This is a genomic window from Clostridium sp., assembly GCF_036646415.1.
In the GTDB taxonomy this organism is placed as follows: Bacteria; Bacillota; Clostridia; order Clostridiales; family Clostridiaceae; genus Clostridium_J.
Genome location: NZ_JAVXMF010000004.1, coordinates 173,015 through 230,685, shown reverse-complemented (window position 1 = coordinate 230,685; position 57,671 = coordinate 173,015). Strand labels below are relative to the sequence as shown.

Below are 57,671 nucleotides of genomic sequence, written 5' to 3'. Positions count from 1 at the left end.
ATCTTTATCAGCAGTAGAAATAATGACAACTTTATATTTTAATGAGATGAATATAAATGTTAAAGAACCAAAAGATCCGAATAGAGATAGGTTTGTATTATCAAAAGGCCATGCTGCACCAGTATTATACGCAGCACTTGCAGAAAAAGGCTTTTTTAATAAGGAAGAGCTTATGAAGCTTAGAAAACTAGGCGCAATGCTTCAAGGTCATCCTAATATGAACTATATACCTGGAGTGGATATGTCAACGGGTTCTTTAGGTCAAGGAATTTCAGCAGCGGTAGGTATGGCTATAGCTGGAAAACTTGATAACAGTACATATAGAGTTTATGCTCTTTTAGGAGATGGAGAACTGGAAGAGGGTCAAGTATGGGAAGCTTCAATGTGCGCGGCTCACTACAAATTAGACAATTTAACTGCTTTTGTAGATTATAATGGTCTTCAAATTGATGGTAATATAGAAAATGTTATGAATCCTAATCCAATAGCAGATAAGTTTGTAGCCTTTGGATGGAATGTGATTTTTGTTGAAAATGGTCATGATTTAGTAGAGATAAAGAATGCTATAGAGTCAGGTAAGAAGGTAAAAGATAAACCTACTATGATAGTTTGCAAAACTATTAAAGGAAAAGGTGTATCATTTATGGAAAATCAAGCAGGATGGCATGGATCAGCTCCAAACAAGGAACAATGTGACCTGGCATTAAGAGAGATTGGAGGCGAAGAATAATGAAAAAAGTTGCTACGAGAGAGGCTTATGGAAAAGCATTAGCTAGCCTTGGAAAAGAAAATGAGAATATTGTAGTTCTGGATGCGGATTTATCAAAATCTACTAAAACAGCAGATTTTAAAGCTGTTTGCCCAGAAAGATTTATTAACATGGGAATTGCAGAAGGAAATATGATGTCTGTTGCAGCGGGTATGGCATCTTGTGGTAAGATTCCATTTGCATCTACATTTGCTATATTTGCAGCAGGAAGAGCTTTTGAACAAATAAGAAACTCAATTTGTTATCCTAAACTAAATGTAAAGATATGTGCAACTCATGCAGGTATAACAGTAGGAGAAGATGGTGCATCTCACCAATCTGTAGAAGATATTTCCCTTATGAGAAGTATTCCTAATATGGTAGTAATAAGTCCTAGTGATGGAATAGAGGCAGAAGCAGCGGTAAAAGCTGTAGCTGAATATCAAGGACCTTGCTATGTAAGACTTGGAAGAAGTGCGGTATCTACGATTAATGATAATGAAAACTATAAGTTTGAGATTGGAAAAGGCGTTACTTTAAGAGATGGAAAAGACGCTACGATAATAGCTACGGGAGTTATGGTGGAAGCAGCTTTAGAGGCTTACAATGTTCTTGCTGAAGAAGGCATAAAGGTAAGAGTTATAAATATTCACACCATAAAACCTATAGATGAAGAGTTAATAATAAAGGCTGCAAGAGATACAAAACTTATAATAACAGCTGAGGAGCATAGTATCATAGGTGGACTTGGATCTGCTGTAGCAGAAGTGGTTACAACTAATTGTCCAGTAATGGTTTCAAGAGTAGGTATAAAAGATACCTTCGGAGAAAGTGGAAAACCAGCAGAATTATTAAAGGCATATGGGTTAACTTCAGAAGAAATAGTTAAAGCTGTAAAAAGCGGAATAAGCATAAAATAATATTGAAATATAATTTAAAATACAGTTATTATATTAGATATAAGATCATAAATTTAATTATATAAAAAGAGGATTTAGCATGAGGGTTAAATCCTCTTTTTATTATGTAAGAATATGATTAAAAGAGAAGATAGATAGTCGGAAGAGGCATAGTATTAATTATAATATAGTGATTTTTCAGACAAGTTATGATATAATTTATAAAAATCTATTTGTAGGGAGAGGAATTGTATATGAAGCAAAAAATTCAATCATATATACATGATGTAGTTTATTGCCTTAAGTTATCTTTGAAAATAGTTATTATACCTCTAGTGTTAGGTATAGTTTTTAATATAGGCTATTTGCTAATACAGAATCAGCCTTTAGATGTTATACAAATTCTTATTGGAATAAGAAATATAGGAATTATGTTCTCATGCTTTGGGTTGTTTATATGTGCTTTAGGGTTTTTAAGACCTACAGTGATGCTGAGACCTTTAAGTTATCAAAGAACTTGGAAGAAATATTTAAATGAATTTGGTTTAGTAGGTACTATTTTTTGTACTTCTGCATTTTTAATAACGTACTTTTTAGTATTTGACATAGTGGTGCATAGAGTATTTTTATAGCTATAAATACAAAAGAAGTATGGGAATGTTTTCATGTATTTCCATACTTCTTTAAAGGAAAGCTGAGTTTTTAATGTTTTTTAACGTCTTAATGACTTGCATTATAAACTTTTATGTTATAATATACACAGATAAAGTAAAAAATGAGGAGAGTTAATGAGTATGATAGATTTTAAAAATGTTACTAAGGTTTATAATAATAATGTACTAGCATTATCTAACTTAAATGTACATATTGACCAAGGTGAGTTTGTTTTTCTAGTAGGACCAAGTGGCGCTGGAAAATCTACTTTCATAAAAATGTTGTTAAAAGAGGTTGATCCAACAGCTGGTTCAGTTGTAGTAGCAGGGTCAGATTTAACAAAATTAACAAGAAGTGAAGTACCATATTATAGAAGGAAAATAGGAGTTGTTTTTCAAGATTTTAGATTAATACAAACCCTAAACGTATTTGAAAATGTAGCCTTCGCACTTAGAGTAATAGGTGCTAGTGAAAAAGATATACAAAAAAAAGTTCCCGCTGTATTATCAATGGTAAGCTTATCTAAAAAAAGAGATGCTTTTCCAACTGAACTTTCAGGCGGAGAGCAGCAGAGAGTATCTATAGCAAGAGCTATAGTTAATAGTCCATCTCTTTTAATTGCAGATGAACCTACAGGAAACTTAGACCCAGAAACTTCTTTAGAGATAATGGATATTCTAAGTGATATTAGTAGAGCTGGAACTACAATTGTAATGGCAACCCATGCGAGAGATATAGTTAACTCTATGAAAAAAAGAGTTATAGCTATAGAAAAAGGTGTTATTGCGAGAGATGAAGAAAGGGGTAAATACGGTTATGAAATTTGATTCTCTTAAATATTCATTTAAAGAAGCATTTAAAAGTATTACAAGAAATAAAACTTTAAGTATAGCATCTATAGCAACAGTAACCGCTACACTTTTTATACTAGGAGTTATAACATTAACTGTTGCAAATGTTGATAAAGCAGTAACTCAACTTGGATCTATGGTTGAAGTTAGAATTTATTTAAAAGATGATGTAAGTGACACTGATAAAAGTGCCATAGAAAACAAGATAAAACAAGTAGAAGGAATAAATACAGTTACATTTCAAAGTAAAGAGGATGCATTAGAAAATGTTAAAGGGCAATTAGATGATCAATCAGGTCAATTATCTGCTGGATTCGAAGATAAAAACCCATTTCCAGCATCTTTAACAGTAAATGTTACAGAGCCAAGTGTGGTAGACAAAGTTGTTAGTAATGTTAAAGATATGAAAGGTATTGAGAAAGTTAAAGATGAAAGAGAATTAATTGCTAAAATATCTAATCTTACAAATAAAATAAAAACAGCAGCAATAGTTGCTTTTATTGTATTTATATTAGTATCATTATTCCTAATTGGAAATACTATAAAAATCACAGTATTTACAAGAAAAAGAGAGATAGGAATAATGAAGTATGTAGGAGCTACAGATTGGTTTATTAGATGGCCTTTTGTAATAGAAGGGGTACTTCTTGGAATTATTGGAGCTTTTATATCAATATTATTATTAAACTTTGGGTATGCAGTGATTGTTAGTAAGTTAAGTACAGATGCTTTATTTGGATTTAGTCTAGTTGGAGTTTCTTATATATGGAAAGTTGTCATTTGGGAGTTTTTACTTTGCGGATTATTTATAGGAACCGTTGGAAGTATAATATCAATGAGAAAATTCTTGAAAGTTTAAATCATAAATAACCAGTGAGACTAAGAACTATTTCTTAGTCTCATTTGTGTATAACTGACACTCTAAATCTTTGATTTAGCTAATGGAAGTTACTTCTCAGAACCTTGTGTTAAGAGAAGTTTCATAATAAATATATTAATTTTATATAATTAATTAATAAAATAGTTATAATTACATAGTATTATTATAGGGTATTTAAAGTAATAATAACTGTAGTACACTGAGAGGGTGATTTAAGTGAAAAATAAAAATAGTAAGTGGAAGTTGATAACTAGTGTGGTGGTTATTGTAATAATTACAAATATAATAACCTTATGCGTAGCTAATTATGTATCATTTAACCTTCCAAATGGTAAGGTTTTAGTGAGTAGAAGTACTTATGAGAATATGATAGATTTTGAAAAGCTATACACGATTAAAGATAAGCTTGATAAGTATTATTTAAATGAAATTGATACTAATAAACTTTTAGATGGAGCAGCTGCTGGTATGGTAGAAGCTGTGGGAGACCCTTATACAACATATATGAATAAAGAAGAATTTAAAGATTTCTATTCTCAAACTGAAGGGAATTATGTGGGGCTTGGAATACAGGTTGGAGTTAAAAATGACAAGATAGTTGTTGTTGCAGTTTTTGAAAATTCACCAGCTGAGTCAGTGGGAATAATTTCAGGAGATGTAATCGAAAGTGTTAATGATACTAAGGTAGAAGGTAAAGATCTTGAGAAAGCGGTTGCAACGATGAAGGGTAAAGAGGGAGAAGCCGTAAAACTTACATTATCAAGAGAAGGTAAAGATAGTTTTGAGGTAACGCCAGTAAGAGCTGAAATAGAAATGATTACAGTTAAGAAAGAAATGATTGATAATGAGGTTGGGTACATTCAGGTAACTATGTTTGATGAGCATACTTCAAAGAACTTTGAAAATGCAATTAAGGAATTACATTCTGCTGGAATGAAGAGTCTTATAATAGACTTAAGAGAAAATCCAGGCGGATTATTAGACCAAACTGTCAATATGTGTTCACAATTTATTGGCAAGAATAAAAATATAGTTTATACAGAAGACAAGTATGGAAATAGAAAAGATTATAATTCAGTAGGTGGGATTGCAGAAGGATTGCCACTAACAGTACTAATTGATGGCGGAAGTGCCAGTGCCTCTGAGATATTTACTGGAGCAGTAAAAGATTATGAATTAGGTACATTAGTTGGAACAAAAACTTTTGGAAAAGGTGTTGTACAAACAACATTTTATAGAGATAGAGATGGATTTAGTGATGGAACAGCTTTAAAAGTTACAATTTCTAAATACTATACACCTAACGGACAAAATATTCATGGAATTGGAATAAATCCAGATATAGAAGTGGAGTATCCAGAAGAGCTAAAAACTCAGAGTTATGATAGAGCTGTAGATCCTCAATTTCAAAAGGCTTTAGAAGTAGCAAAAGATAAGATTAAATAATATTACTTAAGGGTATTATAATAATTGAGAAGTTAAAATATATAGTTTTGTATATACCTAAGGTGTATATCCATAAAATGAATTATACAAGTAATTAATAAAAAATTAGCATAAAGAAGAGAGTCAATAGAAGGATTCAATTTGAAGATAAAGTAGATGTGGCATAGCAAAATTAAGTATCTATTGTAATAATGGATACTTAATTTTAGTTATAGCCAATAAGACTATTGATTTCATATAATGAAAAGGAGAAAAAGAATGGAACTTTTAAAGTATACATTGCAACAAGTGTCTTATGCTATTGTGGAGCCATCCTATGCACTTATTTTAATAATGATGGCATTTGTATTTTATACTAAAAATAAGAAAACAACCATAATGGAAAAGTTGATTATGGGAAAGAACTCATTTTCAGCATTTGAACTTACTGTATCACAAATAGTTATGGGGATATTAGGTGGAGTGGTAGCTAGCTTAATTCTTACCCATTTAGGAGTTGCTTTTTATGAGGCTTCTAATATATTTTTAATATTTATAATTTCAGTAGCATTAATGTTTTTTAATCCTAAGCTTGTTTGTTTTTCATATTCTGGAGCGATTTTAGGATTATGTTCAATATGGTTATACTTTTTATCTTTGATTTTAGACAATCCTAGTTTAAATATTTTAAAAATGGATATAACTAACTTATTGATAGTAGTAGGAGTAATGCATCTAGTAGAAGGGTTACTAGTAATTTTAGATGGTAAGAGAGGTGCCATACCCGTATTTGGGTCAAGAGATAAAAAGATTATAGGTGGATTTGCGTATAGAAGACAGTGGATATTGCCTATGATAATATTACTAATGGTACAGGCTACTGGTGTGGATGCATCAATGGGGGGACGTATTAATACTCCTGATTGGTGGCCACTTATAAATCACAGTAAGAATGTAGAACTATTTGCTACAATGCTTATTGGAGCATTACCTTTATTCGCAGGAGTTAACTATGGAGCAGTTACTTTTACTAAGAATAAAAATCAAAAACCAGTATTTTCAGGGATGTTGATATTTGCATATGGTGTTTTAATTATTATGTTATCTTCTCTTGGAAATATAAATGAATTTTTAGATGTAGTAATATTGGTATTAATGCCTGTATTTCATGAGTATATGCTTTACTTTGACAGAACTGTGGAGAAACAGGGAAAGGCAAAGTATGTAAGTAATGATGAAGGTGTATGTGTTTTAGATGTTGCACCAAACTCAATAGGTAAAGAAATGGGAATAAAAATGGGAGATTTAATATTAGAAATAAATGATACTAAACTTCATAAGGATGAAGTGATTTTTAATATTTTAGAAAATTTGCCAAAAGATATAAATATGAAGATAAGAAGATCAAATGGTGATATAAGAGAATTATCAGGAAAAACCACCATTAGTAAGGAAAGACTAGGGGTGGTTATTGTACCTAGGGAGGTTCCTAAGCAAGCTACTATTGCAAAACCACAAGGAACTAGCTTTGCAGAAGTATTAAAGAAGATTAAAGAAAAGAAAGATAACAATAATAAAGAAGAGTAAAAAATAAATATGAGGTGAATACATTATGGGACAGTTTAAAATTCACTCAAAATTTAAACCAACCGGGGATCAGCCTAAAGCTATAGATAGTATTGTAAATGGTATACTTGAGGATAAAAAGTATCAAACTCTTTTAGGAGTTACAGGGTCAGGAAAAACTTTTACAATGGCTAATATTATTGAGCGAGTACAAAGACCAACATTAATACTGGCACATAATAAGACTTTAGCAGCTCAACTATGTTCTGAGTTTAAAGAATTTTTTCCAGAGAATGCAGTAGAGTATTTTGTATCTTATTATGATTACTATCAGCCAGAAGCATATATGGCACAAACTGATACATATATAGAAAAGGATTCATCTATAAATGAAGAAATAGAAAAACTACGCCACTCAGCTACATCAGCTTTAATAGAGAGGCGTGATGTAATAGTAGTAGCCTCTGTATCTTGTATATATGGACTTGGTAATCCGGAAGACTATAAAAATCTTACAGTATCTTTAAGGGAAGGTATGACTAAGGATAGAAATAAAGTTATAAATCAGCTGGTAGAAATACAGTATGAGAGAAATGATATTAACTTTGTGAGAGGAACCTTTAGGGTTAGAGGGGATGTATTAGATATATTTCCAGCTTCATCCACAAATAAGGGAATAAAAGTGGAGTTTTTTGGCGATGAAATAGATAGAATAAGAGAGTTTGACGTTTTAACTGGAAACATAATTAGTGGAAGAAAACATGTATCTATATTCCCAGCATCTCACTTTGCTACATCTAGAGAAAATCTTGAAAAGGCTATAGCTCAAATCGAATTTGAATTAGATGTGAGATTAGAGGAATTAAAACAAGAAGATAAGCTGTTAGAGGCTCAAAGATTAAAGCAAAGAACAAATTTCGATATTGAAATGATGAGAGAGGTTGGATATTGTACTGGAATAGAAAACTATTCAAGGATATTAGATGGAAGAGCAAAGGGTACACCACCGCAGACTCTTATAGATTATTTTCCTCAAGATTTCTTATTCTTTGTAGATGAAAGTCATGTTACGCTTCCACAGATTAAGGCTATGTATGGTGGAGATAGGTCAAGAAAGACTAATTTAGTTGAGTATGGATTTAGACTTCCATCAGCCTATGACAATAGACCCCTTCAATTTCAAGAATTTGAAGAAAAATTAAATCAAGTTTTATTTGTTAGTGCAACACCAGCACTTTATGAAAAGGAACATTCAGAGAATATTGCAGAGCAGATAATAAGACCTACAGGTCTTCTAGATCCTGATATTATAATAAGGCCAATAAAGGGGCAAGTAGATGACTTATATGCTGAAATTATTAAAACTGCAGAGCGGGGCTTTAGAACTTTAGTTACCACCCTTACAAAGAAGATGGCAGAGGATTTAACTAAGTATTTTAAAGACCTTGGTATAAAAACTACCTACCTTCATTCTGACATAGATACATTGGAGAGAATTAAGATTTTAAAGGAACTTCGTCAGGGCAAGTTTGATGTGTTGGTTGGAATAAACCTTTTAAGAGAAGGTTTGGATATTCCAGAAGTAGCTTTAGTTGCGATTTTAGATGCTGATAAGGAAGGTTTTTTGAGAAGTGAAACTTCGTTAATTCAAACAGTAGGAAGGGCAGCTAGAAATTCACAGAGTAAGGTTATAATGTACGCTGACAATATCACTAATTCTATGGAGAAAACTATAAATGAAACTAATAGAAGAAGAAAGCTTCAAGTTCAGTATAATGAGGAGCATGGAATAGTTCCAAAGACGATTATTAAGGAAATCAGAGAAGGATTAGAAATTTCTACTGTGGCTGAAGAAACTGCAACCTATAATAGTGAGTCTACAGATTTATTTCTAGATAAAAAGGAAATAGCTAAGCATATGGCGAAGCTTGAGAAAGAAATGAAAGCGGCTGCAAAAGATTTACAATTTGAAAGAGCTGCCACTTTAAGAGATGAGATAGAGCGTATGAAAAGAGATTTTGATGTGTAAAGGAGAATCCTATGAGAAATAGTATTTTAATAAAGGGTGCAAAGGTGCATAACCTTAAAAATGTAGATTTAGAAATACCGAGAGATAAGTTTGTTGTATTTACTGGACTTTCAGGGTCTGGTAAGTCTTCTTTAGCCTTTGATACGCTTTATGCTGAAGGTCAAAGAAGATATGTTGAGTCTCTTTCTGCCTATGCAAGGCAATTCTTAGGGCAGATGAATAAACCGGATGTGGAGTACATAGAGGGATTATCACCAGCTATATCTATTGATCAAAAAACTACTAGCAGAAATCCACGTTCTACAGTGGGAACTGTCACTGAAATTTATGATTATTTAAGGCTATTATATGCAAAGGTTGGAGTTCCTCATTGCCCAAAGTGTGGTAAAGAGATAACACAGCAAACTGTAGATCAGATGGTAGATCAGGCTATGTCCCTTCCAGAAAGAACTAAGATTCAAATTCTAGCACCTATAATTACAGGTAAAAAAGGTGAACATGTAAAAATTCTTGAGAATATAAAAAAGAATGGATATGTTAGAGCTCGTATTGATGACGAACTTATAGACTTGGAAGAGGAAAGTGTTAAACTAGAGAAGAATAAAAAGCATACAATTGAAATAGTAATAGATAGAATAGTGATAAAAGCAGGTGTAGAATCAAGAATTTCAGATTCATTAGAGTCAGCATTAAAACTTGGAGAAGGTCTTGCAATATTAAACGTAATAGATGGAGAGGATATACTTTTAAGTGAAAAATTTTCATGTGTTGATTGTGGAATAAGCATTGGTGAAATTGAGCCTAGAATGTTTTCATTCAACTCACCCTTTGGAAAGTGTGACACATGTGATGGTCTTGGAACTTTAATGGAAATAGATGAAGATTTAATTATTCCAGATAAGAATAAGTCTATATTAGATGGTGCAATCTTAACTCTTGGTGATGGAAGTCTTAAAGAAGATTCTTGGACACGTGCTATATTAGAAGCCCTTGGTAAAAAAGGTGGATTTACTTTAGATACACCAATAAATCAGCTATCAGAAGAAAATTTAAAGTCAATTCTTTATGGTACTGAAGGGGAAAAGCTTAGTATTGAATATACAAAGGAATTCCAAACCGGAATTTATAATTATGCTTATGAGGGTATAATAAATAATTTAAAGAGAAGATATGTTGAAACTACATCTGATTATATAAAGAGAGAAGTAGAAGAGTACATGAGTGATAATCCATGTCCTAAGTGTAGGGGGAGGAGGTTATCAAAGGAGGCACTATCAGTTACCGTAGGTGGGAAGAATATAAGTGAGTTTTCTAACATGTCTATAGTAGAAGAAATTGACTTTATAAGTAATTTGAAATTATCAGAGAAAAATGAGATAATAGCGGCACAAGTATTAAAAGAGGTAATAAGTAGATTAAATTTCTTAAAAGATGTAGGTCTTAGTTACCTTAACTTAAGTAGAGCAGCAGGCACCTTATCAGGGGGAGAAGCTCAAAGAATAAGACTTGCAACTCAAATAGGTTCTAGTTTAATGGGTGTTCTATATATTTTAGATGAGCCTAGCATTGGTCTTCATCAAAGGGATAATGAGAAGCTTATAAAAACATTAAAGCATCTTAGAGATATTGGTAATACATTAGTTGTTGTTGAGCATGATGAGGATACTATGAGAGCTTCAGATTATCTTGTAGATATAGGACCAGGAGCAGGTGAACATGGTGGAGAAATTGTAGCAGCAGGTACAATAAAGCAGGTTATGAAGTGTAAAAACTCTATTACAGGTCAATATTTAAGTGGAAAGAAAACTATAGATCCTCCTAAAAAATATAGAGTTATGGATATTAATAGAATTATAACTATTAAGGGTGCTAAAGAAAATAACTTAAAGAATGTTACTGTAGATATACCTCTAGGATTATTTACGTCAATAACAGGAGTTTCAGGTTCAGGAAAAAGTACCTTAATAAATCAAGTTTTATATAAAGCACTAAATAGAAAAATAAATAATTCTAAAAAACTACCTGGGAAACATGATGGTATAATTGGTGCAGAACAAATTGATAAGATTATAAATATTGATCAAAGCCCAATTGGTAGAACTCCAAGAAGTAATCCAGCAACTTATACAGGGGTTTTCGATATAATAAGAGAACTTTTCTCTATGGTTCCGGAAGCTAAGAGTAGAGGATATAAGCAAGGCAGATTTAGCTTTAATGTTAAGGGCGGAAGATGCGAAGCTTGCAAGGGTGATGGAATAATAAAAATAGAAATGCAGTTTTTATCAGATGTATACGTAGAGTGTGAGGTTTGCAAGAGCAAAAGATATAATAGAGAAACATTAGAAGTTAAATATAAAGGAAAGAGCATTCATGATGTGTTGGATATGACAGTGGAAGAAGGACTTAAGTTTTTTGAAAACATACCACGTATTAATAATAAATTACAAACTCTTATGGATGTAGGACTTTCATATATAAGACTTGGTCAACCTTCAACTACATTATCAGGTGGAGAAGCTCAAAGAATAAAGCTTGCATATGAACTTTCAAAGAGAAGTACAGGAAAGACATTATATATCTTAGATGAACCAACTACTGGTTTGCATATAGATGATGTTAGTAAACTTATAAAGATACTTCAAAGACTTGTAGATGGTGGAAACACTGTGGTAGTAATTGAGCATAACTTAGATGTTATAAAATGCTCAGATTATGTTGTTGATTTAGGTCCAGAGGGTGGCGACAAAGGTGGAACCATTCTTGTTAAAGGTAATCCTAAAGAAATAATAAGATGTTCTAAATCATATACAGGACAGTATCTAAAAAAAATGATATAATTATTCGTGACTAGCATTATACTAAGGTTAATGCTAGTTATGTTATATATATAAAGGAGTTTTGTTTATGAATATTTTAAAATTCATATTAAGTTTAGGAATAATAGCTATAGTTTATTTTATTATAATTTATGCCCTTAAAATAATGTATACAGATACTAAATCAATAGGGAAAAAACGTAATAATGTAAAAAGAGCAACTTATGGGTTAGAGGTATTATCAGCAGGGGAAAATCTTAATTTAAAAAACGGTGGGATTTTACCAATAGTAGATAACCTAACAATGGGAAGAAAAAATGATAACACTGTTGTTTTAGATGATAAGTATGTATCTTCACATCATGTGAGAATATATAAAAGAAATAATGAATATATCCTGGAAGACTTAGAGAGTACAAATGGAACTCAAGTAAATAATGTTAAAGTTAGAAATACAGTCATGCTAAAACCAGGAGATGTAATAAAAGTAGGAACAGCTACTTTTAAATTAATATAATTAATGGAAGGATGAAAATATGAACACGATAAAGCAAGAAAAACGAGTTCTTAGATACACTTATCTACTTGTGATGATATTATTTTTTAATGTGGCAATTTTAACTCCAACCATTGATAAAGGTGCATTAATTATAGGTGCAATAATATGTGGTTTATTATGTTATTCTCATTTTATAATAAGAAGGTTTTATCCAGATGGAGATAAATTCATATTGTTATTTTCCAACATACTAGCTGTAATAGGTATTGCCATGATATATAGACTTGACTTACCTATGTCAGGGGGAAGTTATTTAGCAGAAGGTACAAGAAGCTTTTTAACAGCTAAGCAGATTATATTCTTCGCATTAGGAATGACAATTTTTATTTTAATAGTTGTAATACTTCCGGACTTAAAGAGATTTAGTAAGTACAAATATGTATATTTAGTAGTTACTATTGTATTTATGGCTATGGGAACATTTTTAGCAGAAGAACAATTTGGAGCTAAAAACTGGGTAACACTTTTTGGATTTGCATTTCAACCCTCAGAGTTTGGTAAGATAACTTTAGTAGCCTATTTAGCTTCAGCATTAAAGGACTATGAGAAACCTTCTGAATTTTGGATTAAAATTGGAAGCAAGATAGGAATGAAGAAGAAAAGTTCCTATAAATATATAAGTTTAATAGAACCAGCGATAATAGTAATGGTGTCATTATTATTTATGCTTGCACAAACAGACTTAGGATCAGCATTGCTTTTCTTTGCAATAGCACTTACTATGCTTTATATAGCAACTTCGAATAAAAAGTATGTAATTATAGCTCTTTTATTATTTTTAATTGGAGGAACTGTAGGATACTTTTTATTTAGCCACGTAAGGGTTAGAGTAATGATATGGCAAGATCCATGGAAATATGGATATGATGAAGGCCTACAACTTGTACAATCATTGATAGCTATTGCTAATGGTGGATTTGTTGGAGTTGGACTTGGAAATGGATATCCTGGATATATTCCTGTTGTAGAGTCAGATTTTATATTTGCAGCAATATGTGAGGAATTAGGATTACTTATAGGATTTGCAGTGATAATACTTAACTTCTTACTATTCTATAGATGTATAAGAGCTGCGCTATATACAAAGGATAAATTTTCAAGACTTTTGGCCGTTGGATATAGTACTATGATAGTATCACAAACTTTAGTAATTATAGGAGGAGTAACAGGTGCTATACCACTTACTGGAATAACTCTTCCATTTGTTAGCTATGGAGGAAGTTCTATGCTTATAAGCTATTTTGCTTTAGGTATAATACAAAAAATATCGGAGGAGAGTAATAGTTATGAATAACTTACAGAAAAATATAAAAAATGTAATGGTTGTATTTCTATTACTATTCCTAGGGTTAATATCATACATAAGCTATAACACTTTATTTAAAAATGAAGCAGCCCTTGATAGTGTATATAATAAAAGAACTGAAGCAGAAAAAAATAGAGTTTTAAGGGGAACAATATATGACAGAGATATGAATGCCCTAACTGCAGGAGAAAAGACAGGGGAGTTTTCGCAAACTAGACAATATGTTGGGGGAATAGCATTTTCTCATGTTATTGGATATAATGATGTTAAATATGGTTCAAGTGGAATAGAAAAAAAGTTTGATAAAGAGCTTTCAGGTCAATCAGTAAATACAATAAAAGATGTTTTTTCTAATAAAAAAGATGAAAATAGAGTAGGAAATCATGTAGTTACTACACTAAACTCAGCGTTACAACAAAGAGCTTATGAAGTCTTGGGAAATAGAAAGGGGTCGGTGGTAGCATTAAATCCTCAAACTGGTGAAGTACTAGCTATGGTATCAAAGCCAGGCTTTGATGCGAATACCATACAAGATGATTTTGATGCATTATCACAGGATGAAAATACACCTTTCTTAAATAGGGCAGTATCAGGATTATATCCACCGGGATCTACATTTAAGGTTATTACAGCATTAAGTGCTTTAGAAAATAGTGAAGGGGTCCTTGATAGAACATTTAATGATGAGGGACGAATCAGCTTTAATGAAACTGAATATCTAGAGAATTATAAAGGCAATATATATGGAAATATTGGACTTAGAACAGCATTTTTGAAATCAAGTAATGTAGTTTTTGGTACATTAGCTATGGAACTTGGGAATTCTACATTAAAGGAAACTTCAGAAAAGTTTTTATTTAATAAAGATATTCCATCTAGAACGCTTACTATTGATAATAGTATTTTCCCAGAGTATAAGAGTGATGAAAGTGGAAATATCGCTCAAAGTGGAATTGGTCAAAGTGGAGTATTAGCAAGTCCAATTGAGATGGCATTAGTTGCTAGTACTATAGCAAACAATGGAGTTATGATGGAGCCTAATGTAGTAAAGCAAATTATAAATAAAGAAGGTAAAGTTGTTAAAAGCTACGAACCTAAGGAAGCGGCAATAGTTACAAACCCTGAGAATGCAGCTATATTAAAGGAGTATATGAAGGCAGTTGTAAATGAAGGTACAGGAACTGCTGCTGGATTAGGGGAAGTTCAAATTTCAGGTAAAACTGGAACAGCAGATCATGATGCTGGTGACAAAGATCCTCATACATGGTTTATAGGATTTGCAGGCTATGAGAATCCTGAAATTGCATTTGCAATAATAGCTGAAGATGGTGGAAATGATAGTTTTAATGCAAGTGGAATGGCTAAAGAGCTTATGAAGGCTTATTTCAATAAATAGGATTAAATTATTATTATAGCTTTTATTTAAGAAGAGTTAATGAATGTAGAGAACTTTTGGATATGAGGTGATTTAATGTTTGACTTTCAGTATCAGCTTAAAAATCTTCCAGATAGTCCTGGAGTTTATTTAATGAGAAATTCGTTAAGAGAAGTAATATATGTAGGGAAGGCTAAAAGTCTTAAAAATAGAGTTAGACAGTACTTTCAAAATTCTAAAAACCATAGTGAAAAAGTTAGAGCTATGGTTAAAAATATAAGTGAGTTTGAGTATATAGTTACAGATTCAGAGATAGAAGCTTTAATTTTAGAATGTAATCTAATTAAAAAATATAGTCCTAGATATAATATCTTATTAAAAGATGATAAGTACTTTCCTTTTATAAAAATTACAAATGAGGAGTTTCCAAGAGTTATAGTTACTAGGAATTATAGCAATGACTCTTCTAGATATTTTGGCCCATATACTGATGGAAGTGCAGTTCATATGATATATGAGCTTATTAAAAAAGTATTTCCAATAAGAACATGTAGAAGAATAGTAAAAGAGGATGGTCCTAAAACTAGAACATGCCTTAATTACCATATAAATTTATGTAAGGGACCTTGTGAAGGACTAATATCTAAAGATGAATATGGTAAGATCATTGATAGTGTAATAGATTTACTTACAGGAAAAGATGTAAAGATTACTAGTCAGCTTAAGACGGAAATGGAAGAAGCAGCAGAAACTTTAGATTTTGAAAAAGCTGCATATTTAAGAGATAAGCTTATAGCCATTGAAAAAATAAATCAAAAACAGAAAATAATTAGTAATAATTTTGAAAATGAAGATTTTATATCAATTTCTCAAGATGAAAAGGATAGTTGTATTCAAATATTCTTTTTAAGAGATGGAAAGATTGTTGGAAGAGAGCATTTTATTCTTGATAACACTGGAGGAGAAGAACCAGTATATGTTATGGAGGAGTTTATAAAAAATTTTTATGGAGGAACAGCATTTATACCAAGGACTATATATGTGAGTTATTGTGATGAAATAGAAATTTTAGAGCAGTGGCTTTCTATAAAAAAAGGCCATAAAGTCATTATAAAAATTCCTCAAAAGGGAGAAAAGAAGAAAACTTTAGATATGGTTGAAAAGAATGCTAGTCATGCTCTTGAAATGTTTAAGTTAAAACATAAGGTTGATAAAGAACTTAATAATATAGCTCTTTCTGAAATTCAGGATGCACTTGATTTAGAAGATATACCAAGTAGAATTGAAGCCTATGATATATCAAATCTTATGGGCATGGATTCAGTAGGAACCATGGTAGTATTTCAAGATGGAGTAGCTAAAAATAGTGATTACAGAAGGTTTAAGATAAATACCATAGAGGGTGCAGATGATTATGGCTCTATGAGAGAGATATTAACTAGAAGGTTTACTCATGGATTAGAAGAAGTAAAGAAGATAAATAACCATGATATGAATTTTACTGCTGGAAAATTTTCTGTTTTCCCAGATTTAATTATGATGGATGGTGGTAAAGGGCAAATTAATATAGCTATTGAAGTGTTAAAGGAACTAAACATAAATATACCTGTGTGTGGTATGGTAAAGGATGATAAGCATAGGACTAGAGGTCTTATTTATAATAATAAGGAGATAATTCTAAATCCATCCTCTAAATCTATACTACTTGCAACAAGAATTCAAGATGAGGTACATAGGTTTGCAATTACCTATCATAGAACTTTAAGAGATAAACGAACACTGTACTCTATATTAGATGAGATACCTAAAATTGGTGAAAAAAGAAGAAGAGAATTATTAAAGAAATTTGGTAGCATTGAGAATATAAAGAAGGCTACTTATGAAGAGTTAGTATCAACGCCATCAATGGATAATAAATCAAGTGAAAGTGTAATGGAGTATTTTTCTAAAAATAAGTAAATTTATTAAAACCTTTTATAAAATGACACTGTATTTAAGTTAATATATAATTAGTGAACTTAAGAATAAAAATGTGGGATAACTGTTGATAAGTATGTGATAGTTATTCTATACTTAATGTATAATAATATAACAAGGGGTATACCAATGAAATTAATGAATAGTTTTATAAGAAATATATCAGATATTGTAGGTAGTGAAAATGCTAAGGTAGAAGAACCAATGAAGAAACATACTTCTTTTAAAGTTGGAGGATCAGCAGACCTATTAGTTTATCCATCTAACTATAAAATGGTTAGAGATATAATTTGTACATGTAAAAAAAATCATGTGGATTATTTTATATTAGGAAATGGGTCAAACCTCATAGTAAGGGATGGAGGAATTAGAGGCGTAGTTATAAAACTAGGACATTTAAACAAAGTTGTAGTAGAAGATGAATTAGTGACTGCACAGTGTGGAGCTAAGCTATATACTGTAGCTGATTATGCCCTTAAAAATAGTTTAACAGGATTAGAGTTTGCATCGGGAATACCAGGTTCAATTGGTGGTGCTACAGCTATGAATGCAGGCGCATATGATGGTGATATGTCAAAGGTGGTTGAAAGTGCTGTAGTTATGGATAGGGATGGAGAGATTAGAGAGCTAAATAAAACCCAGTTAGAGTTTGGCTATAGAAGTAGTGCGATTTTAAAATATGGATATATAGTTCTTGAAACTAGAACTAGGCTTTCTTATGGGGATGAGAAGTCTATTAAAACTAGAATGGATGAACTAGCACAGCTGAGACATAGCAAGCAACCTTTAGAATATGCTTCAGCAGGAAGTACATTTAAAAGACCAGAAGGATATTTTGCTGGCAAACTAATTCAAGATTCAGGACTAAAGGGTGCCAGTATAGGGGATGCGCAGGTATCTGAAAAACATTCAGGTTTCATCATAAACAAAGGGAATGCGACTGCAAAGGATATATTAGACCTTATTGAGTATGTAAGAACCAGCGTTTATGAGAAATATAAAGTAGAACTACACACTGAGGTCAGAATAGTGGGAGAAGATAGTTCTATCTAAAACTAAATAGGGGGATAGGGATATGATTGCAGAAAAAATGATTGGATATGTGAATAGTAGCTCATTGATTAGAGCTATGTTTGAAGAGGGGAAAAGGCTTTCGGGAATATATGGTGCGGAAAATGTTTATGATTTTAGCTTAGGGAATCCTAATGTTGAAGCACCTAGTACTGTTAAGAAAGCGATTGTTGACATTTTAAGCAATGAATCAAACACTATGGTACATGGCTATATGAACAACTCAGGATATGATGATGTTCGTTATGAAATTGCCAATTCTATTAATAAAAGATTTAATACAGATTTTACGCAAAAGAATATACTAATGACAGTTGGTGCAGCTGGTGGATTAAATGTTATTTTTAAGACTCTTCTTAATCCACAAGAAGAGGTAATAGCTTTTGCTCCATATTTTGGTGAATATAGAAGCTATGCTGCTAATTATGATGGAAAATTAGTTGTGGTATCTCCAAATACCAATGATTTTCAACCTAATTTGGATGAGTTCAGAAGTAAAATTACGTCTAAAACAAAGGCTGTTATTGTTAATTCACCAAACAATCCAACGGGGGTTGTTTATTCAGAGGATACAATAATAAAGCTTGCAAGTATTTTGAGAGAAAAACAACAGGAGTTTGGAACTGATATTTATTTAATTAGTGACGAGCCATATAGAGAACTTGCATATGATGATGTAGATGTTCCATATCTAACAAAGTATTATGAAAACACAATTGTTGGATATTCATATAGTAAGTCCCTTTCACTACCAGGTGAAAGAATTGGATACTTGGTGATTCCAAGTGAAGCTGCTGATTTTGAGAATATAATTGCTGCTGCAAATGTGGCTACTCGTATTTTGGGATTTGTTAATGCACCATCACTTTTTCAACGCGTAATTGCTAGATGCTTAGATGATAAGGTTGATATTGATACTTACAACAAGAATCGTGAGTTACTTTACAAAGGACTTGTTTCCTTTGGATATCAGTGTATAAAGCCTCAGGGAGCTTTCTACTTATTCGTTAAGTCACCTATTGAGGATGATATTGAATTTTGCAATATGGCTAAAAAATACAATATTTTAATTGTACCTGGAACCGCTTTTGCATGTCCAGGATACATTAGGATTACTTATTGTGTAGGGTATAAAACCATCGAAAATGCATTACCTAAATTTAAAGAATTGATTGATTCATTAAAGTAAAATAAGTTTAATATATTAAGGGGTAGAGAGAAATTTCTATCCCTTTAATACGTGATTAGGTTTGTATGATACAAATACTTATAGGGCTAAGGTGTAAGTTAACCTTTGAATCTAGTTGATTTTTGGTTATAATATAAATAAGTAATAATTGATATAATTAATACTTAGTTTAAGATATAAATTATAGCTATGAAAGAGGTGTGTTAGTATGAAGTTTTTAATAGTTACAGGTATGTCTGGAGCGGGAAAAACTCAGGCGATAAGATGTCTTGAAGATCTAGGATTTTATTGCGTTGACAATTTACCGCCAACACTTATAACAAAGTTTGCTGACGTTTGTTTTAAAACTGAGGGGAAAATTGAGAAGATAGCTATAGTAGTTGATATTAGAGGAAGAAAGTTCTTTGATGATTTATTAGGGAGTTTAATTACACTAGATAAAGAAGGATATTTATACGAAGTATTATATCTCGAAGCTACTGAAGAAACATTAGTAAAGAGGTACAAGGAGTCAAGGCGAAAACATCCACTTGCACCAGATGGAAGAATTATTAATGGCATAAGTATTGAGAAGAAGAAACTTAAGGGCATAAGAGAGCGAGCAGATAAGATAATAAATACTTCAAAACTTACCAATAAGGAATTAAATGAAGAAATAACTATGGCATACGGTGATGAAGGACAAATAGAAACACCGCTACTTATTAATGTTATGTCCTTTGGATTTAAGTATGGTATTCCACTTGATGCAGATCTAGTCATGGATGTAAGGTTTATTCCAAATCCTTATTATATAGCTGAGCTTAAGCCTTTTTCTGGTCTTGATAAACCAGTAAAGGAGTATGTTTTATCTAAGTCAGAAACAAAGGAATTCCTTTATAGATTTATAGACATGGTTAAATTTTTAATTCCTAACTATAAAATAGAAGGTAAAAGACAACTTATTGTTGCTATTGGATGCACAGGCGGAAGACATCGTTCTGTAGCTATTGCAAATAAAATTTATGAGATCTTAAATCATTATGGAAATAATGTAACAATAGACCATAGAGATATAAACGAGGATGTAAATAGAGGAGCTGGAAAGAGATGAAGCATAGGGAGTGGTTAACCCCTGGAATAGGAATCAAAAGGTGGATATTCCAAATGCTACTAGGTGTGTTTTTAGTTTCCTATGCTATAATTGAATTTATAAGAGAGCCCTATGGAATGTCTACAAAGTCTATACTATTTTGTGTGCTAGTTTTGGGGGGGATATTAACCTATACTAGCTTAAAGAAGTATACAAAACAGGTTATGGCAATAATTAGATTTGAAGCATTAAATTTTTCAGCGGAGCAAAAAAATTCAAATGATGAGTTTTTTGAAAAGAGTATGTTGGTAAAGGGTCCAAAGATTGTTGTTATTGGTGGGGGAACAGGACTTTCTAATATGCTTAGTGGTCTTAAAAAATATACTTCCAATATTACAGCTGTAGTAACTGTAGCTGATGATGGTGGTGGTTCTGGTGTGCTAAGACAAGATCTTGGAATGTTACCACCAGGGGATATACGTAACTGTATAATATCATTAGCAGATACAGAACCATTAATGGAACAATTATTTAGATATAGATTTAAAGATGGAAGTCTAGAAAATCAGAGTTTTGGGAATCTATTTTTAGCTGCTATGAATGGAATTTCAGACAATTTTTTAGAAGCTATAAAAAAGACTAGTGATGTTTTAGCAGTAACTGGTGAAGTTTTACCAGTTACTCTTGAAAATGTAGAGTTATATGCAAAACTTAAGAATGGAGATACAATAAGAGGGGAATCTTCTATTCCTAAGGAAAGTGTAAAAAGAAATTCACCTATAGAAGAAGTGTTTATAGAACCTAGGAATGCTAAGGGAGTAAAAGAGGCAATTGATGCTATATCAGATGCAGATGCAGTTATATTAGGGCCAGGAAGTTTATATACAAGTATTATCCCAAATCTTATGGTAGAAGATATAAAGGAAGCAATAAAAAGCACTAAGGCACTAAAGTTTTATATAGCCAACATAATGACTCAACATGGAGAAAGTGATAACTTTAGCGTTCAAGATCATATAAGAGCAATAATGCGTCATTGTGAGGGTGTGTCAATTGATTATACTATTGTAAATAAGGGTCTTACAGAAGAAAAAGAGAGTATAAAAGAAAAATATCTACAAAAGGGTTCAACCTTCGTAACACTGAATCATGAAGACAAGGAAAAATTAAGTACAAAATATATAGAATGTGATATGATAAAAATTAAAAAAGGTCTTATAAGACATGATGAAAATAAGCTTGCACAAATATTAATGGAAACAATAATGCGGAAAAAGCTGATTCATGATGACAAGAGGGTTTTTGAATACATATATTTAGTACAGCGATTAAGAAAAGAAAACAAGGATAGGGAGTAGAGAAATGTCATTTTCACTAAAGGTTAAAAATGAAGTGTGTAGAAGCGGCGAACTTACTAAGGATGAAGCTGCTGCACAATTATCAGCTATAATGAAGGCCAGTGGTACTTTAGGGTTTGGATTTAATAGGGCAGTCACATTTAAAGTTATAACAGAAAATCCTGCTATAGCAAGACTAATTTTTAAAATCCTAAAAGATTTTTTTGATATCCACACTAAATTATTGGTTAAAAAGAGTAATTCATTAAAGAAAAATAATATATATATGGTTCTAATAACAGAGGATGTTGATGTAAAAGGATTACTTCAAGAGTTAGGTATTATTGAAAAGGAAAGCTTATTTAATATAAATTATGGTATTCCTCAAGAGATTATTAAAAACGAAGAGTGTAAAAGAGCATATATAAGAGGTGCATTTATGGGTGGAGGAAGTATTAGTAACCCAGAAAAAACTTATCATTTAGAGTTTGTAACTCACGATGAGGATTATGCAAAAGATCTTAGTGCCCTAATTAATAGTTATAAGCTAAATTCTAAAGTAATTCAGCGAAAGAATAGCTTTGTTATATATTTAAAAGAGGGAGAGCAAATAGTAGATCTTTTAAATATTATAGGGGCTCATAGTGCACTACTGGAACTTGAAAATATAAGAATTATGAAAGAAATGAGAAATAACGTAAATAGAATTGTTAACTGTGAGACTGCAAATCTTAGTAAAACGGTTAATGCAGCTGTGAGACAGGTAGAAAGTATAAAGCTTATACAAAGCGAGATTGGACTAGATAGATTACCTAAAAATTTAAAAGAGGTAGCACGAATCAGGTTATCATTTCCAGATGAGTCTTTAAAGGAGCTTGGCGCCATGTTAAATCCTCCTGTAGGGAAATCTGGAGTCAACCATAGATTAAGAAGAATAGAAAAAATAGCTGATGAGTTAAGAAAAGAAGGTAGATAAATATGTCTAAGCATGAGGAAATAATAAAACATATTCTTTCCTTAGAAATAGGTACAAAAATTTCTGTTAGAGGTATAGGTAGTAAATTAGGCGTAAGTGAAGGAACGGCATATAGAGCTATAAAGGAGTCCGAGTCTATAGGAATTGTTAATACAGTTCCTAGGGTTGGTACTGTAAGAGTTGAGAAGTTAGAAAAGAAAAATATCGATAGAATATCATTTAATGAAATCGTAAATATTGTTGATGGAACATTACTTGGTGGAAAAGCAAGAGAAGATAATTTTCTTGATAGGTTTGTAATTGGAGCTATGGAAATTGAAACTATTAAGAGATATATAAGCCCAGGAGCATTACTTATAGTGGGAAATAGGGAAGAAGCTCAAAGATTAGCACTGGAAAATAAATGTGCAGTGCTTATTACAGGAGGATTCTGTTGCAGTAATGAAATAAGAGCATTAGCAGATAAAAATGAACTTCCAGTAATCTCCTGTGCTTATGATACCTTTACAGTTGCAAGTCTTATTAATAAAGCTATTTATGAAAATAACGTAAAGAAGGAAATTGTTTTAGTTGAAGATGTCATGGAGAAAGAACCAAAGTATATAAATGCTTGGGACAAGGTTAAAACTTTAAGAGAGCTAGGAGAGAAAACCGATCATGAAAGATATCCAGTAGTAGATGAGGAATCTAGAGTTGTAGGAGTAGTAAGCTTAACTCAGATAAAGCATAATACCGATGATGAAACTATAGGGAATATTATGACTAAGGACCCTATAGTGTTAGTGCCAACAAGCACTGTTGCTTATGCAGCTCATGTTATGGCTTGGGATGGGATTAAAATATGCCCTGTAGTTCAAAAAAAAAGATTAGTTGGAGTAATTACTAGAGAAGATGTAATAAAGGCAATGCAGTTAGTTTTAAGGCAACCTCATGTAGGGGAGACTATGGATGATTTAATTTTAAAGAATTTTGAATTTGAATCTAATAAGGATACTATACATTTTTGGGGAGAAATTGTACCAGAAATGCTAGACTCTATTGGAACAGCCTCTTGGAATGCATTAAATATGCTTCTATCTACTATGGGAACTATGGTATTAAGACAAAATGGTATTACCAATGTGGCTATAGATAGTTTTACATCATATTTTATCAAACCTGTTCAGATGGGAAGGGTAATAGATGTATATTCTCAGGTAATAGATAGAGGTAGATATTATTCCAAGGTTGAGGTTACTATGTATAATCAAAATAAAGGACTTATGGCAAAGGCTATGATATCTGCAAAAGTTCTTAGAAATAATTAACTAAAAAAAGTAATGTGAAACAAGAAACTAAACTTAAGGTTATAAGGAGGGATAGAATGTTTACCCATATAGTATTATTTAAGTTAAAAGAAGCAACAAAAGATAACTTAAACTTTGTTGCAAATACACTTAAATCCATGGAAGGTAAGATTCAACAACTTGAAGGACTAGAAGTAGGAATAGATGAACTAAAAACGGATAGATCTTTTGATATATGTCTTATCACAAGATTTGATTCATTGAAAGATATGAATGAATACCAAGTACATCCATATCATGTTAAGGAAGTATTAGAAAAAATAAAACCTTACTTGGAAGTTTCAAAGGTAGTAGACTATAATATTTAAATACAATAATGGGCATAAAATCAAAACTCTTTTTAAGTAATAGTCAGCATGGAATTTACTATGGTGGCTTTTTTAACAACAAATGAATTAAATAATAATATTATTTTAATAATATGAGTTTAGATAAAAATCAAAATTGTTAAATATATTTTAACTAAGAAGAGGTGTATTAATGAAAATCAAGGTTAGAAATCTTTTAAGTGTTTTTTTAATTATTATAGGAATTGGACTTTTGATTTTTGCATTTAAGGGCAAATGGGAAACTAAAAAAGTCCAAGAGGAACTTTATGATAAGTTCATGATTTTAAATGAAAGTGATGAAAATATTAAAAACATCAATGAAGAAAATCAAGAAAAGCCACAAGAAATAACCTATTATACAGATAAAATAGATCCTATTGCAATACTTGAAATACCTAAGATTAACCTTAATGTAGTAGTAGCTGCAGGTGTTGAGGATGATGTTATAAGATATGCTGTGGGTCACTTTGAGGATACTGTTATGCCTGGTGAACAAGGAAACTGTGCATTAGCAGGTCATAGAAATTATGATACTGGAGAATTTTTTCTTAGATTAAATAAATTAGAATCCGGCGATGATATAATAATATCTACTCATGAGGATACTTATAAATATAAAGTTACAACAAGCTTTACAGTTGCACCGGAGGACACTTATGTTCTAGATAGTAGCCAAGAAGCTATAGTAACACTTGTTACATGTACCTATGATGGTAAAGAAAGGCTAATAGTACAGGGGAAAAAGGTCGATTAAAGTAAAGTATTGCTGGGGAAATAAATTTAGGAGGTGAGAATATGAAGGATTTTGTGCATCTACATGTGCATACAGAGTACAGCCTTTTAGACGGATCAGGGAAAATATCAAAGCTTATACAAAGAACTAAAGAATTAGGAATGAAGGCTATTGCAATTACAGATCATGGGACTATGTATGGAGCAGTTGAGTTTTATAAACAAGCTGTAGAGAATGACATTAAACCCATTATAGGATGTGAGATATATGTAGCTGGAAAATCCATGGATATTAAGGAACCTCAAAAGGATAATGATACCTATCACTTAGTTTTACTAGCTAAAAATAATACTGGTTATGAGAATTTGATGAAGATAGTATCTGCAGCTTCAATTAATGGGTTTTACTATAAACCAAGGGTAGATTATGACTTTTTAAAGAATCATTGTGAAGGTATAATAGCTAGTAGCGCCTGTCTTGGAGGGGAAGTTCAAAAAAATTTTTTGAGAGGAAATCCAGATAAGGCTAAGGAGGTCGCTCTTAAGTATAAAGATATATTTAAAGAAGATTTTTACTTGGAATTGCAATATCACGGTATTCCACAGCAGTTACAGGTTAATGAAATGCTAGTAGAGTTATCAAAGGAATGTGATATTCCATTGATATGTACCAATGATATTCATTATATAAAAGAAGAAGATAATAAGTCACACGATGTGTTACTTTGTATTCAGACTGCGAAAACCGTAGAGGATAAAAATAGAATGAGATATCCTTCAGATCAGTTTTATCTTAAATCAGGAGATGAGATGAATGAGATTTTCTCTTACATACCAGAGGCTATGGAAAATACGGTTAACATAGCTGAAAAATGCAACTTTAATTATAAATTTCATGAATCAAAGCTTCCAAAGTTTCCGTTACCAGAAGGTGTAGATCCATTTGAATATTTGAGAAGAACTTGCTATGAAGGACTTATAGAGAGGTATGAAGTATTTTCTTCTTTAAATGGAGTTTTTGATGAGCAGAAGGTAGAAGATATAAGAAATACATCAGAAGAGGGAAAGACACTTTGTGAAAGACTGGATTACGAACTTGATGTAATAAAGCAAATGGGATATATAGATTACTTTCTAATTGTGTGGGATTTTATAAGATATGCTAATGAAAATGGAATACCTACAGGGCCAGGAAGAGGATCTGCAGCAGGTGCAATAGTAGCATACACTCTTGGAATAACAAAAATTGATCCAATAAAATATGGATTAATATTCGAAAGATTTCTTAACCCAGAGAGGGTAAGCATGCCTGATATTGACTCAGACTTTTGTTATGAAGGTCGCCAAAGAGTCATTGATTATGTAGTAGAAAAGTATGGATCAAATAATGTATCTCAAATAATTACCTTTGGAACAATGGCACCAAGAGCTTGCATTAGAGATGTTGGAAGAGCTATGAATTATTCTTATGCTGAGGTGGATAAGATAGCAAAGATGATTCCATCAGTACTGAATATCACTATAGATAAGGCTTTAGAGATGAATAGTGAATTGCAGGAACTTTACGATGTGGATGAAAGGGTTAGAGAACTCATAGATGTAGCTAGAGATTTAGAGGGGCTACCAAGACACTCTTCAACTCATGCAGCTGGAGTTGTTATAGCATCAAATCCATTAGTGGAATATGTGCCACTTCAAAAAAATGAAGGTATGATAGTTACTCAGTTTACTATGGGAACTCTTGAGGAACTTGGTCTTTTAAAGATGGATTTCTTAGGTCTTAGAACCCTTACTGTAATGGATGAAACTATTAAGAATATATGGGAAAACCAAGGAATAAAGGTTGATATAGACCATATTGATTTTGATGATGATAAAGTTTATAACATGATTGGAGAAGGAAAAACCGTAGGTGTATTTCAACTTGAATCAGCAGGAATGACTTCCTTTATGAGAGATTTAAAACCAGATTGTTTTGAAGATATCATAGCTGGTATAAGTCTTTATAGACCCGGTCCTATGGCTGAGATTCCTAAATATATAGAAGGAAAAAGAAATCCTGGAGATGTTAAGTATGTAACAGCAAAATTGGAAGAAATATTGGATGTTACCTATGGAGTAATGGTATATCAAGAGCAGGTTATGGAAATAGTTAGGAAGCTTGGTGGCTATTCTCTAGGGCGAAGTGACCTTGTAAGACGTGCTATGTCTAAGAAGAAACATAAGGTTATGGAAGAGGAAAGAAAGAACTTTGTTCATGGAATAGTGAATGAAGCGGGTGAAGTTTTAGTTCCGGGTTGTATGACAAATGGAATTACGGAGCAGGAGGCAAATAAAATATTTGATCAAATGATGGACTTTGCATCCTATGCTTTTAATAAGAGTCATGCGGCTGCTTATGCGGTGGTAGGATATCAAACTGCTTATCTAATACATTATTATCCCGCTGAGTATATAGCTGCAATGCTAAATAGTATAATGGGAAATAATGAAAAGGTGGCATATTATATAAGATTTGCTAAGGAAATTGGAATCAATGTTCTTCCACCGGATATAAATGAAAGCTATACAAAGTTTACTGTAAAAGGAAATGACATAAGGTTTGGACTTTCTGCAATAAAGAATGTAGGAGCTAATGTTATTGAATCCATAGTGGAAAGAAGAGAAGCTAGAGGTAATTTTAAAAGCTTCAGTGACTTCTGTAATAAGATCGATTCTGCAGCAGTAAATAAAAGGGCTGTAGAGAGTTTAATAAAAGTTGGAGCCTTTGATAGTCTTGGAGTATATAGATCAAAATTAGTGGCTGTATTTGAAAAACTTTTAGATGGAATAAACAATGAGAGAAAAAGAAATATACCAGGACAACTAAGCTTATTCCAAGGTGGAGATGAAGAAGAAAATGAATTTAAAATAGTGTATCCACAGATCCAAGAGTTTAATAAGAAGTATATTTTGGGCATGGAAAAGGAAATGACAGGTATATATTTATCAGGTCATCCACTAGATGAGTATGAAAAAACCTTAAAGAATGCTACTAGTCATAAAATATCTGACTTAGTTTTAGCTGATACCTTAGAAGAGGATACTGAAGGGGATACAACCACAGTAGTAAGTAATAATTCTAAGGTTAAAGATAAACAAAGGGTTATTTTAGGTGGACTGTTAACATCTGTATCTAAAAAGATTACAAGAAATAATCAGGCAATGGCATTTGCAACATTAGAAGATTTGTGGGGAACTATTGAGGTTGTTATTTTTCCAAAGACTTTTGCTGCCTATAGGGAGTTTGTTGAGGAAGATGAAATAGTAACAATTGAAGGTCGCGTTGCCCTAGAAGATGAAGAACAACCAAAGATACTTTGCGAAAAGATATCTCCACTTATGAATTCGAAAAATGATAAAATTTATATTCGGGTGGATAATGATGCTCAGCGTACAAATGCTATGAAGATCCTTCGAGAAAATTTCAAAGGAGAACCTGGCGATACTCCTATATATATGTTTACTTCAAATAATAGAAAAATGTATCTTATAAACAAGAGTAATTGGCTTAAAAATGACTATGATACTACATCTTTATTAAGAAAGCTTTTTGGAGATGAAAATGTGAAGGTTGTAGAAGAATAGTATAGATACCTCTATTTAACTGAAGTGTTGGTTAAAGCTTCGTATTATCTGATTTTAGATAATGCGAAGCTATTTTAATACTATAGATAAATGAAGATTTAAATTAAAGTGTTATTATTTAAAATATTCTTGACATTTCACTTTGATTATAATAAAATAATTTTAATAAAACTATGAAGAGAAGAGTAATTAAACTCAATTTTTTTACAGAGAGCTTTAGATGGTGAGAGGAAGCAAAAAACAGTTTAATGAAAAAAGCCTCGGAGTTGTACACTGGACCTTTAGCTGACACTATAAATTTTTATAGTGAAAGTTGCTTATTCAAATAAAACTGAATGAGTTTCGTTAAGGAGAGGAGATGGTGTAACGGGTGCTCCCGTTATAGAGCTAGGGTATAAGCAAAAATGACACTGTAAATCTATGATTTACTTAGTGAAAGTCACTCTTTTAAGTAAAGTTATAAGGAGTTTCATTTTAAAGCCGTACTTGAAAAGGTCAATATGGTGACATATTGATAAACTGGGGTGGTACCACGAAGTTGAATTTATGAACTTTCGTCCCCAAGACATTAGTCTTGGGGGTGAGGGTTTTTTATTTTGCAAAAAATTGATTAGTGGACGAAAGTTAAGTAATTTGATGAAGAAATTGAAGTATTTAATAATTTTATAAAAATATAAATTATCTACAATTTGAGGAATGAAAAAAAGTAGCTAAAGTATGAGAAAAAATATATTAGAAAATAGTTAAGTAAAGACTTCATACAGATTACAAGAAAAGCAAAATTTAAAAAAGTGAAATTGAAAGGTGGTACTATCTATGTACAATAATTACGTGGAATTAAATAACTTACAACAAATAATGCAGGATGCAAATGAGTTTAATGTAGAGAGAATAAAAAAATTAAATGAGCTTTTAAGTAGAGGAATTAATCCATATCCATATACATTTAATCCAAATGCAACTTCAAATTATATAATAGATAACTTTGAAAATATTGATAGTGAAGAAAAATTTATCTTAGCGGGGAGAATAATGTTACTAAGAAGAATGGGTAAAGCAACATTCTTAAACTTAAGTGATCAAAATGGGAATATTCAAGTTTATATAAGTAAAAATGAAATAGGGGAAGAAGCCTATGAAGTCATAAAGCTGTTAGATACAGGAGATATTATAGGTATAGAAGGAACTGCATTTAGAACAAAGACTAATGAGATAACTATAAAGGCTTTAAATGTTACGGTGTTATCAAAGTCCATAAGATCACTTCCAGAAAAATATCATGGAATTCAAGATATGGACTTAAGACAAAGACATAGATCCCTAGACATGATAATGAATCAAGATGTTAGAGAGAGATTTATGAACCGTTCAAGAGCTATGTATGCCATTAGAGAATTCATGGATTCAAAAGGTTTTATGGAAATGGAAACCCCAATTCTTGATACTAAATACGGTGGAGGGGAAGCTAAACCTTTTATAACAAATGTAAATGCTCTTGATTGTGAGGTATTTATGAATGTATCTCCAGAATTATATTTGAAAAGATTAATGGTTGGAGGAATTGACAGAGTATATACCATGGGACGTTCTTTTAGGAATGAAGGTATAGATAGAACTCATTATCCGGAGTTTACACTATTTGAGTGTTACATGGCCTATGCAGACTATAATGATATGATGAGACTTATGGAAGAAATGTATGAGAGCGTATTTACAAAAATAAAAGGAACTACAAAGGCTATATATGATGGAGTTGAAATAGATTTTAAAGCACCTTGGAAAAGAGAAACAATGTGTGATCTAGTAAATAAAGATACAGGAATAGATGTGGAGAGATTAACTAAAGAAGAAATTGTACCATTAATTCTAGAAAAAAGGTTACTAGAAGAAGAGCAAAGGGAAGGATTGAATTTGGAGGAAACTAGTAAGGGAGATCTTATCCTTATCTTGTTTGAAGCTTATTGTGAAGAGAAATTAATAGAGCCGACCTTTGTCATAGATTTTCCATTAGATTCATCTCCACTTTGTAAGGTTCATAGAAGTAATGAAGAACTAATAGAGAGATTTGAGCCTTATGCTTTTGGAGTAGAGTTAGGAAATGCATATTCAGAGCTTAATAATCCATTAAGACAAAGAATACTCCTTCATCAACAGGCTGAGAAACTAAGAGCTGGACTTGAAACCGCAAGTCCAATGGATGAAGAATTTGCAGTAGCTATTGATGTAGCTATGCCACCAGCGGGTGGACTTGGGATTGGAATAGACAGAATGATGATGTTCTTAACAAATTCTACATCTATAAGAGATGTAATAGCATTCCCATTAGTAAAAAGATAGAATTAAATTATAGTTATATATGCATATATGTAAAAAAATAAAATGATAAATAGATATAGATAGGGAATATATAATTTTAACGTTTATTTATTCCCTATCTTTTTTTATTTTTATTTAGAAAAACTCATTTAAAAATAAAAAACGGGAATAATAAATATCATTAAGGTCTATATAAGTTGAAATTGACAACATTTACACTTGTTAGATATGTTAAATAGAGTTTGAATTTTACCAATGTATATTGCAAGTAATAATTCTAGCTATTAGAATTAAAGTATATACACATATAATTGTATAAAAATAATAAGAAATCATTACAACTAGTAATAACTATATGTAACAAACCATAGGGTTTTTAATTGGGATTAAATTATAAAAATCAAATTGTAGTGTATAATAAAGACCATTTATACGTTAAATTATAATGGTTTAAGGTGTATATTACAAATAGTAAATTGGTAAAATTTATTAAACCATAATGATATGTAGGGGGTAATAACAATGAAGAGGATTGCAGTATTAACAAGTGGTGGAGATTCACCAGCAATGAATGCGGCTATAAGAGCAGTAGTAAGAACTGGAATTGAAAAAGGTATTCAAGTTTTTGGCGTACATAGAGGTTATAATGGTTTAATTAATGGGGAACTGTTTGAAATGGATAAACATTCAGTTTCTGATATAATTCAAAGAGGAGGGACTATTTTAAGAACTGCAAGAAGTGAAGAATTTAAAACACCTGAAGGAAGAGAAAAAGCTCTTAATGTAATCAAAGTTTTAAAAATAGATGGAGTTGTAGTAATTGGAGGAGATGGATCCTTTAGAGGAGCTGATCTTTTAAGTGATTTAGGGATTGCAACCGTTGGTATTCCAGGTACCATAGATAATGATTTAGAGTATACAGATTACACCATAGGATTTGATACAGCACTAAATACTGCTATTGATGCAATAAATAAAATAAGAGATACTTCAAGTTCACATGAAAGAGTAAGCGTAATTGAAGTTATGGGAAGAAATTGTGGAGACTTAGCACTATTTGCAGGAATTGCTGGTGGAGCTGAGCAGGTAATAATTCCTGAAAAGTCTTTTACAGTAGAGGATATATGTGAAAATATATTTACAGGTAAAAGAAATGGAAAACTTCACAACATTATAATTTTAGCAGAAGGTGTTGGGGGAGCTCAAAAATTAGCTAAAAAGATAGAGGAAATTACAAGTATAGAAACTAGAGCAACAGTCCTTGGTTATATTCAAAGAGGTGGAAGTCCAAGTGCCGCTGATAGAATATTAGCTTCAAGAATGGGAAATAAAGCTGTTGAAGTATTGATGGATGGGAAAAGTGCTAGAGTTATTGGAATAAAAGGAAATGAAATAATAGATATGGATATTAAAGAAGCGCTTGCTATGGAATCTCAATTTGATGAAGAATTGTATAAATTATCTATAGATTTATCTAATTAGTAAATCCTAGCTATTGTAGAAGTTGGAATTTTCTAATATAATCTTAATGATTGATATTGATAGAGTTATCTGAGTAAAAACGACTTTAAGCTATCTAAATTAAAAGGAGGATAACTATGAAAAAGACAAAAATTATTTGCACAATGGGACCAACAACTAATGATAAGGAAATTGTTAAAAAGTTAATTGAGAATGGGATGAATGCTGCAAGGCTTAACTTCTCACACGGAACCCATGAAGAACACAAGGTTAGAATTGACATGGTTAAGGAAGCTAGAGCAGAACTTGAAAAACATATTGCTATAGTACTTGATACTAAGGGGCCAGAAATAAGAACAGGAAACTTTGAAAATGGAACTGTAGAATTAAAAGAAGGAACTACTTTCACAGTTCATTGTGGAGAAGATATCATTGGTAATGAAATTAAATGTTCAATCACCTATAAAAGTTTATATATGGATGTAAAACCAGGTGATATACTTCTAATAAATGATGGACTCGTAGCTCTAAAGGTAGAGTCAGTAGACGGCAAAAATATTAAGACTCATGTTGAAAATACAGGAGTTATTGGGAATCATAAAGGTATGAATGTACCAGGTGTTGCTCTAAGACTTCCTGCATTAACAGAGAAAGATATTGCAGACTTAAAATTTGGTATAGAATGTGAAGTTGATATAGTGGCTGCATCTTTTATAAGAAAAGGCACGGATGTATTGGATATAAAAAATCTCCTTGCTAAAAATGGAGGAGAAGATATTCAAATATTCTCTAAGATAGAAAATAGAGAAGGTGTAGATAATATAGATGAAATCTTAAGATACTCCGATGGAATTATGGTAGCAAGAGGAGATCTAGGAGTTGAAATTCCAACAGAAGAGGTACCAGTAGTTCAAAAGATGATCATAGAAAAATGTAATGCGGCAGGAAAGCCGGTAATAACAGCAACTCAAATGCTTGATTCTATGATTAGAAATCCGAGACCTACAAGAGCAGAAGCTTCCGATGTTGCAAATGCAATATTTGATGGTACTGATGCAATAATGCTTAGTGGAGAAACTGCTAGTGGTAAATATCCAGTAGAAGTTGTTAAAACTATGGCTCAAATAGCTATGAAGGCAGAAGAGTATATCAACTATGAAGAAAACTTTAGTAAGAGAAAAAGAGTTCATGCACCAAATGTACCAAATGCAATAAGTGTTGCAACTTGTAGTACAGCTATGGAACTTAATGCATCTGCAATTATTACAGCAACTCAAAGTGGTCAAACAGCAAGACAAATATCTAAGTACAGACCAGAGTGCACAGTAATTGCATGTACTCCATACGAAAAAGTTGCAAGGAGTTTAGCATTAAACTGGGGAGTTCTAGCGATACTTACTCCTAAATTTAAAGATACAGATGAATTAATAGAAAAAACTTCAGAGATAACATTGGCTGGTAACTATGTTCAAAAGGGTGACCTAGTAGTAATTGTTGCAGGAATTCCAATGAACTATGTTGGAAGTACAAACATGATGAAAGTTCATATTATTGGAGATATACTGTTGCAAGGTAAAGGATCTAACAATGGTACAGCATATGGAACTGCACTTCATGTAAGTAGTCCAAAGGATATTATTAACAATATGGATGAAAACCAAGTTATAATTTTAGATAAATTAAGTAGAGAATTTGTAGACGTACTTGATGATGTTTCTGGAATAATAGTTGAAAGTGATGAAATGAGTTCTAGTGTAGTTCTAGAATGTAATTCTAAAAATATTCCAATAATATATAATGCAGTAGGAGCTACAGAAATTATAAAACCAGGTTGTTTTATAACTATGGATTCAAAAGTTGGTATGGTATATAGTGGGAAAGCAAACATAAAATAAGTTTTATACATGATAGAATTTAAATAAACACAGATATTTATAGAGTTTTTAGTATATATCTATAAATTTATTGAAATTATGTAATAATTCATGTATAATTAGTTACGAAATGGATAAAACTTACAATATAACATTTTTGGCAACTGATTCATTATTGACACCCGTAAAGGGTGTCTTTTGCTTTTAGTATAATGTAATAAAGTATACTAAAATAGCAGAATTATAGCGTAGAAGTTAGTATAAAAACCTTAATACTCCATACAATAAAGGAAATATAATATTGAAGGAGTGTTATTTATGAATGGAACATTAACATGCAATGCTAATAATTGTCTTCATAATATTTCAGGACTATGCTCAGCAAAAAATATTCATATTCAAGGTACAAATGCTCACTCCAGTGAATATACACAATGTAGTTCTTTTACGGAAAAAGGTATTAGAAATGCAATTACAAATGTATTTAATATGAATGTAACAGGAGAGGTAAAACAATTGTTTAGTAGCTCTAATGTAGCTATGAATCCAAGAATCCAATGCGATGCAGCAAATTGTAGATATAATATTAATGGAAATTGTGGAGCGGATTTCATACAAATTTATGGTGCCGTTGCAATCAGTAGTAATAGAACAGAGTGTGAGACTTTTCAGAAGTAAGTTTAGGATTATAAGCCTCAAATAATTTAATAAAAAAAGAATGTATTGAAACTTCTATCTTATAAATTTAAAAGGAGTCATATAAAGATATGATGCAGTTTAACTCTAGTTTTTTACAAGGCTAGAGTTATTATTTTATAAAAGTATAAGTTGGATTTAGAATAGAGTTAATTTTATGGATATAATAAAGAAATATATAAGATAAGGAATATACATATAAATAAGTAGTTAAGGCATCTTCAAAAAATAAATAAGTCAATCTCCTAGACTATTTTGAGTGATACGTCGTCAGCAGAACCCTTAGATAGTTCTACTATCTGTGGAACCTGCTTCCTTGTCTAACTCAAAATATCCTTCGCATCTTTGACTTATTATTTATTTTCAGATGCCTAAAACATAAGAATTGCATAAAAAATCTAGGTTATGATGGTTAATTAAGTAGTTTTCTGATAGAATAAATATTAATTAGAAGCTAATAGAGGGTGATTTGATGAAAAAACATAATAAGATTAATAATGATGACAAGGTTATAGAACAGGCTGAAAGAGAAGAAGTAGAAAGAGCTAAGTCAGCCGCTATAAAAGAGAAAATATCAATAGAAGAAGATGAAAAACAAGTACTAGAAGCAGGGTTTGAAAAGAATAATACTAATATTAATAATGAAAATGTAGACTTAGAGAAAAACAAAGATTACATAATTAAAATAGATAGCTATGGACACGAAGGGGAAGGCGTTGGAAAGATAAATAACTTCACCGTGTTTGTAAAAGAAGCGATAAAGGGTGAAACTGTAAAGATAAAGCTTATAAAGGTAAATAAGAACTATGGTGTTGGAAAACTTTTAGAAGTTGTAATTCCATCGTCACATAGAACAGAAGCGGTATGTCAAATTTATAAGAGATGTGGAGGATGTAATCTACAGCACATATCTTATAATGAGCAGCTAAACTTTAAGACTCAAAGAGTAAAAGATGTCATGGAAAGGGTTGGAAAAATTCAGGACCTAAAAGTTCATAATACATTAGGTATGGAGTTTCCATACAACTATAGAAATAAGGTTCAATTGCCAGTAGGGCTTCAAGATGAAAATATTGTAGTTGGATTTTATGCTCCGAGATCTCATGAAATAATTAACATGGAACACTGCTATATTCAGAGCAAAATAGGAGATAAGGTTGTTGACATATTAAAAAAATGGATGAAAGAATACAAAATTAAACCTTATGATGAAAAAAATCATAGTGGTCTTATAAAACACATAATGATTAGAGAAGGATTTAAAACTAAGGAAGTTATGGTAGTAATAGTAACCAATGGTGATAAACTACCTGCTCAGAAGCCGCTTGTAAAAGAGCTTAAGGAAAACATTCTAAACTTAAAATCTGTAATTCAGAATATAAACAGAGAAAAAACAAATGTGATATTAGGAAATAAATTGATTACGCTATGGGGAGAAGATACAATATCTGATTATATTGGTGAGTTTAAATTTAATATATCACCATTATCATTCTTCCAAATAAATCCTATCCAAACAGAAGTGCTTTATAAGAAAGCCTTAGAGTATGCGGAACTTTCAGGTAATGAAATTGTATTTGATGCTTATTGTGGTACAGGAACAATTTCCCTATTCTTATCTAAAAAAGCTAAAATGGTATTTGGAATCGAAATAGTTCCACAGGCTATAGATAACGCTAATGAAAATAAGGTAGCAAATAATGTGGAAAATGTGGAATTTATAGTAGGTAAATCAGAAGAAGCAATTCCAAAACTTATAGACAGTGGAGTTCATCCAGATGTAATTATGCTAGATCCACCAAGAAAGGGTTGTGAAGAATCGCTACTTCATGCTATAGCTGCGGTAAAGCCAAAGAGGATAGTATATGTATCCTGCGATCCAGCAACTCTAGCAAGAGATTTAAGAGTGTTAGAGGAACTAGGTTATAAAGCTAAAGAGATACAACCAGTAGATATGTTCCCTCAAGGGCATCACGTTGAATGTGTAGTTAAACTAGTGAGATAAATTTACAAAAGCTCTCGTTTTTAACGAGAGCTTTTTATAAGTGTACATAAATTAAGCTGTATGACTAATGAGGGTTCCAGATAAAATATAAGAAGGTTATTGTAACTCAATTTAATTAAAGGTAGTTCAAGTAATAATTTAATAAGATATAATGAACCGATTGGGGGATAAGAAACACCCAATCGGTTTTTTTAGTACATTTCTGTTTCAATGTTTTAATTGAGACAGAAAAATATTAAATCGCAAAAGACATTGACAGTTATCTATATGTAGTAATATAATGGATATAGATAATTATCTATATGTTTATTAAAGTGAGTAAAGTAAAAAAGTTCACTTTATAATATTACAATTAATTAAAGTTAAAAAATATAATTTAAGGAGATGGGAATGTGGTTATATTTGAATGGTTAAATAATCAATTACTGAAAATGGAATGGCTTAGTAATTTAGTTACACTTATAGTAAAGAATTTATTTGGCCTAGATGTTAATAGCAGAATTGGAGGAAGTATTCACTTCTTTATATATGATGTTATAAAGATATTTATACTACTTTCAGTATTAATATTCTTAATTTCATATATACAAAGTTTCTTTCCACCGGAGAGAACTAAGAAAATTTTAGGAAGATTTAATGGTATTTGGGCTAATATATTGGGTGCCTTACTTGGAACTGTTACACCGTTTTGTTCCTGCTCATCAATTCCTTTGTTTATAGGATTTACTAGTGCAGGTCTACCAATTGGGGTTACATTTTCATTCTTAATATCTTCACCTCTTGTAGATTTAGCTTCCGTTATTTTGCTTGCAAGCATATTTAACTGGAAGATTGCAATTGCTTATGTGGTTGTAGGTCTTATTCTTGCAGTTATTGGAGGCTCAATTATTAGTAAATTAAAACTTGAAAAGTATGTAGAGTCATTCGTTTTTAACAATAAGATGATTGATGCAGAACAAGAAGATTTAACTAAAAAGGATAGGATTAATTTTGCTAAAAATCAGGTCTTAGACATTATAAAAAAAGTATGGCTTTATATTTTAATCGGCGTAGGAATAGGAGCTGCAATTCATAATTGGATTCCAGAAAATGTAATTTCTGCTGTTCTTGGTCAAGATAAATGGTATTCTGTTCTAATAGCAACTTTTGTAGGAGTTCCTATGTATGCTGATATTTTTGGAACTCTACCAATTGCAGAAGCATTAGTGCTTAAAGGGGTAGGAATTGGTACAGCCTTATCATTTATGATGGGTGTAACTGCACTTTCTCTTCCATCTATGATTATGCTAAAGAAAGTGGTTAAGACAAAACTTTTAGGTGTTTTCATAGGAATTGTTACTATAGGAATTATTATTATAGGTTATGCCTTTAATGCTTTTGGTTATCTTTTGATATAAAACAGATAATTGGATAAAACTTGACACTATAAGTTTACTTATTAAAATATGACATGATTTCAATATATTATGGTTTATCAAAGTTATATCAAAGAGTTAAATAAAAAATTATTATAAAGTGAGGTAATATTTATGTCAAAAACTTGGTATCCTGTTATTGATTACGAAAAATGTATAGAGTGTGGTGCATGTACAGATAAATGTAAGCATGGTGTATATGATTTAGAAAAAGCACCTATGCCTGTTGTTAATACTCCAGAGAGTTGTATTCATGGATGTCATGGGTGTGGGAATCTTTGTCCAACTGGAGCTATTGAATATTTAGGTAACAATGGAGCGGAGAGTATTAATTGTTGCTGCTCATGTGGTGATACTGGTGGATGCTGCTAATGAGTAATAAAAATACTATGGAATCCTCCAAGAGTATGATAATAAAAATTATAATACCAGTCCTGCTTTTGTGTGCAGTATTTGGTATATGGGTAGTAAAGAATTCAAAAAAAGATATTAAATCATTAGAAAATAAAAACCCTGACTTTGCATTGCATGTAACTGAAGAAATAGATATTGAAAAATTAAAATCTTATGGATTACCCATTATTATTGATTTTGGAGCAGACTCATGCGTTCCATGTAAAGAGATGGCTCCAGTATTAAAAGAATTAAATGAGGAACTCCAAGGAAAAGCAATTATTAAGTTTGTTGATGTATGGAAGTATCAAGATCTAGCTGAAGGCTATCCAATAAGTTTAATACCAACACAAATTTTAGTCGATGAAAATGGGAAGCCATATAATCCTGAGAATCCTGAGGCTATGCAGATGAAGATTTATTCACTGAAAGATATGAATGAACATGTTTTTACAGCTCATGAGGGTGGTATGACAAAAGAGCAATTGCTTAATGTACTTAAGGAAATGGGTTTGAAATGATGGATTTTATATCTAATCAGTGGCTTGAATCCATATCAATGACTATTTCAGTAAATATGTGGGTAGCACCTTTTATGGCATTAATTGCAGGTATACTCACTTCTATTACTCCATGTGCATTAACAAGTATACCACTTGTAATAGGATATGTAGGGGGTATGGGTGAAAAAAATACAAAAAAAGCTTTTTGGTTATCTGTAATATTTTCATTAGGTATGGCTGTCACATTTACTATTTTAGGTACAATAGCATCCCTTCTTGGAAGGATTATGCAAGGAACAAGCTCATGGTGGTATATATTTCTTGGCGTACTTATGCTTTTAATGGCCTTGCAAACATGGGATATATTCAACTTTATGCCATGGACATATGCAATTGGCAAGAATACTAAACGTGGTTTTGGGGGGGCATTTCTTGCAGGAGTTTTAGGTGGGTTTTTCTCATCTCCATGTGCAACACCTGTGTTGGTTGTATTACTTGCTATAGTGGCAAAGAAAGGAAGTCTCTTGTGGGGCGTAGTTCTTTTACTAATATATTCTTTAGGACATAGTTTTTTGGTGCTGATTGCAGGGACATCTGTGGGTTTTGTAAATAAGCTATCATCAAGTAAGAAATATAGTATGGCAAGTAAAATGCTAAAAATTCTTATGGGTGTAATAATATTATTAATAGCTTTTTATATGTTTTATTTAGGTTTTTAAAATAATATTTAAGGAGTGATATGTATGATAATTAAGATTTTAGGATCAGGATGTAAAAAATGCGTTACATTAAAAGAAAATACTGAAATAGCAATAAAAGAAACGGGGATGGAAGCTGAGATAGTTAAAGTTATGGATTTCAAGGACATTATGAGTTATGGAGTAATGTCAACTCCAGCACTAGTTATTAATGAGAAAGTCGTTTCTTTTGGAAAGGTCTTAAAACCAAAAGAAATAATAAAGATTCTTGAAAATTTAAAATAAAGTTTAAAATAAATTTAGTAAGATATTATTAAAAAATATAGAAACTACAACGGCTATTATGGTACTAAAGAAAATTTAATTTAAGAAACAAAAGTAAATTAAAGTAGGTATAAAGATTAATTAGGCGGGGGAAAATACACCCGCCTAATATTATGTCTTTAAATTCCTTTATTCCATACATAATATATTTACTTTAAGGAGGAGAAGAAATGAAATACAGTTATGCTGAATATGTACCAATATTTAAGGCACTAGCAGATGAGACAAGGTTAAAAATTATTCATATATTATCAGATGGTGAGTTATGTGCTTGTAATATTTTAGAGAATTTCAATATAACACAACCAACACTTTCGTATCATATGAAAATATTAACTGAAAGTGGATTAGTTATAGCAGTTAAGGATGGAGCTTGGATAAAATATAGTTTAAATGATAAAAAAGTAAGTGATTTAAGAGAAGTTCTTAACGTAAAGATTAAATAATAAATGTATAGATAAAAACAACGGAAGAAGGTCTAAAAATGGACAATAAGAAAAGAAATTCAATTATTATGATATTAGGAATAATGGCATTTTTCGCTAACGGAGATAACTATGCTGTATCTCCTTTGCTTGGTAACATATCTAGTGACTTAGGATTAACAATTAGTCAAGCTTCACTATCAGTTACAGCATATATGTTAACTTTTGGACTATTCACAATAGCGAAATCAACAAGTATTATCTTAATAGGTTTGGGGTTAGTTGGATTTGGTTTAGCATTTATTGCAATGCAATCTACATTAGTCAATGCAGCACAAGAGAAGTTACCAAAGCTTAGAGGAACTGCTATGTCACTAGCCTCATTTTGTATGTTTGTAGGTGGTGCTGTTGGGACTAATCTTAATAGTATTGTATTAGACAAATATGGTATAAGTATGGTCTTTATAATTGCGTCAATTGCCATGATGTTAGTAGCTATACTATCCAAAACAGTGATAAAAGAAAATGTTGCAAAATAATAATTATAAATATTACTAAATTAAAATATAGGAAAGAATTTATTATTAAAATAAGCAGCAATGAATATATATTTTTTGAATTAATATATATTCATTGCTGTGCTAAACATGTGCAATTTAGATTTAGTTTTGTTGAAATGTAGGGAATTATGATGAAGAAAAATAATGGTAACAACATGTAAAATTTTGTATAATAAAAGTGTTTAGACATTATTGTTTGAATAATACAATATTCAAACAATAATGTGAAATGTTTATGAAGGGGGTAGTGAGTGTTTCAAAGTAGTTCATTATGCATAGCAAAGGCTATTGCGTAATAAAAAGAAAAATGAAATAGCCTTTGCTCAGTCCTAAGATATAAGTTACTAGGAGGAGCATTATGAGCTATAAAAAAGCATCAGATATATTACCAGAAGAATTATTAAATATAATTCAAGACTATGTTGATGGTGAATACATCTATATACCAAGAAAAGAATGTAATAGAAGGTTATGGGGAGACAAAACAAAGAGTAAAGAGGAAGTATATCAAAGAAATTTAAGCATTTATAGAAAATATAGAAGTGGTAGATCTATAAAAGAACTTTCTGAAACGTATTATTTATCTCCTAAATGGATTCGAAAAATTATTGCAAAAATTAAATCTGAATAATAATTAGAAAGCACTATGAAATATGGTGCTTTTTTAATTCATAAAAGTAGTAGCGACACTGATTTGCGATATTGCATGATATGATTTGTTTATAGAATATAAATGTTAAATAAAGGAGAATTATTGCTATGTGTAGTGCTGAAAATGAGGAATCATGGAAAGTACTTGAAAGATTGAAAATGAGGCGTGAAGGACATTTGTTCAAAAATATATATTTTAAGGTAGATGAAAATAATAAGCCTATATGGTTAGACACTTATGAATATGCCATTCTTGCATCTGAAAGGAATAGCTAATTGAAAAGAAATTTTAAATGTGGGAATGAGAAAAGGAGATAATAGAAATGATTAATGAATTAAAAATAAGCAATATGCAAGACTCAGATATTGATGGGGCAAAAGAAATATGGGTTAGACAATATGAACTTTATTGTGATAATAGTGATTTTCCAGTGTATTGGAAAGAAGATAGTTCGTTACTAGATAAATTTCTCAATGTGAAAATAAGAAACCAAAGTGCAATTGTTGCAAAATTGGAGAACAGGATAGTAGGTTTTTTAGCATACGATGTATTTCCCTTTAATGGAGAGAATTCGGTATTCTGTCCAGCGATAGGACATGCTGCAATTGAGGAGTATAAAGAAAGTGTATATCTAGCATTATACAAAAGTGTTTCACAGGAATGGATTAACAAAAATATTTTTAATCATATGTGGACAATATTCTTTAATGATGTGAAGCTTAGAACAGTATTATTTGATTTAGGATACGGATCTTATTTAATAGATGCATTTAATGACTGTAATAATAAATATAATGAAAAATCCATATGTGATATTAGAAAAGCTACTATTAAAAATTCAGGTGCTTTATATGACCTTGTAAAGGAATCGAATCAATATTATGCATCCGCTCCATTATTTCTAAAGAGAGATGAGTTTACTTATGAAGAGATTGAAGAAATAATATTAAAGAACAATGTGTTCATTGCATGGCACCAAGAGATTCCAGTTGGCTTTATTAATATAAGTATTTCTGAAAATAATAACTTCGTAGACTTGTCTGTAAAAAACTGTGGTTTATTTGATGAAATTGGTGCTTATATAAAATCTGAATATAGAAATAAAAAAATAGGCATTGAGATGTTAAAAACTGCAAGTGATTATTGCAGAGAAGTTAAAACTCAATATATTCATGTAGATTTTGAAACAGCTAATTTGTATGGTGGTAAATTTTGGAGAAAATATTTTACTCCAATGTTATTGTCTATGAGAAGAACTATTAATAAAAATATAAATGATTGATAAATAAAATTTAAACACCACAATAGTGTTTAAAGGAAGATTTACAAGAATATAGACATAAGCCAACAAAGATTAAAGTTTTAATCTTTGCTGGCTTTTTATATTAGATAATATTGAGTTTTTTTAATTATGTTGAAAAATGGAGAATAAAACTAATTGAGGAAGCTTTTGTAATGAGATAAAATAGTACATGAGCATATAAAATACATTATTTAAATATAATAGAAATAAATTACTATAAGTAGAATATTAGTTTTAAAGGGGGGTACAGATATAATGAGAAAGATAAATTTTCCGTTACTTCTTGGAAGTGTAATTGGAATATTTTTAATACTTGTCGCTTTATACCCAGGATTTTTTACAGCTAAGGATCCTCTTTTTGAAGAACCGCCTAAGTATATAGAGTGCAAAGAGGAAGGAGTGTGGGTAGAAAAATTTGCTTCCAATCCAATGCCACCTAATAAGGATAACATCTTGGGAACAGATGATGCTGGAAGGGATGTATATTCAAGACTTGTATATGGAACTAGAAATACATTAAAGTTGGCACTTCTTGTAGCTATATTTAGAATGATTTTAGCTCTCCCACTTGGAGTAGCTGCAGGGATGGGTGTAAAGGTTATTTCAAATATAATAAAAATATTTAATACATTTCTTACTGCAATACCTATGCTTTTATTTAGCTTTGTAATTTTAAATATAGGGTATTTTAGAAATCTACAAATGGGTAAATCAATTCTTGCCTTTGCAATAGTACTTACCATTGTGGGATGGGCAAAGTTGGCTGTCATGATTGAGGATTCAACTAGGATGGTTATGGAAGAGGACTTTATTGAAGGGGAGATAGCTATAGGGAAAACCAAGTTACAGATAGCGTATCAAAATGTTTTACCACATATAATACCAACTAGTATAAGTTTGTTTTTTAAAGAAATGGGAATGGCATTGTTTTTAATCGCTCAGCTAGCAGTTCTTTATGTTTTTGTTGGAGTAACAAGACAAATTAAAGAACTAGCTTTTAAATCAAATTATTTGATGAGTTTAGAACCTGAGTGGGGAGGTACCCTTTCTAGAATTTCAATAAATGTTAGGAGATACGAAGCAACATATTGGATGACTCTCTATCCTGTATTGGTTTTTAGTATTGCAATAATTGGAATAAATCTTACAGGAGAAGGATTAAGAATAGAGTTCCAAAAGAGGGAGTCTAGAGTGATTAGTTCTATTAGAAAAATTTCTTATCTAGTATCACCAAAAATATTTATATCGCAGCTTAAGTATATTAAGAAATACTATAAACCTGTAATTATAAAGACTTCAATCCTAATAGGTATTATTGTATATATGATAATACCTTGGCATCCAAGCCTCTATGAATTTGATATAGCTCAAGCTAAACTACATCTTGAAGAACTTACAAAGGATAAATATGGAGGTAGGGTAGCTGGAACTGAAGGAGGATATTTAGCAGGAGAATATATAATTGATAATTTAAAGTCATATGGGTATGAGGTGGATACCTTAGAAATCCCACTAACAAATACCACAGAAATCTCAGAAGCCGATAATAAAGTAACCAATCCTGAGATTCTGTCGCCCATGGTAATTGAATCAGGTTGGATAAAGCTTACTGATGACAATGGGGAGGAAAAGACCTATTACCTTCATGAAGATTTTACCATACCAACTGTAAGTGAAAGTATCTTTATGAATATGAAAAAGGATGAATTAAATTATAAAGGAGTTGCTGCAGACTTTGAAAATGCAGTTAATATACCAGAGGGGACAGATTTTTTTTCAATTGAGAGAGAGTTTAATGGCTTCGGATTTGATGCTTTTAATAATCCAAATAATATAACAGTTGGAGTGGGGAAAAATTTAAATTATGATATAAAATTCATATTAAATGAAGGCTACAGCACAAACAATAACGCATACCTTTTTAAATCCACTGCAATAATTCCATTTGATGATTTAAGGTTGGAGTTAGAAGGTGGTTACAGAGAGGTTGAAATAAACTTTGACTATCCAAAGCTACCAAAACATCATGGACGAAACATTACTGCATTTTTACCTGGTAAAGGCAAAACATGTGAAGATCCAGGAGAATTAATAATCATAGGAGCAACCTATGATGGTGTCCATACAAATGAAACTGAAAGTCCATATGTAATGACAGCAACTCCCGCGGCAACAGCACTGGAGGTTGCAAGGATGTTGTCAATTATAAAGGAACCATTGGAAAAGTCAATCCAGTTTATATTTTGGGATAATGAGTATGAAAGTGTGACGTACTCAAAGGTTGATGGTTCATATCATTATAGTATAACAGAAGGTATACCTTTAAATATGGCAATAGAAGATGGGTACTATTATTTTGATATAAGCTATCCAGGCTATAGTGAGGATAAAGATTTAAACCTTATAACCTTTCCAGCTCAAAGAGCAGACAAAAGCAATTATCTCATGGGATTAGAAATAGAAAAACGATTTAAACAAATGGATGTGAGATATCAAAGATTTCACAATGATTACACAACTACAAAAGCATTGATTAATTTGAGGTTAAATACACTTTCGAGTTTTGGAATAGGAAATCCTTCAATAGATGGAGTTAATAGCAGCATTGATAACATGGAAAATATAAATTACAAAAGAATGGAAAGCATTGGACAAATCATATTAGATACAATGACAATGAATTCTCATATTATGGATTAGTAAGAAACCTTTGAAAAGGAGAAAAACCATGATAGAAGTAATAAATCTAAAAAAACAATTTATAACAAAAGACAAATTTTGGGGTGTAAATAAAGGCGTTGTAAATGCGGTAAATGGTGTGGATTTTAGAATAGAAAAGGGAGAGACTCTTGGTCTTGTCGGAGAATCAGGAAGTGGTAAATCAACCATAGGGAGGTTAATATTAAGGCTATTAGAACCAACTGAGGGAAAGGTATACTTGGAAGGAAGAGATATTAGTACCATAAGCAACAAGGAATTTAGGAAGCTTAGAAAAGATTTGCAAATAGTCTTTCAAAATCCCTATTCTGCCTTAGACTATAAAATGACTGTTGAGGACATTTTGATTCAACCACTTCAAATACACAAAATAGTCCAACCACTAGAATACAAAAATGAAGTAAGGCGATTACTTGAAATGGTAGGATTATCAAGGCAGGATGGAAGTAAATTACCACATGAGTTTAGTGGAGGACAGAGGCAAAGAATTGCTATAGCTAAAGCTTTGGCAACAAAGCCCAAATTTGTGGTATGTGATGAATCCGTATCCGCATTAGATATGTCTGTTCAATCCCAGATACTGAATCTCATTATGGATCTTCAGGAGGAATTTGGTTTATCTTATCTATTTATATCACATGACTTAAGTGTAATAAAGCACGTTAGCAATAAAGTAGCAGTGATGTATCTTGGGAAAATAGTAGAAAAAGGTAGTGTAGATGATATATTTGATTCTCCAAAACATCCATATACAAAAGCTCTTATATCTGCATCACCGGTACCTGAGCCTAGCAGAAATATTAATAGAATAAGGCTTGAAGGTGAAATTCCTAGTGCAATGAATATACCATCAGGATGTGCTTTTCACAATAGATGCCCTAAAAAAATGGCTAAATGTGAAATTCTTGAGCCAGAACTTATGGAACTTGAGGACGGAAGGATAGTTTCTTGTCATTTATATGAAGATGGGAGGAGATAAAATGACAGCTGAAAGAATAAAGGTGATAACTAAAAAAATTCTTGTGAACATAGTAATACTCCTTGTAATCCTATTTCTTGTTATAGCTGTAGCAGGAATACCTGTGAATTTTGATATTATATCCGTTAATGGTAAGTATAAACCTAATATGGAAATGAATATAGTTTTTGAAAATATAAGAAACAATTTTAAAGTATTTTGGAGTGGTGAAGCTTTTAATGTTATGATTCAAGGAGAAACTGCAGGACAGCTATTAGCTAAAACAGTAAAGAAAAGCTCAGTTATACTATTTTTGGGAGCTCTTCTGGCATTAATCATTGGAATTCCAAAGGGAATTATAGACAGTAGGAAAAAGGAGAGGAGTGGAACAATAAAGTTACTTCAATCCCTAATACCTCTTTCAGTCCCTGATATTTTAACAATAACACTTGTACAGCTAGGTGCCATGTATCTATATAAGAATAAAATTTCAATATTTGGATTAGGGCCATTTCCTCCCTTTGGAGATGAAAGTTTTGGGTATGCAATTTATCCAATAATCTCAATAGCAATACTTCCAGCAGCATATATTTCTAGGATAACAGCTACAACAATAGAAGAAAATTTTACAAAACCATATATATTAGCAGCTAGGGGGAAGGGATGTTCCAGGTTTCAGATTATAAAAAATCATATGATGAAAAGCATAATTTATGGAGTGTTATCAGGATTTCCAACAGTTATAGGTATAATGTTTTCAAGTCTTATTATCGTAGAAAGACTCTTTTACGTCCAAGGGATGGGATTCTATCTAATATATTTTTATACAACTGAATTGATTCCAGCATACGAATCAGGAGTTGCATTTACAGCCTTTATCGTATTTCTGGCAATTTTTTATTATTTCATTTTTATGATTTTTAATGCCTTAAAAGACATATTATTACCTAAGGCATCTTCAAAAAATAAATAAGTCAATGTCCTAGGCTATTTTGAGTGATACGTCGTCAGCAGAACCCTTAGATAGTTCTACTATCTGCGGAACCTGCTTCCTTGTCTAACTCAAAATATCCTTGGCAACTTTGCCTTATTATTTATTTTCAGATGCCTAATACAAAATCTTATTAAGGAGGGATAATATGAAATTACTTGAGGTTAAGAACTTAAAAACATATTTTTATTTAAATGGGAATGAATATCCAGCGGCAGATGATATAAGCTTTACTCTTGATGAAGGAGAAACAATAGCAATTATAGGAGAGTCTGGAAGTGGGAAAAGTGTAACAGCCCTATCTATCATGGGTTTAATTGATTTCCCAGGAAGAATAATTGGAGGACAAGTATACTATAAAGGTGAAGATTTGCTTAAAAAGAGTGAAAAAGTAATGGGACAAATACGGGGAAATGAAATAGCTATGATATATCAGGATCCAATGTCAACTTTAAATCCCATGAATAAGGTAGGAAAACAGATTGCAGAAGCTTTGATCATCCATAAAAAAGTTAGTAAAAAAGAATCACAAAAAGTTGCTATAGAGTTGATGAAGGTGGTTGGTATTACAGATGGAGAAGAAAGGTTTCATCACCTTCCTAATCAGTTTAGTGGAGGAATGAGACAAAGAATTATGATAGCTATGGCAATAGCTTGCAACCCTAAAATACTAATAGCAGATGAACCTACCACAGCTCTGGATGTTACAATTCAGGCAGAAATTTTGGATCTACTAAGTAGCCTTAAGAATAAATACAATATGTCCATAATATTAAATACCCATGACTTGGGAGTAGTAGCAGAAATGGCAGATGAAGTGGTGGTCATGTATTGTGGGAAAATTATGGAGATAGCACCGAGTAAGGAACTATTTGAAAATCCTATAAATCCATACACAAAAAAGCTAATGGAGTGTATTCCAAGGATAGATGATAGAAAGAGGAGACTGGATACAATTGAAGGATATGTGCCACATCTATCAGAGTTATCAAAGGGGTGTAGATTTTCTGACCGTTGTCATGAAGCTTTTGAAAAATGTAGAAATGAATTGCCAGATTTAAGGTCAATTTCTGAAAATCATTGGTCGAGATGTTGGCTTCATGAAGATTAGTTTTATCTTGAATAATAAGAATTTCTAAATGCTAAATAACTAAAAATTCTCTTAATGTTCCCTCAAACTATGTAAAAAGTTTGGAGGGATTTTTAACTTATACAGAAAATAGAAAGGCACAAAATTTGCTTAATTAAGGTAAACCTTCTATTTTGTTATGTTTATGAACTTAAAGAAAAAAATATAAGAATAATAAATTATATATTTCTAACACTAGGAAAGTATAGTAAAATTAACTGGTTAAGGAGTTGTATACAATGAATGAAAAATTAATTAAATCGTTAAATGGAATGGGAATAGGTTTATTTGCAACTTTAATAGTGGGAACTATATTAAATCAATTAGGAATATTATTAGATTTAGATTTGTTTATAAATATAGGAAGTATTGCTAAGGTGTTTATGGCTGGAGCAATTGGAGCAGCAGTTGCATATTCACTTGATGCGCCACCTTTAGTGATATTCTCATCTATAGTAACCTCAAGTATTGGAGCAGCGGCTATAAAAATAGTGGATGGAAGTGCAATGTTAACCGTTGGAGATCCTGCTGGAGCATATGTTGCAGCACTAGTAACCACCATTGTGGGGAAAAGGATATTTGGTAAAACTTATGTAGATATTATTCTTGTACCAGCAATATGCATTATAGTAGGTGGAATTACGGGATTAGCTATTTCACCTATAATATCTAAATTTATTGTATCAATAGGAAGTATAATAAATAATTCAACAGAACTACATCCAGCAATGATGGGAGCTATAGTTTCAACATTAATGGGGATGGTATTAATATCACCACTAAGTTCTGCAGCTTTAGCAGCAAGTTTAGGATTATCAGGTTTAGCGGCAGGAGCAGCTGTGGTAGGAACCTCATGCCAGATGATAGGATTTGCGGTAATATCATATAAAGAAAATGGTGTAGAGGGCTTATTAGCTCAAGGATTAGGAACCTCAAAAATACAGTTTGGGAATATAGTCCAAAATCCATTAATAGCAATACCATCTATTGTAGCTAGCTTTATTATAGGAATGGTAGCTACAACTGTATTTAAAATGAGTTGTAATTCTGTTGGTGCAGGTATGGGGACTAGTGGGCTTGTAGGTCAAATTCAAACTGTAGCAGAGATGGGAATAGTATCTTTACCTAAAATATTAATACTACATTTTATATTACCAGGGATAATCAGTTACATAATTGCTTTTGGAATGAAGAAGATGGGATATATAAAAGAAGGGGATATGATCATTAAAAATAAATAAGGATTATTTCTTCATATAATCTTCATAAGGTTTAGGTAGTATATTCTCATAGGTAAGCAAAATACATAAGCAAGTAAATAATTAAAGTTAGGTAGGGATATAATGTGATTAAGTTTTTTGAGAACTTCTTAAAAAAAATTGAGGATGAAAATAATAAGTCTTTTGGAAATGGTAAGCTCAACTGTTGTGATTTAAATAAGGGAAAGAGTACTGTTAAAAATACTGCTAAAAACAACAATAATAAGAACAAGTAATGAAATCAGGTATAAATGACCTGTATAGCTTTTACAAAGGCAGTATAAAAATTAGAATATAAAGATTTAGAATGATAAGTTTTAATATAGATTGTCTTATTAAAATGAGTACATAAATAAAATTAAATAAAATTAAATAAAATGGGTTGTCTCAAAATGATTGACTTATGTTTTATCTAACGGCTTGGCGACAATAATATAAGTCCAATTTCAACACTAGTTTAGAACATATTGAATTTTGAGACAGCTCCTGTTTTACCTAAAGTATTAATTAATATTTTAATATTAAGGCTATCTTTTATAGACTATTTTTCCATCTACCATAGTAATTTCAACATTAATATCTTTAATTTCATCTGCAGGAGTAGTAAAGATATCTTTATCCAACACCACTAAATCTGCTAACTTTCCAAGTTCTAAGGTTCCTTTTATATTTTCATCAAAAGAACAGTAGGCACTATCTATGGTAAACATTTTAAGGGCAGATTGTAAGGAGAGTTTTTCTTCTGGCATAAATCCATTTTCAGGAGATTTAGCTAAGTCTTTTCTACATACTGCAGAATAGATATTTTCAAAAGGATTAAAATGTACTACAGGTGCATCTGAACCTATAGATAATTTTATACCTAAATCCTCCATTGTTTTGAAGGCGTAAGATTCTTTAGCTCTCGCACCAACTCTATCTTCAACTATGTGCATATCATAATCTAAGAATATAGGCTGAATGTATGCCATAACTTCTAGCTTTTTCATTCTTTCTATAATATCTTTGCTAGTAATTTGACAATGGACTATTCCATGACGTCCTTCTTTTAAATCTTCTCCTAAATTCTCTAAGGAATTTAAGTATAAGTCCATAGCTTTATCTCCTATGGCATGGGCAGCAGTTTGGAATCCATTGTCATGGGCAATTTTTATGTAGTCATTTAATTCCTCTTGTGTATATATTCCAACACCACAGTTATCAACATCATCACTATAAGGTTCTCTTAGTAAAGCAGTTCGTCCACCTAAGGCACCATCTAAAAGAAGTTTTAATGGTCCAATCCTAAAGAAATTATCACCGTCACCTGTTTTATAGCCAAGATTAATGAAGTCATTAAAGCTTTCTGGGTTCTCAAATAAGCATTGCTCATAAATTCTCACTGGTAGTTTGTCTTCGTTAATAAGTTCATTATAAGCTACAAGAACATTTTTGAAAGATTTATTTGGCATAGCATCAAAATCATCACTTTGTACAGAGGTTATTCCATAACTTAATAATTCATTACAAGTATTTATAATCATATTTTTCATAGAGTCAATGCTTGGAGGTGGAATAATACCGTTAATTAAAGATATAGCATATTCTTTAAACACACCTTTTTCTAAATCTATATTAGGATTATCTTTTATATCTTCATTATTTAAGTAACTTAAAGCCTTTGTATTACAAACTGCAATATGTCCACAGACTCTAGTGAAAATTACAGGGATATCTGTGGATATTTTATCTAAATCATATTTTGTAACAAATCTTTCTTCTTTAAGTTTATCTTGATTCCAACCTCTACCTAATAGGCAATTTAATTCATTACTAGGTCTATTACTTATAAACGCTTTCCCAGAGGTTATCATTTCATCAATTGAATTTAATTTTGTTAAATCCATTTTTTCAAGAGTATAGCCATAGTTTAATAAATGCATATGACTATCGTTAAAGCCTGGCATAAGGGTTTTATTATTTAAATCAACAATTTCATCATAAGAGTTTTTAATGTCTAAGGCTTCAATATTAGTTCCAAGAAAATCAATTTGATTATCCTTAATTCCTATTGCCTCATAAAAGTTATTTTTAGAATCTAAGGATGCTATTTTTCCATTGAAAAACAAGGTGTTCATAATTTTTACCTCCAAAATCTTATTTTATAAGTAGAGTCTAGTTTTATAGAAAATATTATATCATATTCCTTTCAAATACAATTTCAATTATTTGAAATATACTTTTATTTACAAATCATATGTTATAATAATTATAGTAGTAAAAAAGCTTTAGGCATCTGAAAATAAATAATAAATCAAAGATGCGAAGGATATTTTGAGTTAGACAAGGAAGCAGGTTCCTTAGATAGTAGAACTATATAAGGGTTCTGCTGACGACGTATCACTCAAAATAGTCTAGGAGATTGACTTATTTATTTTTTGAAGATGCCTTAAATAAGGAGAAATAAAGATGCAAAAGCTATTATATCCAATTAAAGAAGAAGACTTTAGAGAAAAAGTACAGATTAGATTTAAAAGCATTAATGAGGGGTTTGATAAATTTAAAAATGCAATGTTACAAAGTAATGATATAGATAGTGCTGAAGATGATATAATTCAGTTTATGAAAGCTGCATTTAAATTAAATGGAGAAGAAGATTCTTATGTGGATTTTTATTTTCCAGTATTAAGTGAAGAGGAAAAAGAAAATCTAATAAACCTATTATCAGAAGAAGATAGAGTGTTTATAAAAAGTTTTATGAAGAATAATCAGGGAGAAAACATATATTTTAGATTAACTGAGGAAAGTATTCCTTTTATAACTAGATTAAGTACAAGGGAAGTGTTATTTTGTACTATTTACTTTACAAAGCTACCATTTACCATCTGGGGAAATTATAATAAGAAGTTTCCGTGTTTTTTTGATGATGATCAAGTAGTAAAGGAATATAAGGATATTGCAGATAGCTGTAATTTAGGAATAATATAAATTACTATTTGCATATAAAAGTAGGGTATATTAAGAAATCTAACATATATAAGAGTTCAAATAACTTCATGTAGAAATATATAGTAAAGAGACAAGTTGTAGAGTGTATATATGAGCATATTGAGGAGGAGTAAAATGATAGACTTAAACATAACTAAAAGCAAAGGAACAAGTAGGAGAATTTCAGCTATAGTTGGATTATCAATTATAATATGTGGAGGATTTTATGTAATAGAACAATTTATGGATTTAAATTATCTAATTACTACTTTGAGTAAAATAGTTTCATTTGGAGTAATACCATACATCATATATAATATGACTGAAGATGGTAGCCCTATGGAAATAATAAAAATGAGTAGAGACAGAAAAACTATAAAATTAGGATTATTATTAGGAACTATTGTTTTAATTGTAATTTGGACAACTTATTTTATTGTTAAATCATATATAGATTTAGATTTAATAGCAAAGGAACTTATGGAATCCAATTTAATTACACCTAGGAATTTTCCATTTGTTGCTCTGTATATAACCTTAGGGAATTCATTTTTAGAAGAATTTTTCTTTAGAGGATTTATATTTTTACAAATATATTCAAAGGGATATAGAAAAATAGCTTATATATTCTCAGCACTGTTATTTTCAATTTATCATGTAGCCATATTTAAAACTTGGTTTAACCATTGGTTAATAGGACTTGCCCTGGTAGGGTTATTTGTAGGTGGATTAATTTTCAACTATATAAATACAAAATCAAAAAGTATCATGAACTCATGGATAGTTCATATTTGTGCAGACATCGCCATTATGGTTATTGGGTTTATTATGTTTTACTAATAGGAGCTGTTTAATGCAAGTACTTATTAATATTCAATAAAAGCAATAGAGGAATAGGGATTACTCCTATGATTCCTTGTTAATATATACTGTAGGATTTAAATTTACTTGTGCGAATTAACTTAGAACAAATATAGGATTAAATACCCAAAAGTTATCATATAATAAACTATAATAATTTAGGGAGTTTGGTTTATGATTGATTTTAAAGATATTGAAGATAAGGTAGATGAGTTTTTAGCTACATTACCTTGTCAATCACAATTACCTTTTCCAGAAGGTGAAGTGGAAAGAAAAAATATAAATTATGCAAATATGATATTAGATGCTTACGCAAGCTCAGCTGATAGTGAGATACAGGCAATAACTCAATACTTATATCATCACAAAACAATTGATAATAAAACTATATCCAATACACTATTATGTATAGCATTAGTTGAAATGGCACATTTGGACGTATTAGGTGATATAATATCATCATTAGGTGGTAAGCCTGCATATTACAACTCAAATCAAAACTTTTGGATGACGGGAAATATTCCTTATGGTGATAAAGATATGTTAGTTGTAAAGATGGATGAAGATAATATGAAATCCAAAGAAGTTATAAAACAAAAACTTATGTTGAATATAAAGGGTGAAATAAATGCTATAAATGGATATAAATTTTTGATGCAAAATGTTAATGATAAATACATCAAAAGGGTTATCCATAAAATAATAAGCGACGAAGAAGTTCATATTGAAATATTTCAAAGCTTAATAGAAAAATACTTATAATAAGATTGTATTATCAATAAATTATATAAGAAAATAGAGTAAGACAATGTATCTTACTCTATTTTTATGCAATTATATTAAAACGTTATGTGGTATATAGGAATAAAAATCTTTATGGGGATTAATACTTTATAGAATAATTTAAATCATAGAGTAAATAATAGGTTTAAGTTAAAAAATTATAGAGGTGGATTTTATGAAAAAATTATTATACATAACAGTAAACTCAAAACCAGAGGAGTTATCAGCTAGTAAAATTGTTGGTAGAGCATTTGTAAATAGGTTCTTAGATAAGCATAAAGATTTCAAGGTTGAAGAGTTAGATCTTTATCAGTGTCATATACCAAGGCTGGAATACCAGTATTTTGAGAAAAGAAATTCAATGATTAGTGAGAAAGATTTTAATAAGCTAGATGAAAATCAACAAGCAGAAGTTCATAAAATTGTGAAGCTTACAGATCAATTTAAGGAAGCTGATATGTATGTTATAGCGGCACCTATGTGGAGTTTGTCTTTCCCAGCACCTTTAAAGGAATACATTGATTGCGTAGTTATGGATGGTAAAACTATAAATATCTCAGAAAATAAGATTGAAGGGCTTTTAAATGATAAGCCAAGAGGCATGGTATATATTCAATCTTCAGGGGCATCAGTTCCATGGATGCTTAGAATGGTCTTAAATAAGGGGCTTAATTATGTGGAAGATATAATGAAGACTATGGGGATTAAAAGATTTGAGGAACTGTTAGTGGATGGAACAGGTTTTACTGAAGAAGAAAAGCAAAATGCAATAAAAGAAGCTATGGGTAAGATTGACCATGTTATTGAAGAAGTTTGGAGATAGTAAAGATAATAATGAATAAAATAAAAGCTATTAGTGTTTCTAGTAGCTTTTGTTCTATGTGAAAATATTTTAACAAAAGGTATTTAGTATATGTATATTGATACGATTATTAAAGGGATGAATGGTTAATATATGATTATTAATGTGATTTGCAGGAAAAAACAAATAAAAAAGTAAATAATAGTTATAGTTGTATATATTAAACTATTATTATATACATAATTTAAATTAACTTTAAAGAGTTGCATATATAATTAATAAATACATAAAATTATGTATAATATTAACTATCAAGTGAGATTAGGTAAAATAGATAGGAGGCGTGAAAATGTTTAAATTTAAACATCTAGCAACAAAAATGACTATATTTATAGTTGGAATAGTATTTGTAGGAATGATAATAAATAATATACTGACTACAGGAATAATGAGAAGAAATGTTGAACGTGATACAGATGAAAGAGGAACTGCTGCTGTAGAGCAGATGGGTAAAAACTTTGAAAAGGAATTAATTCAATATGAAAAGGATTTAAAGTTAATTAGTGAGAATGATGCTTTTTTAAAAGAGATGAATAAAGATAAAGGCGCTTTAGATCAAGCCTTATCATTATTTAAAAATTACATAGGATCTAACGCTCAAGTATTAAGTATATATGTTGGTCAGCAAGATAAAAACATGTTTGCTGAACCATGGTGGGACAAGCCTGAAGATTATGATGCAACTCAGAGAGATTGGTATTTAATGGCTGTGGAAAATCCAGATAAAGTGGTGTGGACAGAACCATATATTGATGTAGATACTAATGTTCCAGTTATAACAGCTGCTAAATGTATCATGGAAAATAATGAAATTAAAGGAGTATTAGCAATTGACTTATCTTTAGAACAATCTTTATCTAATATTAGAGACTATAATGCTGGATATAATGGATATAATTTTTTAGTAAGTAATAAAGGAATTGCAATGTACCATCCTACATTGATAAATGAAGATTTATCTAAAGTAGATATGTTTAGTAAGGTTCTTTCGTCAGAAGTGGGTTCTTATTCATATAAAGAAAATAAGGAAAATCTTAAAATATATTACTATACAATACCAGGTTTCAACTGGAAAGTTGGAACAGTATATAATGAAAAAGATATGTATTCTAATATAAATAAAATTGAAACATTGTTCATTGCTATTACAGCTATAATGATGATAGTGTTAACAGCGATATTGTACATAATTATAAAAAGTATTTCTAGTCCATTAGTTAGGTTATCAAAGGAAGCAAAAAAAGTTGCAGAAGGTGATTTAACCGTAGATATAAAATCTAAATTGGAAGATGAAATTGGACAGGTAACAAGTAATTTTAATAGTATGGTTAAGGATATTAATAATGTAGTATCTAATGTTCAAAAGTCTATTTATCAAATTAATGGTGCAAGTGAAAACTTAAGTGCAATATCTGAAGAAACTACTGCTTCATCAGAAGAGATAAATGCAGCAGTTGCAGAAATAGCTAGGGATACCTCAAGTCAAGCCCAAACTATAGTTAATGTTGTTAGTAAAGTTGAAGAGCTAGACAACTCTATTGAAGATATAAATAGTGTTATTAATAAAATGAATGATCTATCTAATTCTTCTACAGTAGCTGCAGAGATAGGGTTGAAGAATGTAAATAACTTAAATATGAAGATAAATGAAAATACTATTGAACTAAATAAAGTTAATGATATATTCCAAAGTTTAGTTTCAAAATTAATGGATATAGATAAAGTTATCGATATTATAACAACTATATCTGATC

Annotated in this window: 49 protein-coding genes and 1 other annotated feature (2 of these 50 running past the window's edge); of the genes, 48 read left to right on the top strand and 1 reads right to left on the bottom strand. The window is 31.0% G+C overall.

Annotated elements, in window-relative coordinates:
* The 43 genes from RSD37_RS04900 to RSD37_RS04690 form a co-directional block, all read left to right on the top strand.
* Positions 1-730, top strand: partial view of a transketolase gene (locus tag RSD37_RS04900; protein WP_346945582.1) — the 3' portion only. Its footprint begins 98 nt before the window's first position; only the last 730 of its 828 coding nucleotides appear in the window; its start codon lies beyond the left edge, outside the window; it ends in the stop codon at positions 728-730.
* The gene (locus RSD37_RS04895) at positions 727-1,668 is read left to right on the top strand and encodes a transketolase family protein (RefSeq protein ID WP_346945592.1); all 942 of its coding nucleotides are present in this window, start codon (positions 727-729) and stop codon (positions 1,666-1,668) included. The genes RSD37_RS04900 and RSD37_RS04895 overlap by 4 nt, the downstream gene beginning before the upstream one ends.
* A 233-nt stretch (positions 1,669-1,901) precedes the next feature.
* Complete coding sequence (locus RSD37_RS04890) at positions 1,902-2,279, top strand: hypothetical protein (protein ID WP_346945581.1); 378 nt, start codon at positions 1,902-1,904, stop codon at positions 2,277-2,279.
* 162 nt (positions 2,280-2,441) lie between these two features.
* Positions 2,442-3,128, top strand: coding sequence for a cell division ATP-binding protein FtsE (ftsE, locus tag RSD37_RS04885; protein WP_346945591.1), 687 nt, complete (start codon positions 2,442-2,444; stop codon positions 3,126-3,128).
* On the top strand, positions 3,118-4,011 hold the full coding sequence (ftsX, locus tag RSD37_RS04880; RefSeq protein ID WP_346945580.1) for a permease-like cell division protein FtsX: 894 nt from the start codon (positions 3,118-3,120) through the stop codon (positions 4,009-4,011). Before ftsE ends, ftsX begins: the two co-directional genes overlap by 11 nt.
* Positions 4,012-4,248: 237 nt before the next feature.
* The gene (locus RSD37_RS04875) at positions 4,249-5,478 is read left to right on the top strand and encodes a S41 family peptidase (RefSeq protein ID WP_346945579.1); all 1,230 of its coding nucleotides are present in this window, start codon (positions 4,249-4,251) and stop codon (positions 5,476-5,478) included.
* A gap of 258 nt (positions 5,479-5,736) precedes the next feature.
* Entirely contained in the window at positions 5,737-7,044 is a 1,308-nt protein-coding gene (locus RSD37_RS04870; protein WP_346945578.1) for a PDZ domain-containing protein, read from the top strand.
* Positions 7,045-7,069: 25 nt separating this feature from the next.
* Positions 7,070-9,052: an excinuclease ABC subunit UvrB gene (uvrB, locus tag RSD37_RS04865; protein WP_346945577.1), complete on the top strand. Its 1,983-nt coding sequence runs from the start codon at positions 7,070-7,072 to the stop codon at positions 9,050-9,052.
* Between the two features lie 11 nt (positions 9,053-9,063).
* Positions 9,064-11,889 carry an excinuclease ABC subunit UvrA gene (gene uvrA, locus RSD37_RS04860; RefSeq protein WP_346945576.1) on the top strand — a complete coding sequence of 942 codons (2,826 nt, stop codon included), beginning with the start codon at positions 9,064-9,066 and terminating at the stop codon, positions 11,887-11,889.
* Between the two features lie 67 nt (positions 11,890-11,956).
* A complete protein-coding gene (locus RSD37_RS04855) occupies positions 11,957-12,385 on the top strand; it encodes an FHA domain-containing protein (RefSeq protein WP_346945575.1) in 429 nt (142 codons plus the stop codon).
* 19 nt (positions 12,386-12,404) lie between these two features.
* Entirely contained in the window at positions 12,405-13,721 is a 1,317-nt protein-coding gene (locus tag RSD37_RS04850; RefSeq protein WP_346945574.1) for an FtsW/RodA/SpoVE family cell cycle protein, read from the top strand.
* Positions 13,714-15,129 carry a penicillin-binding transpeptidase domain-containing protein gene (locus RSD37_RS04845; RefSeq protein ID WP_346945573.1) on the top strand — a complete coding sequence of 472 codons (1,416 nt, stop codon included), beginning with the start codon at positions 13,714-13,716 and terminating at the stop codon, positions 15,127-15,129. Before RSD37_RS04850 ends, RSD37_RS04845 begins: the two co-directional genes overlap by 8 nt.
* Positions 15,130-15,204: 75 nt before the next feature.
* Entirely contained in the window at positions 15,205-17,067 is a 1,863-nt protein-coding gene (gene uvrC, locus RSD37_RS04840) for an excinuclease ABC subunit UvrC (protein WP_346945572.1), read from the top strand.
* Positions 17,068-17,214: 147 nt separating this feature from the next.
* Positions 17,215-18,138 carry a UDP-N-acetylmuramate dehydrogenase gene (murB, locus tag RSD37_RS04835; protein ID WP_346945571.1) on the top strand — a complete coding sequence of 308 codons (924 nt, stop codon included), beginning with the start codon at positions 17,215-17,217 and terminating at the stop codon, positions 18,136-18,138.
* A 22-nt stretch (positions 18,139-18,160) separates the two neighbouring features.
* On the top strand, positions 18,161-19,345 hold the full coding sequence (locus tag RSD37_RS04830) for a pyridoxal phosphate-dependent aminotransferase (RefSeq protein WP_346945570.1): 1,185 nt from the start codon (positions 18,161-18,163) through the stop codon (positions 19,343-19,345).
* Between the two features lie 208 nt (positions 19,346-19,553).
* The gene (rapZ, locus tag RSD37_RS04825; RefSeq protein WP_346945569.1) at positions 19,554-20,438 is read left to right on the top strand and encodes an RNase adapter RapZ; all 885 of its coding nucleotides are present in this window, start codon (positions 19,554-19,556) and stop codon (positions 20,436-20,438) included.
* Positions 20,435-21,775 (top strand): gluconeogenesis factor YvcK family protein, encoded by a 1,341-nt coding sequence (locus RSD37_RS04820; protein WP_346945568.1) that lies wholly within the window; start codon positions 20,435-20,437, stop codon positions 21,773-21,775. Before rapZ ends, RSD37_RS04820 begins: the two co-directional genes overlap by 4 nt.
* A 4-nt stretch (positions 21,776-21,779) precedes the next feature.
* A complete protein-coding gene (gene whiA / locus RSD37_RS04815) occupies positions 21,780-22,730 on the top strand; it encodes a DNA-binding protein WhiA (RefSeq protein ID WP_346945567.1) in 951 nt (316 codons plus the stop codon).
* Positions 22,731-22,732: 2 nt separating this feature from the next.
* Positions 22,733-24,037: a DRTGG domain-containing protein gene (locus RSD37_RS04810; RefSeq protein ID WP_346945566.1), complete on the top strand. Its 1,305-nt coding sequence runs from the start codon at positions 22,733-22,735 to the stop codon at positions 24,035-24,037.
* A gap of 56 nt (positions 24,038-24,093) precedes the next feature.
* Complete coding sequence (locus RSD37_RS04805) at positions 24,094-24,384, top strand: Dabb family protein (protein ID WP_346945565.1); 291 nt, start codon at positions 24,094-24,096, stop codon at positions 24,382-24,384.
* 172 nt (positions 24,385-24,556) lie between these two features.
* Positions 24,557-25,159, top strand: a complete 603-nt coding sequence (locus RSD37_RS04800; protein ID WP_346945564.1) for a class D sortase — start codon at positions 24,557-24,559, stop codon at positions 25,157-25,159.
* A gap of 41 nt (positions 25,160-25,200) precedes the next feature.
* A complete protein-coding gene (locus RSD37_RS04795) occupies positions 25,201-28,764 on the top strand; it encodes a DNA polymerase III subunit alpha (RefSeq protein WP_346945563.1) in 3,564 nt (1,187 codons plus the stop codon).
* Positions 28,765-28,928: 164 nt separating this feature from the next.
* Positions 28,929-29,329, top strand: a binding site (T-box leader).
* Between the two features lie 251 nt (positions 29,330-29,580).
* Positions 29,581-31,101: a lysine--tRNA ligase gene (gene lysS / locus RSD37_RS04790; RefSeq protein ID WP_346945562.1), complete on the top strand. Its 1,521-nt coding sequence runs from the start codon at positions 29,581-29,583 to the stop codon at positions 31,099-31,101.
* Between the two features lie 501 nt (positions 31,102-31,602).
* Positions 31,603-32,562, top strand: coding sequence for a 6-phosphofructokinase (gene pfkA, locus RSD37_RS04785; protein WP_346945561.1), 960 nt, complete (start codon positions 31,603-31,605; stop codon positions 32,560-32,562).
* A 116-nt stretch (positions 32,563-32,678) separates the two neighbouring features.
* Positions 32,679-34,436, top strand: a complete 1,758-nt coding sequence (gene pyk / locus RSD37_RS04780) for a pyruvate kinase (protein ID WP_346945560.1) — start codon at positions 32,679-32,681, stop codon at positions 34,434-34,436.
* Between the two features lie 297 nt (positions 34,437-34,733).
* Positions 34,734-35,093 (top strand): DUF1540 domain-containing protein, encoded by a 360-nt coding sequence (locus tag RSD37_RS04775; RefSeq protein WP_346945559.1) that lies wholly within the window; start codon positions 34,734-34,736, stop codon positions 35,091-35,093.
* Positions 35,094-35,583: 490 nt separating this feature from the next.
* A complete protein-coding gene (gene rlmD, locus RSD37_RS04770) occupies positions 35,584-37,116 on the top strand; it encodes a 23S rRNA (uracil(1939)-C(5))-methyltransferase RlmD (protein ID WP_346945558.1) in 1,533 nt (510 codons plus the stop codon).
* 392 nt (positions 37,117-37,508) lie between these two features.
* Positions 37,509-38,513 (top strand): permease, encoded by a 1,005-nt coding sequence (locus RSD37_RS04765; RefSeq protein ID WP_346945557.1) that lies wholly within the window; start codon positions 37,509-37,511, stop codon positions 38,511-38,513.
* A gap of 132 nt (positions 38,514-38,645) precedes the next feature.
* Positions 38,646-38,903, top strand: coding sequence for a 4Fe-4S dicluster domain-containing protein (locus RSD37_RS04760; RefSeq protein ID WP_346945556.1), 258 nt, complete (start codon positions 38,646-38,648; stop codon positions 38,901-38,903).
* Entirely contained in the window at positions 38,903-39,445 is a 543-nt protein-coding gene (locus RSD37_RS04755; protein ID WP_346945555.1) for a thioredoxin family protein, read from the top strand. The genes RSD37_RS04760 and RSD37_RS04755 overlap by 1 nt, the downstream gene beginning before the upstream one ends.
* Complete coding sequence (locus RSD37_RS04750) at positions 39,445-40,146, top strand: cytochrome c biogenesis protein CcdA (RefSeq protein ID WP_346945590.1); 702 nt, start codon at positions 39,445-39,447, stop codon at positions 40,144-40,146. Before RSD37_RS04755 ends, RSD37_RS04750 begins: the two co-directional genes overlap by 1 nt.
* 24 nt (positions 40,147-40,170) lie before the next feature.
* Positions 40,171-40,410 carry a thioredoxin family protein gene (locus RSD37_RS04745; protein ID WP_346945554.1) on the top strand — a complete coding sequence of 80 codons (240 nt, stop codon included), beginning with the start codon at positions 40,171-40,173 and terminating at the stop codon, positions 40,408-40,410.
* A 209-nt stretch (positions 40,411-40,619) separates the two neighbouring features.
* Positions 40,620-40,895, top strand: coding sequence for a metalloregulator ArsR/SmtB family transcription factor (locus tag RSD37_RS04740; RefSeq protein WP_346945553.1), 276 nt, complete (start codon positions 40,620-40,622; stop codon positions 40,893-40,895).
* Positions 40,896-40,933: 38 nt separating this feature from the next.
* Positions 40,934-41,413 (top strand): hypothetical protein, encoded by a 480-nt coding sequence (locus RSD37_RS04735; protein WP_346945552.1) that lies wholly within the window; start codon positions 40,934-40,936, stop codon positions 41,411-41,413.
* 379 nt (positions 41,414-41,792) lie between these two features.
* The gene (locus RSD37_RS04730) at positions 41,793-42,065 is read left to right on the top strand and encodes a CD3324 family protein (protein WP_346945551.1); all 273 of its coding nucleotides are present in this window, start codon (positions 41,793-41,795) and stop codon (positions 42,063-42,065) included.
* Positions 42,066-42,193: 128 nt separating this feature from the next.
* Positions 42,194-42,361: a GNAT family protein gene (locus tag RSD37_RS04725; RefSeq protein ID WP_346945550.1), complete on the top strand. Its 168-nt coding sequence runs from the start codon at positions 42,194-42,196 to the stop codon at positions 42,359-42,361.
* 47 nt (positions 42,362-42,408) lie between these two features.
* On the top strand, positions 42,409-43,368 hold the full coding sequence (locus RSD37_RS04720) for a GNAT family N-acetyltransferase (RefSeq protein WP_346945549.1): 960 nt from the start codon (positions 42,409-42,411) through the stop codon (positions 43,366-43,368).
* A 276-nt stretch (positions 43,369-43,644) separates the two neighbouring features.
* Positions 43,645-46,089, top strand: coding sequence for an ABC transporter permease subunit (locus RSD37_RS04715; protein ID WP_346945548.1), 2,445 nt, complete (start codon positions 43,645-43,647; stop codon positions 46,087-46,089).
* A gap of 28 nt (positions 46,090-46,117) precedes the next feature.
* Positions 46,118-47,086: an oligopeptide/dipeptide ABC transporter ATP-binding protein gene (locus RSD37_RS04710; RefSeq protein ID WP_346945547.1), complete on the top strand. Its 969-nt coding sequence runs from the start codon at positions 46,118-46,120 to the stop codon at positions 47,084-47,086.
* A gap of 1 nt (position 47,087) precedes the next feature.
* Entirely contained in the window at positions 47,088-48,038 is a 951-nt protein-coding gene (locus RSD37_RS04705; RefSeq protein WP_346945546.1) for an ABC transporter permease subunit, read from the top strand.
* Positions 48,039-48,204: 166 nt separating this feature from the next.
* Positions 48,205-49,167 carry an ABC transporter ATP-binding protein gene (locus tag RSD37_RS04700; RefSeq protein ID WP_346945545.1) on the top strand — a complete coding sequence of 321 codons (963 nt, stop codon included), beginning with the start codon at positions 48,205-48,207 and terminating at the stop codon, positions 49,165-49,167.
* 257 nt (positions 49,168-49,424) lie between these two features.
* A complete protein-coding gene (locus RSD37_RS04695) occupies positions 49,425-50,426 on the top strand; it encodes a PTS sugar transporter subunit IIC (protein ID WP_346945544.1) in 1,002 nt (333 codons plus the stop codon).
* Between the two features lie 104 nt (positions 50,427-50,530).
* The gene (locus RSD37_RS04690; RefSeq protein ID WP_346945543.1) at positions 50,531-50,680 is read left to right on the top strand and encodes an LDCC motif putative metal-binding protein; all 150 of its coding nucleotides are present in this window, start codon (positions 50,531-50,533) and stop codon (positions 50,678-50,680) included.
* Positions 50,681-50,971: 291 nt separating this feature from the next.
* On the opposite strand, the gene RSD37_RS04685 is transcribed toward RSD37_RS04690, so the two are convergent.
* Positions 50,972-52,561 carry an amidohydrolase gene (locus RSD37_RS04685; protein WP_346945542.1) on the bottom strand — a complete coding sequence of 530 codons (1,590 nt, stop codon included), beginning with the start codon at positions 52,559-52,561 and terminating at the stop codon, positions 50,972-50,974.
* 331 nt (positions 52,562-52,892) lie between these two features.
* On the opposite strand from RSD37_RS04685, the gene RSD37_RS04680 reads away from it, so the two are divergent.
* The 5 genes from RSD37_RS04680 to RSD37_RS04660 form a co-directional block, all read left to right on the top strand.
* Positions 52,893-53,411, top strand: a complete 519-nt coding sequence (locus RSD37_RS04680; RefSeq protein WP_346945541.1) for a hypothetical protein — start codon at positions 52,893-52,895, stop codon at positions 53,409-53,411.
* Between the two features lie 135 nt (positions 53,412-53,546).
* The gene (locus RSD37_RS04675; protein ID WP_346945540.1) at positions 53,547-54,251 is read left to right on the top strand and encodes a CPBP family intramembrane glutamic endopeptidase; all 705 of its coding nucleotides are present in this window, start codon (positions 53,547-53,549) and stop codon (positions 54,249-54,251) included.
* A gap of 195 nt (positions 54,252-54,446) precedes the next feature.
* The gene (locus RSD37_RS04670; RefSeq protein ID WP_346945539.1) at positions 54,447-55,034 is read left to right on the top strand and encodes a ferritin-like domain-containing protein; all 588 of its coding nucleotides are present in this window, start codon (positions 54,447-54,449) and stop codon (positions 55,032-55,034) included.
* A gap of 196 nt (positions 55,035-55,230) precedes the next feature.
* Positions 55,231-55,878, top strand: coding sequence for an NAD(P)H-dependent oxidoreductase (locus RSD37_RS04665; protein WP_346945538.1), 648 nt, complete (start codon positions 55,231-55,233; stop codon positions 55,876-55,878).
* Between the two features lie 328 nt (positions 55,879-56,206).
* Positions 56,207-57,671, top strand: the 5' portion of a protein-coding gene (locus RSD37_RS04660; RefSeq protein ID WP_346945537.1) for a methyl-accepting chemotaxis protein. The gene runs 524 nt beyond the window's last position; the window shows 1,465 of its 1,989 coding nt (coding positions 1-1,465); it begins with the start codon at positions 56,207-56,209; its stop codon lies beyond the right edge, outside the window.

Coding starts and splice junctions, on each gene's coding strand:
- RSD37_RS04850 (WP_346945574.1), top strand. CDS start 12,405: ATGAACACGATAAAGCAAGAAAAACGAGTTCTTAGATACACTTATCTA.
- RSD37_RS04665 (WP_346945538.1), top strand. CDS start 55,231: ATGAAAAAATTATTATACATAACAGTAAACTCAAAACCAGAGGAGTTA.
- lysS (WP_346945562.1), top strand. CDS start 29,581: ATGTACAATAATTACGTGGAATTAAATAACTTACAACAAATAATGCAG.
- RSD37_RS04700 (WP_346945545.1), top strand. CDS start 48,205: ATGAAATTACTTGAGGTTAAGAACTTAAAAACATATTTTTATTTAAAT.
- RSD37_RS04675 (WP_346945540.1), top strand. CDS start 53,547: ATGATAGACTTAAACATAACTAAAAGCAAAGGAACAAGTAGGAGAATT.
- RSD37_RS04775 (WP_346945559.1), top strand. CDS start 34,734: ATGAATGGAACATTAACATGCAATGCTAATAATTGTCTTCATAATATT.
- RSD37_RS04695 (WP_346945544.1), top strand. CDS start 49,425: ATGAATGAAAAATTAATTAAATCGTTAAATGGAATGGGAATAGGTTTA.
- RSD37_RS04805 (WP_346945565.1), top strand. CDS start 24,094: ATGTTTACCCATATAGTATTATTTAAGTTAAAAGAAGCAACAAAAGAT.
- RSD37_RS04670 (WP_346945539.1), top strand. CDS start 54,447: ATGATTGATTTTAAAGATATTGAAGATAAGGTAGATGAGTTTTTAGCT.
- uvrB (WP_346945577.1), top strand. CDS start 7,070: ATGGGACAGTTTAAAATTCACTCAAAATTTAAACCAACCGGGGATCAG.
- RSD37_RS04705 (WP_346945546.1), top strand. CDS start 47,088: ATGACAGCTGAAAGAATAAAGGTGATAACTAAAAAAATTCTTGTGAAC.
- RSD37_RS04800 (WP_346945564.1), top strand. CDS start 24,557: ATGAAAATCAAGGTTAGAAATCTTTTAAGTGTTTTTTTAATTATTATA.
- RSD37_RS04685 (WP_346945542.1), bottom strand. CDS start 52,561: ATGAACACCTTGTTTTTCAATGGAAAAATAGCATCCTTAGATTCTAAA.
- pfkA (WP_346945561.1), top strand. CDS start 31,603: ATGAAGAGGATTGCAGTATTAACAAGTGGTGGAGATTCACCAGCAATG.
- RSD37_RS04715 (WP_346945548.1), top strand. CDS start 43,645: ATGAGAAAGATAAATTTTCCGTTACTTCTTGGAAGTGTAATTGGAATA.
- RSD37_RS04810 (WP_346945566.1), top strand. CDS start 22,733: ATGTCTAAGCATGAGGAAATAATAAAACATATTCTTTCCTTAGAAATA.
- RSD37_RS04745 (WP_346945554.1), top strand. CDS start 40,171: ATGATAATTAAGATTTTAGGATCAGGATGTAAAAAATGCGTTACATTA.
- pyk (WP_346945560.1), top strand. CDS start 32,679: ATGAAAAAGACAAAAATTATTTGCACAATGGGACCAACAACTAATGAT.
- RSD37_RS04735 (WP_346945552.1), top strand. CDS start 40,934: ATGGACAATAAGAAAAGAAATTCAATTATTATGATATTAGGAATAATG.
- RSD37_RS04710 (WP_346945547.1), top strand. CDS start 46,118: ATGATAGAAGTAATAAATCTAAAAAAACAATTTATAACAAAAGACAAA.
- RSD37_RS04720 (WP_346945549.1), top strand. CDS start 42,409: ATGATTAATGAATTAAAAATAAGCAATATGCAAGACTCAGATATTGAT.
- RSD37_RS04750 (WP_346945590.1), top strand. CDS start 39,445: ATGGATTTTATATCTAATCAGTGGCTTGAATCCATATCAATGACTATT.
- uvrA (WP_346945576.1), top strand. CDS start 9,064: ATGAGAAATAGTATTTTAATAAAGGGTGCAAAGGTGCATAACCTTAAA.
- murB (WP_346945571.1), top strand. CDS start 17,215: ATGAAATTAATGAATAGTTTTATAAGAAATATATCAGATATTGTAGGT.
- RSD37_RS04845 (WP_346945573.1), top strand. CDS start 13,714: ATGAATAACTTACAGAAAAATATAAAAAATGTAATGGTTGTATTTCTA.
- RSD37_RS04820 (WP_346945568.1), top strand. CDS start 20,435: ATGAAGCATAGGGAGTGGTTAACCCCTGGAATAGGAATCAAAAGGTGG.
- rlmD (WP_346945558.1), top strand. CDS start 35,584: ATGAAAAAACATAATAAGATTAATAATGATGACAAGGTTATAGAACAG.
- ftsX (WP_346945580.1), top strand. CDS start 3,118: ATGAAATTTGATTCTCTTAAATATTCATTTAAAGAAGCATTTAAAAGT.
- whiA (WP_346945567.1), top strand. CDS start 21,780: ATGTCATTTTCACTAAAGGTTAAAAATGAAGTGTGTAGAAGCGGCGAA.
- RSD37_RS04740 (WP_346945553.1), top strand. CDS start 40,620: ATGAAATACAGTTATGCTGAATATGTACCAATATTTAAGGCACTAGCA.
- RSD37_RS04855 (WP_346945575.1), top strand. CDS start 11,957: ATGAATATTTTAAAATTCATATTAAGTTTAGGAATAATAGCTATAGTT.
- RSD37_RS04870 (WP_346945578.1), top strand. CDS start 5,737: ATGGAACTTTTAAAGTATACATTGCAACAAGTGTCTTATGCTATTGTG.
- RSD37_RS04755 (WP_346945555.1), top strand. CDS start 38,903: ATGAGTAATAAAAATACTATGGAATCCTCCAAGAGTATGATAATAAAA.
- uvrC (WP_346945572.1), top strand. CDS start 15,205: ATGTTTGACTTTCAGTATCAGCTTAAAAATCTTCCAGATAGTCCTGGA.
- ftsE (WP_346945591.1), top strand. CDS start 2,442: ATGATAGATTTTAAAAATGTTACTAAGGTTTATAATAATAATGTACTA.
- RSD37_RS04725 (WP_346945550.1), top strand. CDS start 42,194: ATGTGTAGTGCTGAAAATGAGGAATCATGGAAAGTACTTGAAAGATTG.
- RSD37_RS04680 (WP_346945541.1), top strand. CDS start 52,893: ATGCAAAAGCTATTATATCCAATTAAAGAAGAAGACTTTAGAGAAAAA.
- rapZ (WP_346945569.1), top strand. CDS start 19,554: ATGAAGTTTTTAATAGTTACAGGTATGTCTGGAGCGGGAAAAACTCAG.
- RSD37_RS04830 (WP_346945570.1), top strand. CDS start 18,161: ATGATTGCAGAAAAAATGATTGGATATGTGAATAGTAGCTCATTGATT.
- RSD37_RS04760 (WP_346945556.1), top strand. CDS start 38,646: ATGTCAAAAACTTGGTATCCTGTTATTGATTACGAAAAATGTATAGAG.
- RSD37_RS04890 (WP_346945581.1), top strand. CDS start 1,902: ATGAAGCAAAAAATTCAATCATATATACATGATGTAGTTTATTGCCTT.
- RSD37_RS04730 (WP_346945551.1), top strand. CDS start 41,793: ATGAGCTATAAAAAAGCATCAGATATATTACCAGAAGAATTATTAAAT.
- RSD37_RS04795 (WP_346945563.1), top strand. CDS start 25,201: ATGAAGGATTTTGTGCATCTACATGTGCATACAGAGTACAGCCTTTTA.